Source organism: Actinoplanes sp. NPDC023714 (assembly GCF_040639855.1).
Lineage (GTDB): Bacteria > Actinomycetota > Actinomycetes > Mycobacteriales > Micromonosporaceae > Actinoplanes.
On record NZ_JBFAAR010000001.1, the window covers coordinates 1,442,769 to 1,499,709 of the forward strand.

Sequence of the window (56,941 nt, forward strand, 5' to 3'; positions counted from 1 at the left end):
CTGGTTCAGCGCGCGAGTGAGCAGCTCAGCAAGCTGGTCCGGGACGAGCTGACGCTGGCGAAGGCGGAGCTCGCGGAGAAGGGCAAGCATGCCGGGATCGGCGCGGGGCTGTTCGGGGGCGCGGGCGTGCTCGCCGGCTACGGCGTGGGCGCGCTCATCGCGACGCTGGTCATCGTGCTCGACCTGTGGCTTCCGCTCTGGGCCGCTGCGCTGATCATGACCGTGGTGCTGTTCGCGGTCGCCGGCGTGCTGGCCCTGTTCGGGAAGAAGCAGGTGAGCCGCGCGGTCCCGCCCGAGCCCCAGGCCGCGATCCAGGGGCTCAAGGCCGATGTCGACGAGGTGAAGCAGGCGGTCAAGGAGCGTAGCCGGGCATGAGTGAGAACAACGGTTCCGCGGCGAAGCCGGATCTGGCGGTGCTGCGCGAGGAGATAAAACAGACCCGTGCCGATCTCGGCGAGACGGTGCAGGCCCTGGCGGCCCGCGCGGACGTCAAGGCACGGGCCAAGGAGCAGGTGGAGCAGACCCGGCAGCGGGTGCTGACGCAGGCCCACGAGCTGACCGGGCGGGTCCGGGACGCGGCGGTCTCCGCGACCGGGCGCGCCAAGGAGGCGACGGCGCACGCCAAGGAAGCGACGGCGCACGCCAAGGAGTCCGCCGTGGAGCCGGCCGCCGAGCGGGTCCGCGCCAACCCGGCGCCGGCGCTGCTGGTGGCCGCCGGGGTGGCGGCGCTGGTCGGCATCATTCTGATCGTGCGAGGGAGGCGCTGATGGCGGGAAAGCTGGAGAAGGTCGCGTTGAAGCCGGTCAACATCGCGCTGGGCTTCGCCGCCGGTGCGATCGCCGGCGCGCTCTTCAAGCAGGCGTGGAAGGTGGTCGCCGGGGACGACGACGCGCCGGACGCCGGTGACGAGGACCGCGGCTGGGGCGAGATCCTCGCGGCCGCCGCGATCCAGGGCGCGATCTTCGCGGTCGTGAAGGCGGCCGTCCACCGCGGCGGCGCCATCGGCACCCGCAGGCTGACGGGTCACTGGCCCGACTGAGAGTTGTTACTAGATCAACTTCTGTATCGACAGGAGTCTTGTCGGTCCCCCGCTTCGCCACGGCGAAGTGGGGGACCTTTTCCATATCGGCCACCCATTATTGGATTCCTTCGAGGGGCAGCTTTACGGCCCCTTTTTCGGGTACAGTGTGGCCAGTTTTTGTGTACGTGGTTCGCTGCTTCCACTCGACCACGGGACACCGCCTCAGCCGGGCGGGGTCGCGAGGTCAGCGGAGGGGACGTCCTCTGAAAAGGCACGCCTCGCGGCGCCGCTGCTCGAAAACGGTCATCGGCCCCGCACTACTGCGGTTGGGCGGGCCGGCATTTTCAGAAGGAGAGTTCAGCATGGCGCAAGGAACCGTGAAGTGGTTCAACGCAGACAAGGGCTTCGGCTTCATCACCGTCGACGGCGGGGGTGCTGACGTGTTCGTCCACTTCTCGGCCATCCAGACGAGCGGCTACCGCACTCTGGAGGAGAACCAGCGGGTCGAGTTCGAGATCGCCCAGGGCCAGAAGGGCCCGCAGGCGGAGCAGGTTCGCCCGCTCTGAGACCAATCAGGCCGGTCGCGAGACCGGCACGCCGACCGCCTGGCGGAGGTCGGCCTGAGCGAGTGGCCCCGCACCCTTGTCCGAGGATGCGGGGCCTCTTTGTGCGCGCAAATCAGAGAACAGGGACCTAGGCCCGGCCGGCCTCACGGCGCCGCATCCCGACGACCACCAGCGCGAGGCCGCCGGCCGCGACGACGCCGCCGACCGCCGCCCACACCGGCTGATCGCTCATCAGGTGCCCGGCGAGGTAGTCGAGGCCCTGCAGCGTCCACACCGCGCCGAGGACGATCGCCAGCAGGCCGAGCGACATCGTGAGCCAGCCGCGCAATCGCGGCGTCTCGGTTTCATTGTTCACCATTTGTCGTGCACCTGGGGGCGAATCAACTCATCGTAGACTGCCGCGATCATTTCCCGGGTTTCCGGCGTAAGAGGAGCGAGTTCCGCGGAAGCCGCGTTCGCCCGGGCCTGTTCCGGGTTGCGGGCGCCCGGGATCACCACGGTGACGGCCGGCTGATCGATGATCCAGCGGATCGCGAATTGCGCCATGGTCGCGCCGTCCGGAACCAGCGGGCGCAGCCGGCGGACCGCCTCGAGGCCGACCTGGAAGTCGACGCCGGAGAACGTCTCGCCGACGTCGAACGACTCGCCGTGCCGGTTGTAGTTGCGGTGGTCGTCGGCCGCGAACGTGGTGTTCTCGTCGTACCGGCCGGAGAGCATGCCGCTCGCCAGCGGGACGCGGGCGATGATGCCGACCCCGGCCTCGGCGGCGGCCGGCAGCACCCGCTCGAGCGGCTTGAGCCGGAACGCGTTGAGGATGATCTGGACGCTCGCGACGCCGGGGCGGGCGATCGCGGTGAGCGCCTCCTCGACCTTCTCGACGCTCACGCCGTACGCCGCGATCCGCTTCTCCTGCACCAGGGTGTCGAGCGCGTCGAACACCTCGTCGCTGCCGAAGACCGGGGTGGGCGGGCAGTGCAGCTGGACCAGGTCGAGGGTGTCGACGCCGAGGTTGGCGCGGGACCGGTCGGTCCAGGCGCGGAAGTTGTCCAGGGTGTAGTTGGCGGGCTCCTGGGGTAGGCGGCGGCCCATCTTGGTGGCGACGGTCAGACCCGGCCTGTCCTTCACGAACGAGCCGACGATCTGCTCGCTGCGGCCGTCGCCGTAGACGTCGGCCGTGTCGATGAAGGTGACGCCCGCGTCGACCGCGGCCTGCAGGGTGGCGTGCGCGTCGGCCTCGGTGACCTGACCCCAGTCGGCCCCGAGCTGCCAGGCGCCCAGACCGACCACCGAGGCGGTCCGTCCCATCCTCCGAAAATCTCGTTTCTCCACGTCATGACCCTACCGCCATGGTGATAGCTTCAAACAAGACGTACGTACGGTTTAGAAGGGGAGTGCTATGTGGGATCCCGCCGTCTACAGCCGCTTCGGAAACGAGCGGTCCCGTCCGTTCTTCGACCTGGTCCAGCGCGTCGGCGCGGAGAAGCCGAGGGAGGTCGTCGACCTCGGCTGCGCCACCGGGGAGCTCACGCTGACCCTCGCCGATCGCTGGCCCGGCGCCCGGGTGACCGGCATCGACTCGTCGCCGGAGATGGTGGCGAAGGCGGTGGCCGACGTGACGCTGGCCGACATCGCCGATTGGCGGCCCGGGCCGGAGACCGACGTGGTCGTCACCAACGCGGCCCTGCAGTGGGTGGACGAGCACCGCGAGCTGCTGCCGGAGTGGATCGCCGCGCTGCCGGCCGGCGCCTGGTTCGCCATGCAGGTGCCGGGCAACTTCGACAGCCCCGGCCATCGGGTGGTGCGTGCCATGGCGCCGGAGCTCAACCGGGAGAACCCGGTCGGCGAGCCGGACGAGTACGCGCGCCTGCTGCTCGCCGCCGGCGCCGAGGTGGACGCCTGGGAGACGACGTACCTGCATCTCCTGCCCTTCGCCGACGGGGAGGACCACCCGGTGGTGCGCTGGATGGAGGGCACCGCGCTGCGCCCGATCCGCGCCGCTCTCGGCGATGAGGAATGGCGATCGTTCCGGGAGGAGTTCGCGGATCGCATCGCGGAGGTGCATCCGGTCCGGGACGGTCTCGTGGCCTTCCCGTTCCGCCGTATCTTCGTGGTGGCACACAAATAGAGGAGATCTCGTGAGCGACCTGACCGGAGTGAACTCTTTTCAAGCTCCCGACAGGCCTGAAGCCGCCGGGCCGCGGGCCGGTGCCGGCGAGGCGGGCCCTGGGCATCTTGAAAAGAGTTCATTCATCGCCGGACTTCCCAAGGCCGAGCTGCACGTGCACCACGTCGGCTCGGCCTCGCCCCGGATCGTCGCCGAGCTGGCCGCTCGGCACGAGGGCAGCTCACCCGTGCCGGCCGATCCTTCGCTGCTCGCCGAGTACTTCGCGTTCCGCGACTTCGCGCACTTCATCGAGGTCTACCTGAGCGTCGTCGACCTGATCCGGGACGCCGAGGACGTCCGGCTGCTCACCTACGAGATCGGCCGGGAGCTCGGCCGCCAGCAGGTGCGGTACGCCGAGCTGACCGTCACCCCGTACTCGAGCGTGCGCCGCGGCATCCCGGCCGGGGCGTTCTGCGAGGCGATCGAGGACGCCCGCACCGGCGCGGCCCGCGACTTCGGGGTGAAGCTGAACTGGTGCTTCGACATCCCGGGCGAGGCCGGCCTGGCCTCCGCCGAGGAGACGCTGCGGATCGCGCTCGAGGAGCGCCCCGACGGCCTGATCAGTTTCGGTCTGGGTGGGCCGGAGATCGGGGTGCCGCGGCCGCAGTTCAAGCCCTACTTCGACAAGGCCCGGGCGGCCGGTCTGCACAGCGTGCCGCACGCCGGCGAGACCACCGGGCCGGAGACGATCTGGGACGCCATCCGGGAGCTCGGCGCCGAGCGGATCGGTCACGGCATCGCGGCCGCGCAGGACGAGCGGCTGATGGCGTACCTCGCCGAGCACCGGATCCCGCTCGAGGTCTGCCCGACCTCGAACCTGCGGACCCGGGCCGTCGCGAGCCTCGACGAGCACCCGATCGCGGCGCTCGTGGCCGCGGGCGTGCCGATCAGCGTCAACTCCGACGACCCGCCGATGTTCGGCACCACGCTGGAGCAGGAGTACGCGACCGCCGCCCGCCTGCTCGGCCTGGACCGCGCCGGCGTCGCCGAGCTGGCGCGCGACGCGGTCCGGCACAGCTTCCTGGACACCGCCGGGAAGTCCGGGCTGATCGCCGAGATCGACGCCTACGTGCGGAACTACGGGTAGAGCGGGTCCTGCCAGCAGGCGACCATGGTGATCGTCCCGATCGTCAGGATCGCCAGCCAGCGCACCAGGCGCCGCGTGGTGAACCGGGCCGGACCCTCGTCCGGCTCGGTCTCCTTCCTGCTCAACACATCGGGCATCGGAATCTCCCTGCGGTAGGTCAGTCGGGAACGGCCGTCCAGCTCTGGTGCCGCTGGCGGGTGTCCTCCTGGAGGACCAGCACCCGGTGCGCGCCGAAGCGCTGGGCGCCGACGCCGATCACCAGGTCGCCGGTGGTGCTGCGCACGGTGAAGCCGTAATCGGAGGCCTGGAGCGTCCAGCGGGCGCCCTCGGCCGCGTAGCAGTCGCCCTGCACGAGCGGGCTGCCGGCGACCGGGCGGCCGCCGAGCGCCACCGCGCACCTGTTGCTCGCCCGCGACACCAGCGAGTAGGTGCCGCTCTCGGCCGGTACGAGCTGCCACTGCTGCTGGCTGCCGCCGTCCTGGTCGCCGAGGGTCACCGGGGTGCCGTCGGTGTCCCGGGCCGCGTACAGGTCGGCCGCGCCGCCGGTCAGCGAGTTGGTCAGCACGAACCAGGAGTTCTGCACCGGCCGGGCCGCCGGGGCGGTGACCGCGGTGCCCTTGGCGAGGTAACCGAGCTTCCTGTTCCTGATCTGCACGACGTACTTGGAGTCGGGCTTCAAGCCGATCAGGCGGGCCCGGGTGGCCTTCGTGGTCGCCACCGGCTCGCCGCCGACGGAGACCTCGTACGCCGCGTCGTCGGCCCCGGAGCTCCAGGTGAGGCGGACCGAGGTGCTGGTCGCCTCGCGGATCTCCAGGACCGCCTGCGCGCCGTCGTTCGTGGTGCCCGGAGTCTCGGCCGGGGCGCCCTCGGCGGTGTCCGGGTCGGCGGTCGGCGCGACCGTGTGCGCGACCTCCTCGATGGCCGGCAGATCGGGCGCGGCGGCTTCGGAGGCGCTGACGTCGGGCGCGGGGCTCTCCGGGGCGCTGGGCGAGACCGATGCCTCGGCGCTCGGCGAGACGCTGGGCGACGGGGACAGCGAGGGCGAGGGCGAGAGCGACGGGGACGCGGGCGCGGACGGCGACGGCGAGGCGGCCGGCGCCGGGTCGGGGGCGACGGCGCCCGGCGCGTCCGGGATGTCGTCGCCGCCGTCGCTGCGCAGCAGGAAGTCGCTGAGCGCCACGTTCCAGTGCTTGTCGAGGTAGCTGCCCGGCTTCGGGTTGGTGCTGAAGTAGTCGTCGTTGCCGCAGTCCAGCCGGATCTCGTGCTTCTTCTCGCAGACCTGGCGCATCGGCTTGCCGGAGCGGTCCTCGCCGCAGAGCAGGTCGAAGTCGTCGGTGCAGCTGCCCATCCCGGTGGAGTTCGGCGAGTCGACGAGCACGGCGCCGAGGGTGTGGGTGAGCTCGTGGGCGGCCATCGCGGCGCTCCAGCAGCCGGAGTCGACCCGGGCGTACGACGGCCCGCCGTTGTTGCGGTTGCCCCGGATCGGGCGGGTGTCGTTCACGTAGGACGAGATGCCGCAGTAGACGTTCGTGTCGGAGAACATCAGGTACTTGCGGTCGGTCCGGTTGTAGCCGAGGTCGCGCAGCGCCTCGATGCTGGTGGTGAAGGACCGCAGCGAGTCGTCCGGGAGCTGCACCTCGGCGACGTCGACCCGGCACTCGGGAGTGGTGACGTACCGGATGTGGCGGGAGCCGCCGGTCTCCCCGGCGCTGGCGTCGTAGATCGCGTCGACGCCGGCGGCCCAGGTGCGGAACGAGTTCAGGAACTTCGCGTACCGGCTCGGCTCCGACGACTCGTGCAGGTAGAGCAGCTGGATCCGCTTGCCGCTGCGGCCGTCGCCGGAGCAGGCCACGTCGTCCGGGCCGAGGATGAAGTCGGCCTGGCCGGGGGCGGCGTCCGGGATCAGCGCCGGCGCGTCCGCGGTCAGCGCGCTGCCGCCCTCGTCGCGGGCGATCTCGGCGTCGGTCGGCACGGCGCCGGTCTCCCGGCGGACCACCGTGACGTCGCGCGCCGACGCCTCGGTCACCGGGGCCACGTCGCGGCGCACCGACAGGCCGGCCGGCGCGGCGTCCGGGCCGTGCGTGCAGGTCTGCTCGAAGAGCTGGTAGTTGCCGGCGCAGAGCGAGTCGTCCGAGGCCAGCTTCAGCCCGCTGTAGACCAGGCCTTCCTCGGGCGCGTCGGTCGGCAGCGCGGAGAGCGAGAAGCGGTCCAGGTCGTCGGAGGGGACCGCGCCGATGACGCTCGGGCCCACCACGCCGCCGACGCCGAGCAGCGCGACGCCGAGCGCCACCGGGAGGAGCCGGAACGCTGCGGAGCGTGTCCGGGGGCGGTGGTCGCCTGCCGCGCGGCGTCGCCCGGGAGGCGACCCGCGGAACGCTGGCCGGCGATGCGCGGACACGGCGTCTCCTCGTCGAGATCTCGTGCGGTGGGAAGGGACGGGGTCGGTGCGAACCCTGCCAGCCCGGGGAGCCGGGGGGAACGGTTTTAAGAGGGATCTAAGCCAGCGCTGTGTCGTCCGGGGGATCTGTCCGTCGTAGCCCTTGCTCATTCCCGTCCTCGTTGCCAGCGCCGGCGTACCGGGTCCTTCTCGCGTGCCGGCCGGCCCCGCCCGACCAGCCCGAACCTGCTCGGGATCTTGGGTGTCGCGTCGGCGTCGGCGAGCAGCATCACGACGCTCGCCCCGCCCATGGCGGCCCGGTCCAGGCTCACCGAGCCGCCGGTGTTCTGGGCCACCCTGCGGGCGATGTCCAGACCGAGGCCGGTCGAGCCCTGGTTGCTCTGGCCGCGCCGGAGCGCCTGCTCGGGATCGGCGATGCCGGGACCGGCGTCGTCCACCCGCAGCGCCACCCAGCCGTCGCGGCGGGAGAGTCCCACCTCGAAGGCGGTGCCCTGCGGGGTGTAGCGGAAGACGTTGCCCAGCACCGCGTCGAGCGCGGCGGCCAGCTCGGCCCGGGCCACCGGGACCGGGATGCGCAGGTGCGCGCCGACCACACGGTACTGGCGATCCTGGTCGCCGGCGAGCGCCGACCAGAACATCATCCGTTCGCGGACCACCTCGCTGGCGTCGCAGAGGCCGTCCTCGGGCGCCGCGACCTGGGCCGCGACCGCCTGCCGGGTCGTGTTGATCAGGTGGTTGACCTCGTCCTCGAGGGTGCCGATGGCCTGCCGGATGCGGCGGATGCCCCGGCGGCGGTCCACTTCGGCGTCGGTCAGGTCGATGATCTGGGTGTCGTCCGGGTCGAGCGCCTCGGCGTCCAGCCGCAGCGCGGTCAGCGGCGTGCGCAGCCGGTGCGACAGGTCGGCGACCAGCTCCCGCTCGTCGGTCCGCGAGGTGACCAGGCGGTCCGCCATCCGGTTGAAGGCGTACCCGGCCTCGGCCAGCTCCCTCGGGCCGGAGGGGTTTATCCGTACGCCGAGATCGCCGTCCCCGACCGCGAGAGCGGCCTCCACCAGGTTGCGGGCCGAGGCGACCGCGCCCCGGGCCAGCCGGTCCACCACGAAGACGGCGCCGCCCACCAGGACCACGGCGAGGCCGAGCAGCAACCACCAGTCGCGGGCGGTGTCCCGGTTCAGCTCGGAGGCCGGGATGAACGCCTCGATCACCGAGTGCTCGTCGCCGATGTTCACCGGCACGAGCCGGACCATCCCGCCGGCGACGCCCTCGACGGTCGGCTCGGGCGCGACGGCGGCCCGGTCGATCAGCGCGGCGCCGGCCCGGCCGCCCTCGGTGGGGGCGATGCCCGGGGTGTGCACCACGGTGCCCGGCCCGGCCGCGGCGAGCGCGGCGGCCACGCCCTTGTCGCCGGCGCCCGAGGTGAGGGCGCCGGCCACGGTGGCGGTGCGTTCGGCGGCCGCGGCCAGGGCGGCGTCCCGGTGGTCGTTGCGCAGGTTCCAGCCGAGCGGCACGAGGAAGACGAGCGCCACGACCGCGGTGGTGGCGGCGGTGGTGTAGGCCAGCCGCAGCCTCAGTCCGGCGCCACCAACCGGAATCCGACCCCCCGCACGGTGCGCAGGTAGCGGGGCTTCGCCGCGGACTCGCCCAGTTTCCGGCGAAGCCAGTACAAATGCACGTCGATGGTCTGGTCCTCGCCGACCGATGGCTGTCGCCATACCTCCTCCAACAGCTCGCGACGGGACACCACACGGCCCGGGCGGGCCGCCAGGTAAGCCAGAAGATCGAATTCCTTGCGGGTCAGCGCGAGCGGCTGGTCCCCGAGGGTGGCGCTGCGCTCGCCCACGTCCACCCGCAGCTCGCCCACCTCGTGGACGGCCGGCTGCGCGGCGCGGCTGGCCCGGCCCACGCGCCGCAGCACGGTGGCGATCCGGGCGTCGAGGTGGGCGCCGGTGAACGGCTTGACCATGTAGTCGTCGGCGCCGGCGCGCAGCAGCCTCACGACGGTCTGCTCGTCGTCGCGCGCGGTCGCGATGATGATCGGCACGTCGGTGATCCCGCGCAGCATGCGCAGCGCGTCCGAGCCGTCGAGGTCGGGCAGTCCGAGATCGAGCACGACGAGGTCCGGCGTCTCCGCGGCGACCCGCCGCAGCGCTTCCAGAGCCGTGCCGACGGCGTGCACGGCATGCCCCCGGTCGGCGAGCGATCGGAGCATGGCGCCGCGCACGACATGATCGTCTTCGACGAGCAACACCGTGGCCATGCGAAGACCGTAGCGTCCCCGGCGAGGAGAACCTAAAGGGTGATCCAGCGAGAGTCTTTAATGACGGTGAGTGATGGAATACGATCCGAAGCGCCGATGTCTTTCACTCTCTTCCCCGGTACGCGTCTCGCGTTGGCCCTCGAGAGTCTGGCCGGCCTCAGCGTCGGCGACGCCCTCGGAGCCCAGTACTTCGTGCCCGGAAACAAGCCGTCCGATCTGGCCGAGTCGCGGGTGCCCGAGCCGCCCTGGGAGTGGACCGACGACACCGAGCAGGCCTGCTGCCTGGTGGCGACGCTGTCCGAGGGCGCCGAGTCGGACAAGCACCTCGACCGGGACGCGTTCGCCGCGATGCTCGGCCGGGTGCACGACCCCTATCGCGGCTACGGTCCGGGCGCGGTCGTGATGCTGCGCGAGATCCGGGACGGCCTGCCCTGGCCGATCGCCGCGGCGGCCGCCTTCGACGGCGCCGGCTCCTGCGGCAACGGCGCGGCCATGCGGGCCGCGCCGCTGGGGGCCTGGCATGCGGACTCGCTCGCGCATGCGGCGGCCGAGGGCGTACGGGCGGCCGAGGTCACCCATTCGCACCCGGAGGGGATCGCCGGCGGCGTGGCGGTGACGGTGGCCGCCGCGGTGGCCGCGGCGGGGCGCCTGGACGGCAGGCGTCCGGAGCCGGAACTGCTGCTCCGCGCGGTGGCCGCGCACACCCCGGACGGCCTGGTCCGGGCGGATCTGCTGGAGGCGGCCACGATCGGCCGGGCGGACGAGGCGGCGTACCGGCTCGGCAACGGCTCGCGGTCGATGGCGCAGGACACCGTGCCGTTCGCGCTCTGGGTCGCGGCCCGGCACCTCGACGACTACCCGGCGGCGATCACCGCCTGCGTGGCGGCCGGCGGCGACGTGGACACCACCGCGGCGATCGCCGGGGGAGTGGTGGCGGCGTACACCGGGCTCGACGGCATCCCGGCGTCCTGGCTCTCCGCCCGCGAGCCGCTGCCGGCGTGGCTCGCCGCCGCCGGCGGCGAATAGGAAATCGCTGGCCGCGCCGGTCGGAGCATGGGAAAACAGGACGGATAGCATCGTGGACGGCCCGGAATCGCCGGGCGTCGCCGTCTGAATGGAGAAAGACCGTGTCTGCACCCCGTAACCCCGCTGTGGCCGACCCACTAGTCGTCCCGGCCGGGACTACGGCGGCCGACGCGGTGGCCGCCGCCGGCCTCCCGGCGAACGGGCCCAAGGCGATCGTCGTGGTGCGCGACGCCGACGGCCGGCTGCGCGACCTGGCCTGGTCGCCCGAGGCCGACGCCGAGGTGACCCCGGTCGCGATCGACGAGCCGGACGGCCTCGACGTGCTGCGCCACTCGACCGCGCACGTGCTCGCCCAGGCCGTGCAGGACGTCTTCCCGGAGGCGAAGCTCGGCATCGGCCCGCCGATCCGCGACGGCTTCTACTACGACTTCGACGTGGCGAAGCCGTTCCAGCCGGAAGACCTCGGCAAGCTCGAGAAGCGCATGCAGGAGATCGTCAAGGCCGGGCAGACGTTCCGCCGCCGGGAGTACGGCTCGCTCGACGAGGCCAAGGCCGAGCTGGCGAAGGAGCCGTTCAAGCTGGAACTCGTCGATATCAAGGGCGACGTCGACGAGGAGGCCAAGGCGGTCGGCGCGGGTGAGCTCACCCACTACGACAATTTGAACAAGGACGGCGAGCGGGTCTGGGGCGACCTCTGCCGCGGCCCGCACCTGCCGTCGACCCGGCTCATCCCGGCCTTCAAGCTGATGCGCTCGGCCGCCGCCTACTGGCGCGGCTCCGAGAAGAACCCGCAGCTCCAGCGGATCTACGGCACCGCCTGGCCGTCCCGGGACGAGCTGAAGGCCTACCTGAACCGCCTCGCCGAGGCCGAGCGCCGCGACCACCGCAAGCTCGGCACCGAGCTCGACCTCTTCTCCTTCCCCGACGAGATCGGCTCCGGTCTCGTGGTCTTCCACCCCAAGGGTGGCGTGATCAAGCGGGAGATGGAGGACTACGTCCGGGCCCGGCACATCGAGGAGGGCTTCCAGTACGTCGGCACCCCGCACATCAGCAAGGAGGGCCTGTTCCACACCTCGGGACACCTGCCCTACTACGCGGACACCATGTTCCCGCCGAGCGAGCTCGAGGGCGCCAAGTACTACCTCAAGGCGATGAACTGCCCGATGCACAACCTGATCTTCAGGTCGCGCGGGCGGTCCTACCGTGAGCTGCCGCTGCGCCTGTTCGAGTTCGGCTCGGTCTACCGGTACGAGAAGTCCGGCGTGGTGCACGGCCTCACCCGGGTGCGCGGCCTGACCCAGGACGACTCGCACTCGTACGTCACCGCCGAGCAGGCGCCGGGCGAGATCAAGCACCTGCTGAACTTCGTCCGCTCGCTGCTCGACGACTTCGGTATGGACGACTACTACCTGGAGCTGTCGACCCGGGACCCGAAGAGCGACAAGTTCATCGGCTCGGACGAGCAGTGGGAGAAGGCCACCGCCGTCCTCGAGGACGTGGCCAAGGAGTCCGGCCTCGACCTGGTGCTCGACCCGGGCGGCGCGGCGTTCTACGGCCCGAAGATCAGCGTGCAGGCGAAGGACGCGATCGGCCGGACCTGGCAGATGTCGACCATCCAGTACGACTTCAACCAGCCGGCCCGGTTCGGTCTGGAGTATCAGGCCGCCGACGGCTCCCGCCAGGAGCCGGTGATGATCCACTCGGCGAAGTTCGGCTCGATCGAGCGGTTCTTCGGCGTGCTGGTCGAGCACTACGCCGGCGCGTTCCCGGCCTGGCTCGCGCCGGTGCAGGTGGTCGGCATCCCGATCCGCGACGACCACGCCGACTACCTGGCTTCCTTCGTCGATCGCCTCCGCAAGGAAGGCATCCGGGCGGAGGTCGACTATTCGACCGACCGGATGCAGAAGAAGATCCGCACCGCGCAGCAGCAGAAGATCCCGTTCATGGCGATCGCCGGCGACGACGACGTGAGCGGCGGCACCGTGTCGTTCCGCTACCGCGACGGGTCGCAGCGCAACGGCGTCTCGATCGACGAGGCCGTGGCGCACGTCGCCGAGATCGTCCGCTCGCGCACCAACGTGGGGCCGTCCGCGCTCTGACGCGGTCCCGGGGCTGTCCTGCCGGCGGCGGGGCAGCCCTAGGATCGGTACGTGGATGACGGCCTCGAGCGGCTCTGGGCGCCGCACCGGATGGAGTACATCGCCGGTCAGAACCAGCCGGCCGGCTGCCCGTTCTGCGTCGCGCCCGGGCTGCCCGAGCCGGACACGCTCGTGGTGGCGCGCGGCGAGCTGGTCTACGCGCTGCTCAACCTCTACCCGTACAACCCGGGGCACCTGCTGGTCTGCCCCTACCGGCACGTCGCCGACTACACCGATCTGACCGAGGCCGAGACGGCCGAGGTGGCCGCGTTCACCCGGACCGCGATGCGGGTGATCCGGTCGGTGAGCAGCCCGCACGGCTTCAACATCGGGATGAACCAGGGCTCGATCGCGGGCGCCGGGATCGCCGCCCACCTGCACCAGCACGTGGTGCCGCGGTGGGGAGGCGATGCCAACTTCATGCCGGTGATCGGTCAGACGAAGATCCTCCCGCAGCTCCTGTCAGACACCCGGGACCTGATCGTGAAGGCCTGGACCGCCTAGCCCTCTGATTCCGGCCACCACGTCCTCGGCGGACGGCGCGGTCGACGGATCGGTGAGCCACTGCGTCAGCACCCCGGACATCATCGCCATCTGCGCCGATCCGACCGTGCGGATCGTGACCTCGTCGAGCTCGTCCTCGGGGATGCCGGTGACCAGGGCGGCCATGCCCTTGCGCCCCTCGTGCATGCCGGCCGCGAGCTGAGCGCGCAGTTCCGGGTTGTGCTCGCTCTGGATCATCACCTCGACGCTGGCGAGCCAGAGCGCCCGGTGTGACCGGATCGAGCCGATCACCCGCTGCCAGAAGCGCAGCATCGGGTCGGCCGGGTCGTCGTCGCGCTCCTCGCCGAGGGCCTGGCCCATGGCGTCGCCCCAGTCCTGGATGGCGCTCAGCATCGCGGCGGTGAGCAGCGCCTTCGTCGAGCCGTAGTGGTAGCCGATCGAGGCCAGGTTGGTGCCGGAGGCCGCCACGATGTCGCGCGCCGTGGTGTGCGCGTACCCCTTCTCGAAGATGGCGCGCTTCGCGCCCTGCAGCAGATCTTCCCGGTGGCCCATGGTCGCTGATCCTAACTTCTATACAAACGTATAAGACGTTTGTATAGTTCAGGCATGACGAATCGCAAGGTGTTGATTTCCGGTTCTGGTGTGGCGGGTCCGGCGCTGGCGTTCTGGCTGGTCCGGGCGGGGTGGGACGTCACGGTCGTGGAGCGGGCCCCGGAGCTGCGGGCCGGCGGCTACAAGGTGGACGTGCGCGGCGCCGCCACCACCGTGCTGCACCGGATGGGCCTGCACGCGGCCGCCAAGGAGCGCGACACCGGGATGCGGCAGGTCACCTATGTGAACAAGGCGGGCAGGAGGATCGCCTCGCTGCCGGCCGACCTGCTGATGGGCCGGCGCGGTGACGACCTGGAGATCATGCGGGGAGACCTGGGCGTGCTGCTGCACGAGGCGGCCGGCGCGCACACGATCTTCGGAGACGCCATCTCCGAGATCTCCGCCAGATCGGTCAGGTTCGAGAGTGGCCGCGTCGAGGAGTTCGACGTGATCGTCGCGGCGGACGGGCTGAACTCCAGCACCCGCGGGCTCGTGATGCCCGAGGTTCGGCTGGACCATCTGGGGGCGTACATCTCGATCTTCGAGGTCGAGAACGACCTCGGCATCGAGCGTGAGGAGATCATGTACACCGAACCCGGCCGTCTGATCTTCGCCTATGCGATGGGTGCGGGCGAGCCGGCCCGGATCGGCATGACGTTCGCCTCCGAGCCGCTCGGCTACGACCGGCGCGACATCGCGGCCCAGAAGGACCTGCTCCGGGCCGCGTTCGCGGGGCGCGGCTGGCGCAGCGACGACTTCCTGGCCCAGATCGACGACGCGCCGGACTTCTACTTCGACTCGATGAGCCAGGTGCCGGCGCCGCGCTGGTCGTCCGGCCGGGTGGTGCTGCTCGGCGACGCGGGGTACTGCCCCTCGCCGGCGTCCGGCCAGGGGACGAGCCTGGCGCTGGTCGGGGCGTACGTGCTGGGGCAGCAGCTCGTCGACGGGGGCGGCTTCGCGGAGTATGAGCGGATCATGCGGCCCTACGTCGAGAAGAACATGGCGTTCGGCCGCAGGATGGTGAGGGACATGGTCCCGGCGAGCCGCCTCGCCATCGGCTTCCGCAACTACGGGATGCGGACCCTGCGGTTCCACCCGCGTAAGGAGCAGGTGATCGACAAGGTGCTCGCGCCGATGCACGAGGCGGCGAACGCCATCACTATCTGAGCTACCTGGCGTGCTCCTTGCGGGCCGCGTCGGCCAGGTGCGCCGGCATCGGCTCGTGCCGGACGTAGCGGCGGGTGAACGTGCCGGTCCCGGAGGTCAGCGCCCGCAGCTCGACGGCGTACCGGACCAGCTCGGTCGCGGGCACCTCGGCCCGGACCAGGCTCGCGTCCCCGTCGGACTCGCTGCCCATCGGCCGCCCGCGCCGGCCGGACAGGTCGCTCATGACCGGGCCGACGTAGGTCTCCGGCACCTTCACGAGGATCTCGTCGACCGGTTCCAGCAGGGTGATCTGGCCGTTCTCGGCGGCCGCGCGCAGGGCGAGCGCGCCGGCCGTCTGGAAGGCCGCGTCGGAGGAGTCGACGCTGTGCGCCTTGCCGTCGTAGAGGGTGACCTTCAGGTCGACCACCGGGTAGCCGGCGACCAGGCCCTTCTCGAGCTGGGCGCGGACGCCCTTCTCCACCGAGGGGATGTAGTTGTGCGGGACCGCGCCACCGACCACCTTGTCCACGAACTGGAAGCCCTCGCCCCGGGGCAGCGGCTCCACCTTGATGTCGCAGACCGCGTACTGGCCGTGGCCGCCGGACTGCTTCACGTGCCGGCCGTGGCCCTGCGAGCCGGCGCCGAACGTCTCCCGCAGCGCCACCTTGACCGGCTCGGTGTCCAGCTCGACGCCGCCGGCGCGGAGCCGATCGAGCACCACGTCGGCGTGCGACTCGCCCATGGTCCAGAGCACCAGCTGGTGGGTCTCCGGGTTGCGCTCGAGGCGCAGGGTCGGGTCGCCGGCGACGAGCCGGGCCAGGTTCTTGGCGAGGGCGTCCTCGTCCGAGCGGGTCTTCGCCACCACGGCGATCGGCAGCAGCGGCTCGGGCATCGACCACGGCTCCATGAGCAGCGGATCGTCCTTGCTGGAGAGCGTGTCGCCGGTCTCCGCGCTGCCCGACTTGGTGATCGCGCAGAGGTCGCCGGCGACGCAGCACGCCACCTCGCGCAGCTGCGCGCCGAGCGGGGAGTAGACGTGCGCCACCCGCTCGTCGGCGTCGTGGTCGGGGTGGCCGCGCTCGGCCATGCCGTGCCCGGAGACGTGCAGGGTCTGGTCCGGGCGCAGGGTGCCGGAGAAGACCCGGACCAGCGAGACCCGGCCGACGTGCCGGTCGATCGTGGTCCGCACCACCTCGGCCACGAGTGGCCCGTCCGGGTCGCAGACGAGCGGCGGGCGCGGCGAGCCGTCCACACCGGTCACCACCGGGAGCTCGTGCTCGAGCGGCGAGGGCGCGCCGCCGACCAGGCCGTCGAGCAGCGCGTCGAGGCCGACGCCGGTGCCGGCGCAGACCGGGATGACCGGGTAGAAGTTGCCGCGGGCGACGGCCTTCTCCAGGTCGGGCACGAGCGCCTCGGTGCTGATCAGCTCGCCGGCGACGTACCGGTCCATCAGGGTCTCGTCCTCGCTCTCCGCGATGATCCCCTCGATGAGCTGGTTCCGGTCGTCGGCGATCGGGTTCATGTGCTCCTGCTCGGCCTCGCCGACGCGGGGCGGGTAGCCGGCCGAGTAGTCCAGCACCCGGAGCGTGACCAGCCCGAGCAGGCCGACGATGGACTGGCCGTCGTCGCCGAGCATCGGCTGGTAGATCGGCATCACGTTGTCGCCGAACGCGTCCTGGCAGTCCTGCAGCGTCTGCTCGTAGTCGGCCCGGGGGTGGTCGAGCCGGGTGATCGCCACGGCCCGGGGCATGCCGACGCTCGCGCACTCCTCCCAGAGGGCGATCGTGGAGTCGTCCACGCCGTCGACGGCGGAGACGACGAAGAGTGCCGCGTCCGCCGCGCGCAGGCCGGCCCGCAGCTCGCCGACGAAATCGGCGTACCCCGGGGTGTCCAATAAGTTGATCTTAACTCCGTCGTGGAGCAGCGGCGCGCAGGCGAGCGCCACCGAACGTTGCTGCCGGACCGCCGCCGCATCGTGATCGGTCACCGTGGTGCCGTCCGCCACGGTTCCGGCCCTCGGGATCGTGCCGGTCGCCGCGAGCAGCGCCTCGACCAGCGTCGTCTTCCCCGCACCGGAGTGGCCCACCAGCACCACGTTGCGAACTCTGCCGGGTTCTGTCACCACCGGCGCGGCGGCGCCGGCGAGTCCCTTCTCCGAAGTCTTCTGCGCCATGCCGAGCGCTCCCGTCGTTTCAGTTTCGTTACGCCGCTGTTCAATGAATCCCACACCCGGGGAGATATCGGTCGCAAGCACCACTGTTCCGGATGGTGACGATCCGACCATCAGGAGGGGGAGCCGATATGGTGGGACGGCCATGGCAAAGATCGTTCAAACTACGGCCCGTGCCGCCGTCGCGTACGGCGTCAACCCGGTCGCTCGATTCCTGCTCCGGATCGGTGTCACGCCCAACGCGGTCACCGTCGCCGGAACCGTCGGCGTGCTGATCGGCTCCTACTTCGGATCGCAGGGACACCTCTTCTGGGGCACTGTGATCGTAACCGCCTGTGCGCTCACCGATGCGCTCGACGGAACAATGGCCCGCATGCGGGGCGGAAACGGGAAATTCGGCGCCCTGCTCGACTCGTCGATGGACCGGCTCGCCGACGGCGCGGTCTTCGGCGCGGTCACCTACTACCTCGCCACCGAGGGGGTCTGGTGGGGCGTCGTCGGGGCGCTCATCGCCCTGGTGGCCGGCGGCGTGGTGTCGTACGTGAAGGCGCGGGCCCAGAGCCTCGGGCTGAACGCCGACGTCGGCATCGCCGAGCGCCTCGAACGGCTGCTGATCGTCGGTGTCGGCGGCCTGCTCGGCGCCGCCGGGGTGGACTGGGGCCTGCCGGCCGCGCTCTGGGTGCTGGCCGCGCTGTCGCTCTTCACCGTCCTGCAGCGGCTCGTCGCGGCGGCCAAGTCGGACGTCGCCGCGTGAAGGACCAGCTCACCGCGCTCGGCTTCACCGCCGGGTGGCGTCTCGTGCGCGCCCTCCCGGAGGGTGTCGCCAAGCGGCTCTTCACCGCGGCGGCCGACCGCGCCTACCGGGCGAACGGCAAGGGCACCCAGCGCCTGCGCGGCAACCTGCGCCAGGTCGTCGGCCCGGACATGCCGGACACCCTGGTCCGGGACGGCCTCCGCTCGTACGCCCGGTATTGGATGGAGGCGTTCCGGCTCCCCTCCAAGACGAAGCGGCAGTTCCTCGACGGCTTCTTCATGGAGCCGGACTCGTACGCCGTCATGAAGAAGACGATCGCCGAGGGCAACGGCATCGTCCTGGCGCTGCCGCACGTGGCGAACTGGGACGCGGCCGCCACCTGGGTGATCTCGCACGACTGGCAGCTGATCACGGTGGCCGAGCGGCTCAAGCCGGAGTCCGTCTACAAGCAGTTCCTGGACTACCGGGAAGGGCTCGGCATGCGGATCCTGCCGCTGACCGGCGGGGACCGCTCGCCGCTCGACGTCCTCGGCGAGCACCTCCGGCAGGGCTGGGTGGTGCCGCTGCTGGCCGACCGCGACCTGTCCCGCAACGGCGTCGAGGTGGAGTTCTTCGGCGGCCGCACCCGGATGCCGGCCGGCCCGGCCATCCTCGCGATCCGGACCGGCGCGCCGATCTTCGCGGTCGACCTCTGGTACTCGGCGTCCCGCGTCGAAGCGCGGCTGCGGCCCATCACGCCGCCCACCGAGGGTCCGCTCGACCAGCGGGTCCGCGCGACCACGCAGCAGATCGCCGACGCGTTCGCGCTCGGGATCGCCGAGCATCCGCAGGACTGGCACATGTTGCAGAAGCTCTGGATCTAGGGGGTCTGCGTGCGGATCGGGATCGTCTCGCCCTACTCGTTCGACGTCCCGGGCGGTGTGCAGAACCACATCATGGACCTCGCCGAGGCGCTGATCGGGCTCGGTCACGAGGTGAGCGTGCTCGCGCCCGCCGACGACGACGCCGAGCTGCCGTCCTATGTCGTCTCGGCCGGGCGGGCGGTGCCGCTGCCGTACAACGGGTCGGTCGCGCGAATCGCCTTCGGCCCGGTCTCCACGGCCCGGGTGCGGCGCTGGCTCAAGCACGGCGAGTTCGACGTGCTGCACGTGCACGAGCCGCTCTCGCCGAGCCTGTCGTTCCTCGCGGTGCTCTCCGCCCGCGGCCCGGTCGTCGCCACCTTCCACACCGCGATGACCCGGTCCCGCGCGCTCTCCGGGCTGCAGAGCTTCCTCCAGCCGGTGATCGAGAAGATCACCGCGCGGATCGCGGTGAGCGAGCTCGCCCGCAAGGTCCAGGTCGAGCACCTCGGCGGCGGGGCCGTGGAGATCCCCAACGGGGTGGCGGTGCGGAAGTTCGCCTCGGCGCCGCCCCTGGAGGGGTGGCCCGGCGGCGGGGGCGCTCTCGGCTTCCTGGGCCGGTTCACCGAGCCGCGGAAGGGGTTCCCGCTGTTGCGGTCCGCGTTCGTGGCGCTGGCGCCGGAGCGGCCCGGTTTGCGACTGTTGGTGGCGGGGCCGGGGTCGCCCGAAGAGCTTTACGACGATATTCCCGACGTTCTGCACGATCGGGTGAAATTTCTTGGTTTGGTGTCTGAAGCGGACAAAGCTCGCATGCTGCGCAGCGTCGACGTCTACGTCGCGCCGAACACCGGCGGCGAGAGTTTCGGCATGATCCTCACCGAGGCGATGGCGGCCGGCGCGGCGATCGCGGCGAGCGACCTGGACGCGTTCCGGCGCGTCCTGGACGGCGGCCGGGCCGGCGCGCTGTTCCCGAACGGCGACGCCGCGGCCCTGACCTCCCTGCTCGGTGACCTGCTGGATGATCCGGCACGGCGGGCCGAGCTGTCCTCGTGCGCCCGGACGGTCGTCGCGACGTTCGACTGGCCGAGCGTGGCCAACCGGGTCCTCGAGGTCTACGCGACCGCGATCGAGGCGACCGACGGGCGCGTCTTCGACGACGAATGGTCCTGACCACGGTCGGGGGAGAGACAGTCCGACACGATCCGGCACTACGATGCCCCGCATGTGGTGGGTGGTGGGAGTCGTCGTGCTGGCCGCGATCTTCTCGGCGTACCTCGGCTGGACCGCTCAACGAGTGGAGCGCCTGCACGTCCGGGCGCAGTCGGCCGAGCGTGCCCTGGACGCGCACCTGGTGCGCCGTGCGGCAGCGGCGGCGGTGGTGGCCGAGCACGGCGACCGGGTGGAGCTCTACGCGGCGGCCCGGCTCGCCCTGGACGCCGAACCGGGCGACCGCGAGTCGGCCGAGAACGACCTCACGCGCCAGTTGCGCGCCGTCGACCTGGACCCGGAGGACCAGGCCGTCCGCGCGCTGATCGCCACGAGCCGCCGGGTGGTGCTGGCCCGCCAAGTACACACCGACCTGGTCCGGGACGCGCTGAGCGCCCGCCGCCGCCTGCTGGTCCGCCTGCTGCGCCTGGCCCGCCGCCACCCGCGCCCGGAGTATTTCGACATCGTCGAGCCGGTGATGCCCGATCTGCCACCGCCCCTCACGGTGCCGGGCCCCACCCCGCCGCCGGAATCCACGCTGCCGGTCCGGACGGTCTGAAAACCCCTCATCCGTACGAGGATGACGCCCGTCCCCGACCGCATCGACGCCCGTCCCGTGGCGCACCACACCTGCGGCCACCTTCCGCCGGCTCACGCCGCCGCCGGCCCCGGCGTGCCCTCGCGCTCACCTCTTCAACCTAGCCTCCTAGGACGCCACCGCGCCCTCGCCGGCCATGGCCCCGCGCGGAGCTGTCTCATCCCGCCTGTCCGCGCCGCTCGCCGGCCGATCGAGCTGCCCGCCCGCGAGTCAGGACGTGCAGCCAGTCGGTGGCTCCCGACTTCCGGCGATCGTTCGACCCTCGCTGAAGAGCTTGGTCGTCGCGCGGTCCTCGCCGCCCGCTGGTCGTGGCCGATTCACCACCACCGGCCCTTGCAGATCTTGGACGATCAACCACCGGCCCTTGCAGATCTTGGATGATCGACCACCGGCCCTCGCGGATCTTGGACGATCACCCACCGGCCCTCGCGGATCTTGGACGATCAACCACCGGTCGCAGCGGATCTTGGACGATCGACCACCCGCTTGCCGATCTTGGACGCTTCGCCACCGAATGCGGTGGTTGAGCGTCCAAGATCGCGCTGAGGGTGGTTGAGCGTCCAAGATTGCGGAGGGGCCGGTGGTCGATCGTTTGCGGTTGCTGTGATGGGGAGTCGGGTTCGGGGGGCGGTATTCGTACGGAGAAGGGGGTTTCACCAGCCTCGCTCGGCCAGGCGGTGCGGGGCCGGGATATCGTCGACGTTGATGCCCACCATGGCCTCGCCCAGGCCGCGGGAGACCTTGGCGATGACGTCCGGGTCGTCGTGGAAGGTGACGGCCTTGACGATGGCGGCGGCGCGCTGGGCCGGGTTGCCGGACTTGAAGATGCCGGAGCCGACGAAGACGCCCTCGGCACCGAGCTGCATCATCATGGCGGCGTCGGCCGGCGTGGCGATGCCGCCCGCGGTGAAGAGGACGACCGGCAGTCTTCCGGCGTCCGCTACCTCCTTGACCAGCTCGTACGGTGCCTGAAGCTCTTTCGCCGCGACGAAGAGCTCGTCCTCCGGCAGGCTCTGCAGGCGGCGGATCTCGGCGCGGATCCTCCGCATGTGGGTGGTGGCGTTCGAGACGTCGCCGGTGCCGGCCTCGCCCTTGGAGCGGATCATCGCGGCGCCCTCGGTGATCCGGCGCAGCGCCTCGCCCAGGTTGGTGGCGCCGCAGACGAACGGCACGGTGAACTGCCACTTGTCGATGTGGTTGGCGAAGTCGGCGGGGGTCAGCACCTCGGACTCGTCCACGTAGTCGACGCCGAGCGACTGGAGCACCTGGGCCTCGACGAAGTGGCCGATGCGGGCCTTCGCCATGACAGGGATGGAGACGGCGTCGATGATGCCGTCGATCATGTCGGGGTCGGACATCCGGGAGACGCCGCCCTGCGCGCGGATGTCGGCCGGCACGCGCTCCAGCGCCATGACCGCGACGGCGCCCGCGTCCTCGGCGATCTTCGCCTGGTCGGGCGTGACCACGTCCATGATCACGCCACCCTTGAGCATCTCCGCCATGCCGCGCTTGACGCGGGCGGTCCCGACGGCGGGCTGGTTCTCAGACATGGGTTCGGCTCCTCAAGCGCGAAGTGCGGGATGTGTCAACGGCAGACTACGAACCGGTCACGGGCCTTCCGATAGCCAATCGACCTGCTGGTGGCCTGCATGAGGGGGCCTGCCTAGAGTGGGCCCCGTGAACATCGGAGTGCTGGCCCTCCAGGGCGACGTGCGCGAACATCTCTCCGCGCTGGCCGAGTCGGACGTGCTGGCCCGGCCGGTCCGGCGGCCGGAGGAGCTCGCCGGCGTGGACGCTCTGGTGATCCCGGGCGGCGAGTCGACGGCGATCAGCAACCTCGCGGTGAGCTTCGGCCTGCTCGGCCCGATCCGGGAGCGGATCGCCGGCGGGATGCCGGTCTACGGCTCCTGCGCCGGCATGATCATGCTGGCTGCCACGGTGCTGGACGGCCGGGCGGACCAGGAGTCGTTCCGGGGCATCGACATGACCGTGCGGCGCAACGCGTTCGGCCGGCAGGTCGACTCGTTCGAGGCGCCGGTCACCATCGACGAGGTCGAGGGCGGCGACTTTCACGCGATCTTCATCCGCGCGCCGTGGGTCGAGGAGGTCGGCGAAGACGTGCGGGTGCTGGGCCGCGTAGCGGACGGGCCCGCCGCCGGTAGGATTGTCGCCGTTCGGCAGGGCAACCTGCTTGCCACGGCTTTCCACCCGGAGCTCACCGGCGACCTTCGCGTCCACCGGTACTTCGTCGAGATGGTCCGCCAGGCCGCACCCGCACGGTAGACACGGAGGTTACGCATGTCCGGCCACTCCAAATGGGCGACGACGAAGCACAAGAAAGCCGTCATCGACGCCAAGCGCGGCAAGATGTTCGCGAAGCTCATCAAGAACATCGAGGTCGCGGCGCGGACCGGCGGTGGCGACCCGGCGGGCAACCCCACGCTCTACGACGCCATCCAGAAGGCGAAGAAGAGCTCGGTCCCGAACAACAACATCGACAACGCGGTCAAGCGCGGCTCGGGCCTCGAGGCCGGCGGCGCCGACTGGCAGACCATCATGTACGAGGGCTACGGCCCCAACGGCGTGGCCCTGCTGATCGAGTGCCTCACCGACAACCGGAACCGCGCGGCCACCGAGGTGCGCACCCGGCTGACCCGCAACAACGGCACCTTCGCCGACGCCGGCAGCGTGTCCTACCTGTTCAACCGCAAGGGCGTCGTGATCGTCCCGAAGGGTGAGCTCAGCGAGGACGACGTCATGCTCGCCGTGCTCGACGCGGGCGCCGAGGAGATCAACGACCTGGGCGAGTCGTTCGAGGTGGTCAGCGAGCCGACCGACCTGGTCGCCGTGCGGACCGCGCTGCAGGGGGCCGGCATCGACTACGACTCGGCCGAGTCGGTGCTGATGCCGACCATGACCGTCCCGGTCGACGAGGACGCGGCCCGCAAGGTGCTCAAGCTGATCGACGTCCTCGAGGACTGCGACGACGTGCAGAACATCTTCGCGAACGCCGACATCTCCGACGAGATCCTCGCGGCGCTCGACGAGGAGTGAGGGTCAGTACCCTCCGCTGCTGAGCGAGCTGAAGAACTGGATCATCGCGCCGACCAGCAGCACCCCGCCGGCGACCAGGCGGATGACGTGCCGCTGCTGACTGCGGCGCCACGCGTGGACCCAGGCGATCTCGGCATCGGCCAGGGCGTCCAAGGACGTCCTGGCCGTTCCGTCGATGACCGCCGCCTTGAGGGCCGCGAGGCTGGCCGCGTGGTGCCGGGCCACCTCGTCCCGGTGCGGGGACACGACTTTGATCTCGTACACCTGATCTTCGCGCCATTGCTCGGTGCTCTTGTCCAGAAATTTCCGGATGTAGGGCTTTGTCGCATCGCTGCGCGTGATCCGGCCCCACCAGCGCAACCGCCGCCAGTGGCCGGCCGTCTCGGTGAGCGCCTGCAAGTACATCCGCTCGGCCGCGGCGGCATCGCCCCCGACCAGGCGCGCGGCATCGGCACGCAGGTCGTGGGCGTGCAGCTTCACGAAAGCGACGTACTCGAGCGGCGGTTCGTCGTCCATCGGCGGGATGAAATACATGACACCTCCCGCCGACCATCGTCGAGGCGTGTCGGCCGCGGGCGCAAGCCGGTCCCGTATTAGGGTGTCGAACACACGTACGTGGGGGAGGTCTGAAGTGCGGGTGCTCGGCATCGACCCGGGGCTGACGCGGTGCGGCGTCGGCGTCGTCGAAGGGATGCCGGGACGGCCGGGCAACCTGATCGCCTATCACGTGATCCGCAGCGAGCCGGACGAGGATCTCGCCGACCGGCTGCTCAACCTGGACCGCTCGCTGACCGCGCTGGTGGCCGAGCACAATCCGGACAGCGTCGCCGTCGAGCGGGTGTTCTCACAGCACAACGCCCGTACGGTGATGGGCACCGCGCAGGCCAGCGGGATCGCGATCCTGGCCGGGGCACGGGCCGGGCTGCCGGTGCAGACCTACACCCCGAGCGAGGTGAAGGCGGCCGTCACCGGATCCGGCACGGCCGACAAGAAACAGGTCACCGCTATGGTGACCCGGTTGCTGCGGCTCGACGCGCCGCCCAAGCCGGCCGACGCGGCGGACGCCATCGCCATCGCCATCTGCCACATCTGGCGTGGGGGCACCCGCGCGAAGCTCGAAGCCGCCCTCGGGAGAAGAAGATGATCGCCAGTGTCCGCGGTGTGGTCGCCGCGATCTTCCACGACAGCGCCGTGGTCGAGGTCGGCGGCGTCGGCATGCGGGTCTTCTGCACGCCGGGCACCCTGGCCGGCCTGCGCAGCGGCGCCGAGACGCGGCTCTCCACCACGCTGATCGTGCGCGAGGACTCGCTCACCCTCTACGGCTTCGCCGACGACGACGAGCGGCAGCTGTTCGACCTGCTGCTCACCGCGAACGGCGTCGGGCCGCGGATCGCGCAGGCGGTGCTCGCCGTGCACCAGCCCGACGTGGTCCGCCGGGCCATCGCGGGCGGGGAGATCGCGGTGCTCACCGCGGTGCCCGGGATCGGCAAGCGCGGCGCCGAGAAGATGATCGTCGAGTTGAAGGACAAGATCGGCCCGGTCGGGCTCGGCTCGGCGTCCTCCGGCGTGCTCAACGGCGCGTGGCAGGAGCAGGTCCGCCAGGGCGTGCTCGCGCTCGGCTGGACCGCGTCGCAGGCCGACCAGGCGGTGGCCGCGGTGACCGAGACGATCGACGGTGAGGTCCCGCCGGTCCCGGTCCTGCTGCGCCAGGCGATCCGGCTGCTGGGCAAGACCCGATGAGCGTCTCGCCGTTCGCCGAGGACGAGGAACTGGACGCCGAAGCCAGCGTCCGGCCGAAACGGCTCGCCGACTTCATCGCCCAGCACCGGGTCCGGGACCAGCTCGAACTGCTGCTCCAGGGCGCGATGGGCCGGGGCACCCCGCCGGACCACATCCTGCTCTCCGGCCCGCCCGGCCTCGGCAAGACGACCCTCGCCAACATCGTCGCGGCCGAGCTCGGGACGGGTATCCGTACCACCAGCGGGCCGGTGATCGAGCGCTCCGGCGACCTGGCCGCGATCCTGACCGGCCTCGGCCCCGGCGACGTGCTCTTCATCGACGAGATCCACCGGATCGCGAAGCCGGCCGAGGAGCTGCTCTACAGCGCCATGGAGGACTTCCGGGTCGACGTGGTGGTCGGCAAGGGCCCCGGCGCCACCGCGATCCCGCTCGACGTGGAGCCGTTCACCCTGGTCGGCGCGACCACCCGGGCCGGCCTGCTCTCCGGCCCGATGCGCGACCGGTTCGGCTTCGTGGCGCACCTCGACTTCTACTCGCCGGCCGACCTGGACGCGCTGCTGCACCGCTCGGCCCGGATCCTCGGCGTGCCGATCACCCCGGAGGGCGCCGCCGAGATCGCCGGCCGGTCCCGGGGTACGCCGCGGATCGCCAACCGGCTGCTGCGCCGGGTGCGCGACTTCGCCGAGGTCCGGGCGGACGGCGTGGTGAACGAGGAGGTCGCGAAGGCGGCCCTCAAGGTCTACGACGTGGACGCGCTCGGCCTGGACCGGCTGGACCGGGCGGTGCTGCGGGCGCTCATCGAGTCGTTCAAGGGCGGCCCGGTCGGCCTCTCCACGCTCGCCGTCGCGGTGGGCGAGCAGTCCGACACGGTCGAGGAGGTCTGCGAGCCGTTCCTGGTCAGGGCCGGTCTGCTGGCGCGGACGCCGCGCGGCCGGGTGGCCACCGAGGCCGGCTGGCAGCACCTCGGCAAGACGCCGCCGGCGGACGGCCGGCCGGGCGTGTTCCAGGGTGATCTTTTCGCCCGGGACGCGTGAGTTTCCCTCGTGATGTGAACGTGACGTGTGCCGCATTCGTTATCTCAAGGTTGACCTATTAGACTCGCCGCCGTTCGAACCGGTATAAGCATCTCACCCCGGCGCCCGCCCATCGTCGCGCCGGTGGCCTACGGAAGGCTCTCTTCGTGCTCCAGCTCCAGGCAGCTGACCAAGCAGCGGGTGGCGGCAACTACTCGTTCCTGCTGATTCTCGTTCTGCTCTTCGGCTTCATGTACTTCGTCATGATCCGGCCGCAGCAGAAGCGGCGCAAAGAGGCCCTCGAGATGCAGAACACGCTGGGCCCCGGCGACGAGATCGTGACCATCGGCGGTCTGCACGGCGTGGTCGTGCTCGCCGAGAGCGACACCGTCACGCTCGAGATCGCCCCGGGCGTCCAGGTCCGTTTCGCCCGCCCGGCGATCGCCCGTGTGCTCACCAAGGCGGGTACGGTCTCCGAGGAGCCGGTGCCGGCCGACGAGCCCGTGGCGGCGGAGCCGGAGAGCCCGGTCACCGAGACGCGCAAGCAGGACTGACCAGACTCGCATCACCGGACCGGCCCTCGGCGCCATTTGCCGGCGGGCCGGTTCGTCAGGCCGCCATACGGCGGCTCCAAGACTGAGAGTGCCGTGCCCCACGCGCGGCCGGAACGCAGGGAGACCAAAAGCCGTGGCACGACCACCACAGGGACAGATGCATCCCGGACGCCAGCTCGGCGTGCTCGGTCTGGTCTTCGTCGTCCTGTATCTGCTGGTCTTCTTCGCCGGTGGCGCCAAGGGCAGCTTCACCGACCGCCTCGAGCCGAAGCTCGGCCTCGACCTGGTCGGCGGCACCCAGGCGACGTACATCGCCTCGCAGCAGGGCGCGCCGCCGACCCAGGAGGCCATGGAGACCGCCCGCCAGATCATCGAGAGCCGGGTCAACGCGCTCGGCGTCTCCGAGGCCGAGGTCGTCATCCAGGGCAACAACACGATCGTGGTCTCGCTCGCCGGTGAGGCCGACGACCAGCTCAAGGACCTGTCGCAGGCCGCCAACATGCGGTTCCGTCTGCTGACCGGCACGACGATCGACGTCTCCGCGGCCGCGGTGAACCCGGCGCCGCCGAGCGCCGCGCCGAGCGGTTCCGCCGCCCCGGCCACCGGCGCCTCGGCCGCCCCGTCCGGAGCGGCCCCATCCGGAGCGGCCCCGTCCGGCGCCGCGCCGTCGGCCGCCGCCTCGGGCGAGGCCCCGGCCGTCGTCGACCCGTCCGCCGCGACCGGCGGCCAGGGCGGCGGCGAGCTCGCGCCGTCGGCCGAGCCGTCCGCGGCCCCGTCGGCCGCCCCGTCCGCGGCCGCCTCCGCTCCGGCGGCGGCGCCCGCCGGGTCGCAGAACAACGCGACCAAGGAGGAGCTGCTCGCCTCGGCGAAGAAGAAGGTCGGCGACAAGGTCTGGGCCCAGGCCGAGAAGCTGACCGCGCCGGTCGACCTCTCCACCGACCCCGAGGCGGGCCTGCCCTACAAGGCGTTCGCCCAGCTGACCGGCCCCGAGGTGGGCGTGCTCACGCCGGCCATGCAGTTCAACGTGCCGACGATCGGCTGCCCCCAGCTGGACGCCCGGCCGAACGGCTCGATCGACGACATCAACGCCGAGGTCGTGGCCTGCTACCAGGGCGGCGCCAAGGTCAAGCTGGACAAGGCCGAGGTCGTCGGTGACGACATCAAGGAGGCCAGCCCGCAGCTGGACCAGACCCAGAACCAGTGGGTCGTCTCCCTCGACTTCACCAGCGCCGGCCAGACCAAGTGGACCGAGCTGACCCGCAAGGCGTTCAACGCGACCAGCAGCGACCCGTGCTTCGTCGCGGTGCAGTCGCTCTACGGCACGGCCGACCACTGCGCCGTCGCCGTGGTGCTGGACAAGACGATCCTCTCCGCGCCGCAGATCCAGGGCGTGCTGAGCGGCCAGTCGCAGATCACCGGCGACTTCACCGCGGCCTCCGCCAAGGAGCTCGCCGACCAGCTGAACTTCGGCGCCATCCCGGTCACCTTCGAGTCCGGCCCGGCGCAGACCGTCTCGGCGACCCTCGGCCTGCAGCAGCTGGAGGCGGGTCTGCTCGCCGCCGCGATCGGCATGGGCCTCGTCGCGATCTACGCGTTCTTCTACTACCGCCTCCTCGGCACGGTCATCTTCCTGAGCCTCGGGCTCTCGGCGCTGCTGACCTTCGGCGCGCTGGTGTTCCTCGGCCGGACCCTGGGCTACACCCTGACCCTGGCCGGCATCGCCGGCTTCATCGTGTCGCTGGGTGTCGCGGCGGACTCGTTCGTCATCTACTTCGAACGATTGAAGGACGAGATCCACGAGGGCCGTACGCCGCGGAGCGCCGTGCCGCGCGCCTGGCACCGCGCCCGCCGCACGATCATCTCGGCGAACACCATCACGATCCTCTGTGCGGTCGTTCTCTACATCGTGTCGATCGGCGCGGTGCAGGGCTTCGCGTTCGCGCTGGGTCTGTCGACCGTTCTCGACCTCGTCGTCGTGTTCCTGTTCCGGCACCCGATCATGACGATGCTCGCCAGCACCAAGGCGTTCCTGTCGCCGCGGGTCAGTGGTCTCGGGCGCGTCCTGCGCAACCGGACCGATGTGAAGGAGGCCTGACATGGCTGGTTCCGGGCTTGCCGCTCGCCTCTACACGGGCGAAGCGAACATCAACATCGTCGGCCGGCGGAAGATGTGGTTCGTCGCCGCGCTGGCCATCGTGATCATCTCGATCGGCAGCATCGCGATCCGGGGCTTCCACCTCGGCATCGAGTTCGCCGGCGGTAACGAGTTCATCGTCCCGGCCACGACGAGCAGCCAGACGCTGAACCAGGACGAGGCCGGCGACGTGGTCGCCCGCGCGGTCCACTCGGTGGTGCCGGAGGCCGAGGTCCTCGCGGCCCAGCAGGTCGGCACCGGCGACGAGTCGTTCTTCCGGGTCCGGTCGTCGGCGATGACCACCCAGGAGAGCGAGCAGGTCAAGACCGCCCTCGTCACCGACCTCGGCGTCGACGCCGACCAGGTCAGCGACAACCAGGTCTCGGCGGCCTGGGGTGGCGCGGTCACCGAGAAGGCCGTCCTCGGCCTCGTCGTCTTCCTGGTGCTGGTCTGCGCGTACCTGGTCGTCCGGTTCGAGTGGCGGATGGCGGTCGCCGCGCTGGCGTCGCTGATGCTCGACCTGATCCTGACGGCCGGCGTCTACTCGCTGGTCGGCTTCGAGGTCACGCCCTCCACGGTGATCGGCTTCCTGACGATCCTCGGCTACTCGCTGTACGACGTGGTCGTGGTCTTCGACAAGGTGCAGGAGAACACCCGGGGCATCACGGCCGGCAGCTCCCGCACCTACGCCGAGGCCACCAACCTCGCCGTGAACCAGACGCTGATGCGGTCGCTCAACACCGGCCTGGTGGCGCTGCTCCCGGTCGGCGGCCTGCTCTTCATCGGCGCCGGCCTGTTCGGGGCGGGCACGCTGAAGGACCTCGGCCTGGTGCTCTTCGTCGGCATGGGCTTCGGCGTCATCTCCTCGATCGTGTTCGCCGCCCCGGTGCTGAGCGCGCTCAAGGACCGCGAGCCGAAGATCAAGGCGCACAACGCCCGGGTGCTGGCCCGCCGTGCCAGCCGCTCGGACGACGTCGCCCCGCGCGCCGAGCGGACCCGCCCGGCCGCGGCCGGCACCGACGAGGTTCCGGCGTTCGCCGGCACCACGCCGCGCCCCGGCGCCCGCCCGGCGGCCAAGCGCAACACCACCAACCGTGGTGGCGGCGCCGGCAACCGCCCCGGCAAGCGTCGCTGAGCAAACGCTGAACGGCCCGTCATCGTCGCTGATGGCGGGCCGTTAGGCTGTCCAGCCGTGACTACCGAACAGGAACTGGCCGACCTTGTCGCCGGCGGCACGGTCGACGTGCTGGACTTCCCGAAGCCGGGCATCGTCTTCAAGGACCTGATGCCCCTCTTCGGTGACGGCCCGGCGTTCAAACGGGTGATCGACGGGATCATCGCCCACCACGGCGAGTTCGACGTGGTGGCCGGGATCGAGGCCCGGGGCTTTCTGATGGCGGCGGCGATCGGCTACGCCACCGGCGCCGGCATCGTCCCGGTGCGCAAGGCCGGCAAGCTGCCGCGCCCGGCCTTCTCCGCCTCGTACGCGCTCGAATACGGTGAGGCCACCCTCGAGGTCAGCGAGGACGCCTTCAAGCCGGGACAGCGCGTCCTGGTGGTCGACGACGTGCTCGCCACCGGCGGCACGGCGGCGGCCACGCTCGACCTGATCGAGCGCGCCGGCGGCGTGGTGGCCGGCTTCACGGTGCTGATGGAGCTGGGTTTCCTGGACGGGCGGGAGCGTCTCAGCCCCCGGCCGGTGCACGCGCTGTTGACCGTTTGATCCGACTTCGATGTTCTTCGCCCGGTCGGCCCTGCTTATTCGTAGCGCTCGGCCGGGCCATCCGGCAGGGCGGTGCGGGTAAGATGGGCGGTCCAAGGTGACCAACTCGGTTCCTGGCGAAGGTGTGAGGAGGCCGGTGTCCAGCGACGTCGCCCCTCCGGCGGAGGGCACGGTGCAGCCGACCCAGAACTCGCGGAACGGCGGAGGCGACTCCACGCCGCCCGACGACAACAAGCCCGACGGTGACCTGGAGACCACCCAGCCCCTGGCGCCGGAGGACACTCCGGCCGGCGGCTTCGGCCTGGCCAGCGCACCCACCGGCCGGCGCGTCCGCGCCCGGCTCGCCCGGTTCAACGCGCCGTGGCAGAGCACGCAGGTCAGCGAGGTGCTCGAGCCGCTGATCGCCACGCACCGCGCGTCGCACCCCAAGGCGGACGCCCGCGCGCTGCAGAAGGCGTTCGACGTGGCGGCCCGCTGGCACTCCGGTCAGTACCGCAAGTCCGGCGACCCCTACATCACCCATCCGCTCGCCGTGGCGACCATCCTGGCCAACCTGGGCATGGACACCACGACGCTGGTGGCGGCGCTGCTGCACGACACGATCGAGGACACCGACTACGGCCTCGACCAGATGCGCAACGACTTCGGCGCCGAGGTGGCGCTGCTGGTCGACGGCGTGACCAAGCTCGACCGGGTGAAACTCGGCGACGCGGCCAAGGCCGAGACCATCCGCAAGATGGTGGTCGCGATGGCCAAGGACCCGCGCGTGCTGGTCATCAAGCTGGCCGACCGGCTGCACAACATGCGTACCCTGACCTTCCTGCCCCGTGCCAAGCAGGAGCAGAAGGCCAAGGAGACCCTCGAGATCCTGGCGCCGCTGGCCCACCGCCTCGGTATGAACACGATCAAGTGGGAGCTCGAGGACCTGGCGTTCGGCACGCTGTTCCCCAAGCGGTTCGAGGAGATCAACCGCCTGATCGGGGAGCACCAGCCGCAGCGCGAGGCACTGCTGCGCCAGGTGACCAACCGGGTCCAGCTCGACCTCAAGTCGGCGAAGATCAAGGCCGAGGTGACCGGCCGGCCCAAGCACCTCTATTCGATCTATCAGAAGATGATCGTACGAGGCCGCGACTTCAACGACATCTACGACCTCGTCGGCGTCCGCATCCTGGTCGACACGGTCCGCGACTGCTACGCCGCGCTGGGCGTCATCCACGCGAACTGGCAGCCGGTGCCGGGCCGGTTCAAGGACTACATCGCGATGCCGAAATTCAACATGTACCAGTCGTTGCACACGACGGTCATCGGCCCGACCGGCAAGCCGGTCGAGATGCAGATCCGCACGTTCGCGATGCACCGCACCGCCGAGTTCGGCATCGCCGCGCACTGGAAATACAAGGAGCAGAAGGGCGCGACGATCGTCGGCCCGCCGGCGCACATCGACGAGATGACCTGGCTGCGGCAGCTGCTCGACTGGCAGCGTGAGGCGAGCGACCCGTCCGAGTTCCTGGACGCGCTCCGCTTCGACCTCTCCAGCCAGGAGGTCTACGTCTTCACGCCGAAGGGCGACGTCATCCCGCTGCCGACCGGCTCCACGCCCGTCGACTTCGCCTACGCCGTGCACACCGAGGTCGGGCACAAGTGCATCGGCGCCCGGGTCAACGGCAAGCTGGTCCCGCTCGAGTCGACGCTCTCCAACGGCGACGTCATCGAGATCTTCACGTCGAAGTCGGCCACGGCCGGCCCGACGCAGGACTGGCTCGGGTTCGTCAAGAGCCCGCGCGCCCGCACGAAGATCCGTCAGTACTTCAACAAGGAGCGCCGCGAGGAGGCGATCGAGGACGGCAAGGAGGCGATCGTCAAGGCGATGCGCAAACAGGGCCTGCCCCTGCAGCGCATGCTGACCAGCGAGAACCTCACGACGATCGCCCGCGACCTGCACCTGCCCGACGTCGCCTCGCTGTATGCCGCGGTGGGGGAGAACGCCACCTCGGCACAGTCCGTCGTACAGAAGCTGGTTGCCGGTTTCGGCGGTGAGGAAGGCGCTGTCGAAGACATCGCCGAGACCGCCGTCGCGACCCGGCCGCCGCGCAACCGCAACACGGCCCAGGACCCCGGCGTCGTGGTGAAGGGCGTGTCCGACGTCTGGGTGAAACTGGCACGCTGCTGCACCCCGGTCCCCGGCGACGACGTCTTCGGCTTCGTCACCCGGTCCGGCGGGGTCAGCGTGCACCGGCAGGACTGCGCCAACGCTCAAGACCTGCGCGAGCAGGAGGAGAGGGTCGTCGAGGTCACCTGGAAACCGACGTCGGCGTCCACGTTCCTGGTGGCGATCCAGGTCGAGGCCCTCGACCGGCACAAGCTGCTGGCCGACGTGACCCGGGTGCTGTCCGAGGAGCGGGTCAACATCCTCTCGGCTACGGTCACGACGACCCGTGACCGGGTGGCGGTGAGCCGTTTCACCTTCGAGATGGCCGATCCCAAGCACCTGGGCCACTTGGTGGCAGCCGTCCGCAAGGTCGACGGTGTCTTCGACGCCTACCGTGTGACGTCTGGCGCCTGAGCGCGTTCTGGGCGGTTTTCGGCCGGTGCTGGCCCACTCCGGGCGGTCAGGCTTGATCCCTGCGTGGACCAGCACCGGCCGAAAACCGCACACCTCGCGCAGAGAAGCGCGAGTCACGCTGAGCGCGCCAAAGACCCCGAAGCGCAAGCAAGCCGCTCAGCGCAAGCAAGTCGCTCAGCGCAAGCAAGTCGCTCAGCGCAAGCAGTCGCGAAGCGCAAGGAAGTCGAAAGCGCAAGCGAGCCGCTGTGCGCAAGGCCGTCTCTGGTCGTGCAGAAGCAAGAGCGTGAGTCGCGCCGCCCCAAAACCGTCCCGAGAGCGCAAGAAGGGCGGCCCCGGCAAACACGCGCCGGGACCGCCCAAAGAAAACCGGATCAAGCGACGGTCATCGTCTTGATTTCGAGTTCCTTCTTCGGGTGCCCCCCACCTGCCGAGGCGTCGAACGCGCCGTCGTCGCCGGCCTTCACGACGTCCTTGACGATGTCGAGGCCCTCGCTGATGGTGCCGAGCAGCGTGTAGTTCGGCGAGAGCTGGGTGTCCTCGGAGCAGATGAAGAACTGGCTGCCGGTGCTGCCGGGCTGGCCGGTGTTCGCCATCGCGATCGAGCCGGCCGGGTACGGCTTCGCCGCGTCGGTGGGCAGGTTCTCCTCGGCCATGGTGTAGCTCGGGCCGCCGGTGCCGTCGCTGTCGCGGTATCCCTTGCCGGTGGCGAACGGGTCACCGCACTGCAGGACCTTGAAGGTGTCCTCGTTGACGAGGCGGTGGCACTTGGTGTTGTCGAGGAACTTCGCCTCGGCCAGGTGCTTGAAGCTGGCGCCGGTGCAGGGCGCCTTCGCCAGGTCGATCGTGGCGCTGATCTTGCCGAGGTTGGTGTCGAAGGTCAGCGTGCTGGTGCCGACGTTGGGCACGGTGGCGGGCGGGGTGCCGACGTCCTTGACCTTGCCGCCGGTGGCCTCGTCGGCGGGCGTCCAGGAGCAGGCGACCGTGCCGGCGGCAGGGGCCGCACCCGACTCGGTGGTCTTGCCGTCGTCCTTCAGCTGGTTCACCAGGACGACGGCGACGCCCGCGATGACCAGCACGGCGAGGGCGGATCCGATGATCGCCCGCTGACGGCGGCGCTTGCGCGCGGCCGTGGCCCGCTCGGCCATCTCCTTCTCGAGCCGGGCCCGCGCCGCCGCGCGTTGCCGATCCTTGGTCGACGTCACGTCGCCGTCCTCCCTGCTGCTGGTTTCGTCCTGCGCACTCACGTCTGCGTCGCTCACGTCTGTGTCGTTCCCGTTCTGCGAATCGTCCGGCGCGCTCACGACTGGGCCGCGCTAGCTGAAGGAGCCGCCGCACCGGCACCGCCGACGGTCAGGCTCTGAATGGTGATCTTCTCCTTGGGCGTGACCTTGTCACCGGTCGCGCTCTCCACCGTGGGGATCTTGCCGATCTTCTCGACGGTGTCGAGGCCGCCGGTGACCGTGCCGACGATGGAGTACGCCGGGTCGGCCGCCGTGAAGTCCTTGAAGAAGACGAGGAACTGGCTGCCGTTGCTGCCGCGCGGGTTGCCGTACATCGCGACGGTGCCCTTGGGGTAGGTCACCTCGGCGGCGGCGGCGGGACTGGCGCTCGGCGACGGGGCGGCGGCCGGCAGGTTCTCGTCGTAGAAGCTGTACGTCGGCCCGCCGTTGCCGGTGCCGCTCGGGTCGCCGCACCGCACCGCGCCGTCGGCGATGATCTCGTGGCAGGTGGTGTTGTCGAAGAACTGCTTGCCGGCGAGGTAGGTGAAGCTGGCCGCCGCGCAGGTCGCGCTCTCGACGTCCATGCTCACGACGATCGGGTCACCCTTGTCGGTGGTGATCGTCATGGTCTCGGTGCCGGTCTCGGGAAGGTCCTTGGTGGGCGGAGTCCCGACCTCCTTGAGGTCGGTGTTCGTCGCCGCGTCCTGCGGGGTCCAGAGGCAGATGTCGGCGGCCTCGGTCGTGGACGTCTCGTCGCTGTCGAAGACACCGCCGGCCCACGCCACGCCCGCGACGATCAGCAGCACCGCGAGTCCGGCGCCGACGCCGGCTGTGATCCGGCGACGTCGGCGTTCGCGCTCGGCTCGGCGGGCCTGTTGCCGATCGAATTTAGCCCGCGCGAGTCTGCGCTGCCGGTCCTTGCTGGGAGCCACCGAACGCTGTCCTTCCCTGTGTATGTCAAGGGGTGCGGCACGCCACACGCCCGCAAGAGTGTACGGGTACCTCCTGAGAAAGTGGTGTGCGCCCGCCCGGCTAGGCTCGTTACGATTCGGGACCTGTGCAGCGCCCATGAAAGAGGAAGGCATCACCGTGCTCGTGACCGGCTTTCCGGCCGAGGCCTTCGGCACCAACTGTTATGTGGTGGCCGCCGCCGCGGGCGAGCAATGCGTGATCGTCGATCCCGGCATCGGCGTGCTCGACCAGCTCGACGAGGTTCTCACCGAGCATCGTCTCCACCCGGCCGCCGTGCTGCTCACCCACGGGCACCTCGACCACACCTTCTCGGTCGCCCCGGTCTGCGGCGCCCGCGGCATCACGGCGTACGTGCACCCCGCCGACCTGGAGATGCTCGCCGACCCGGCGAAGGGCCTGAGCGCCGATCTCACCCAGATGTTCGGCGGGCGCCTTCGCTACACCGAGCCCGACGACATCGCCGAGCTGACCGACGGCGAGGCGCTGACGATCGCCGGCCTCGAGATCACCGTCGATCACGCCCCTGGCCATACCGGCGGGTCGGTGCTGTTCCGGATGCCCGGAGAAGCCTCCGAGGAGATCTGTTTCTCCGGGGACGTGCTCTTCGCGGGATCGATCGGGCGCACCGACCTGCCGGGCGGCAACACCGCGACGATGATGACCAGCCTGCGGGACAAGATCCTGCCGCTGGCCGACGACACCGTCGTGCTGCCCGGCCACGGACCGGCCACCACCATCGGCCGCGAGCGCGCCTCCAATCCTTACCTGCGGGAGCTGACCGCAGCGCCGCGCCGCGGTTTCTAGAACGCTCCAGGAGACACAGTGCCCATTTCCGGCTTCCCCGAATGGCTGCCGTCGCAGCGCATGATCGAGCAGTACGCGCTCGACAAGATCCGCTCCACCTTCGAGCTGTACGGCTTCGCTCCTCTGGAGACCCGCGCGGTCGAGCCCCTCGAGACGCTGCTCTCGAAGGGGGAGACCTCGAAGGAGGTCTACCTCCTGCGCCGGCTCCAGGAGGACGAGAACTCCACCCGCGAGGACCAGCTCGGCCTGCACTTCGACCTGACGGTCCCGTTCGCGCGCTTCGTCACGGAGAACCACGGCAAGCTGCAGTTCCCGTTCCGCCGCTACCAGATCCAGAAGGTGTGGCGGGGTGAGCGCCCGCAGGAGGGCCGCTACCGCGAGTTCCTGCAGGCCGACATCGACGTGGTCAACAGGGACACGCTGCCGTTCCACTTCGACACCGAGATGCCGCTGGTGATCGGCGACGCGTTCCGCTCGCTGCCGATCCCGAAGGCCGTCATCCAGGTCAACAACCGCAAGGTGTGCGAGGGCTTCTACCGCGGCCTCGGCCTCGAGGACACCGCCCAGGTCCTGCGCACTGTGGACAAGCTCGACAAGATCGGCCCGGAGAAGGTGGCCGCGCTGCTGATCGAGACGGCGGGCGCGACCGACGCCCAGGCGCAGGCCTGCCTGAGGCTGGCCGAGATCTCGACGTCCGACGCGTCCTTCGTCGACCAGGTGCGGAAGCTCGGCGTGACCGATCCGCTGCTCGACGAGGGCCTGGACGAGCTCCGCCAGGTCGTCGAGGCCGCGAACGAGCACGCCCCCGGCCTGATCCGCGCCGAGCTGAAGATCGCCCGTGGTCTCGACTACTACACCGGCACCGTCTACGAGACCCAGCTCGAGGGATATGAGCGTTTCGGCTCCATCTGCTCGGGCGGCCGGTACGAGAACCTCGCCTCGGTCGGCAACACCCGCTTCCCCGGCGTCGGCATCTCCATCGGCGTCTCCCGGATGCTGGGCCTGCTCTTCGGCCAGAACGCGCTGACCGTCTCCCGCTCGGTGCCGACCGCCGTGGTGATCGCCCTGCCCAGCGAGGACCAGCGCACCGACTGCGAGCGCATCGCCGCCGGCCTGCGCAAACGCGGCATCCCGACCGAGGTGGCGCCCACCGCCGCGAAATTCGGCAAGCAGATCCAGTTCGCCGACCGCCGCGGCATCCCCTTCGTCTGGTTCCCCGGCGCCGACGGCCACTCCGTCAAGGACATCCGTTCCGGCGAGCAGATCGACGCCGACCCGGCCACCTGGACCCCGCCCGTCGAGGACATCAAACCCCAGATCAAAGGCATTTGACCGTACGAATCTCAGCGGCCCTCCCCACCGCACCAACGAGGTCACCGATCCACAAACCCTGCGGCCCCTTCCCGCCGGCGCGCGCCGGCGCCGGCCCCGGACCGACGTCGCCCCCCGACAGTCCCCGGCGCCCGCACGCCCCGGCTGTACCACAGAGCGACAATTCGGGCGTGAAGGCAGCCGTGGTGTGCAGCCGGCCGAGCAGGCTGTACGGGGCGGGCGGGCTGTACCGCAGGGCGACGATTCGGGCGTGGGGGCAGCCGTGGTGTGCAGCCGGCCGGGCAGGCTGTACGGGGCGGGCGGGCTGTACCGCAGGGCGACAATTCGGGCGTGGGGGCAGCCGTGGTGCGCAGCCGGGCGGGCGGGCTGTACCGCAGGGCGACAATTCGGGCGTGAAGGCAGCCGTGGTGTGCAGCCGGCCGAGCGGGCTGTACACCAGGGCGACAATTCGGGCGTGGGGGCAGCCCTGGTGTGCAGCCGGCCGGCGGGGGTCAACTGTCTGTCGCCAGCAGGTGGGTGACTCGGGGTGGGGCTTTGGCCAGTGAGATGGCGTGCTGTTCGGCCTGTTCGTCGGACTCGGTGAGGCGGCCCTCGTGCTGGCGCAGGTGCACGTCCCAGGTGGGTACCAGGTAGACCTCGACGAACGTGTCGGGTTGCGTGCCGTCGCGGAAGAGGCCCCACTGGGAGGCGCCGGTGCGCATGCGGGAGCCGCGGACCCGTCGCATGGCCGTCGTGAAGGCCGCGATGTTGTCCTGCGGCACCTCGTAGGTGGCCGAGACGAGGACCGGGCCGTCCTCCAGGTTCGGCTGGAAGAGCAGGTGGGGCTCGGGCCAGTAGACGGCCGGGGAGTGGTCCTCGTCCTCGTGGGTGTGTACGGGCCACAGCCGTACCGTGCAAAGACCCGCCGCCATCAGCACCGCGGCCGTGGCGAAGGTGGCGACGAGGCCGAAGGCCGAGGCGAACTGGCCCCAGATCAGCGCGCCGAGGGCTTGACCGCCGGCGAAGACGAGCTGATAGATGGCGAGGGCCCGGGCGCGGACCCAGTTCGGCAGGGCGAGCTGCATGGCCGCGTTCATCCGGGAGACGAGCATCATCCAGGCCAGGCCGGCGGCGACGAGCATCGGGACGACGGCGAAGCGGTTCGGGACGAAGGCGATCACGGCGAGGGCGGCGCCGTAGACGAGGCCGGTGCCGACGATCATCTGATCGGTGCGGAGTATCCGGCGCGCCCGCGGCATCAGCAGGGCGCCGGCGATCGCCCCGACGCCGAGGGCGGCGAGCAGCACGCCGTACCCCTGGGCCCCCAATCCCAGCTCCTGCCGCGCCACCACCGGAAGCAGCGCCCAGATGGCGCTGCCCGGAAGAACGAAGAGCGCTACCCGGCCGAGGATCCGCCGCACCACCGGTGACCAGCGCACATAGCGTCCCCCGGCACGCAGCGCCGAACCGAACCGCTCGGGGTGGCCGGTCGGCGGCTGCGGATCGCGGCGCCAGCGGATCAGCGCGAACGCGAAGATCGCGAACGAGAGCGCGTTGAGCCCGAAGACGAGGGCCGAGCCGAACTGCGCCACCAGCAGGCCGCCGATCGCCGGACCGGCCGAGCGGGCCAGGTTCGTGTTGACGGCGCCGAGGGCCGACGCGGCGGGCAGCTCGTCGTGCGGCACCACCTCCGGGATCACCGCCTGCCAGGACGGCAGGGTGAGCGCCTGCCCGCATCCGAGGAGGAACGTGAAGATCAAGAGCAGCGCGGGCGGGAGGTGGTCCAGCGCGGCGAGCGCCGTCAAGGTCGCTGCCACGAGGAAGAGCCCGATCTGTACGGCGAGAAGCAGCCGCCGCCGGTCCAGCGCGTCCGCGAGCGTCCCGGCGGGCAGCGCGAACATCAGGACCGGAAGGGTCGTGGCGGCCTGCACGAGGCTCGTCCAGGTCGCCGGGTCCGGTTCCTGGACGACCAGCCACTGCGCGCCGACGGTCTGCATCCAGGTGCCGGCGTTGCCGGCGAGCACGGCCAGCCAGAGGAGCCGGAAGACGGGGTTCCGGAGCGGCGCCCAGGGGCCTGCGGTGATCGTCACGGCAGGAACCTACCCACCGGGACGGGCTCACGACCGGCGATGTGCTCCAGGTCCCGGCCGCGGGATCACGGCCCGGTTGTCGTCCACCTCATGACCGTCGTCGCAGCGCATCGCGACGCGCATCTCGGCGCCGCAGTCCCGGTGCGTGTAGCGGATCGGCGGCCCCTCCGGGTCGGCCAGGTAGCGGTTCCCCCACTCGGTCACGGCGATCAGCATCGGGTAGAGGTCGAACCCCTTCCCGGTGAGCCGGTACTCGTGGCGTACCCGCGCCCCGGGCTCCTGGTAGGGCTCGCGCCGCAGCACCCCGTGCCCGACCAGCGCGGCGAGGCGGTTCGTCAGGACCTGGCGGGGGATGCCGGTGCGCACCCGCATGTCGTCGAAGCGGCGCACCCCGCTGAAGACCTCGCGCAGCACCACGACCGTCCACTTCTCGCCGAGGATCTCCATGGCGCGGGCGAGCGTACAGTTGTCGACCGACCATTCGAGTGCCGACGGTGTGACCTTTCCGACCATGCGGCAAGGCTAGGTCTCGTTGACAGACGCAGCAAGCCGATGCCAGCCTGAATCCATGACGCAGACTCAGGACGCTCTCCGGACCCGTACGTTCGCCTGGTCCGACCCCGCCGAGCACGCGAGCCTGCTCGGCCGGCGCGGCGGTCTCGAACTCCTCCGAGCGATGGCCGCCGGCGAGCTCCCGCCCCCGCCCGTCTTCCACCTGATCGGCGCCGCCGGGATGGTCGCGGAGGAGGGCAGCGTCACGATCGAGCTGGATCCGCAGGAGTTCCACTACAACCCGCTCGGCACCGTGCACGGCGGCGTCATCTCGACCCTGCTCGACACGGCGGCGGCCTGCTCGGTGCACAGCACCCTGCCGGCCGGGGTCGGCTACACGAGCATGGATCTGAACGTGAAGTTCCTCCGCGCCGTGACCGTGAACTCCGGCCGCCTCACCTGCACCGGCACCGTCCTCCAGCGGGGGCGTCGCACGGCCCTCGCCGAGGCCCGCCTGGTCGACGGTTCCGGCCGTCTCGTGGCGCACGCCACCTCCAGCTGCATGATCTTCGAGTTGCCGGGGGCCTGAGGGCGCTTTGCGAGGTCCGGCAGTCGCTCCTGGGCGCGATGGGGCGGCAGCCCGGCGGGCCTGGGTGCGGTGGGGCGGCAGCCCGGCGGGCTTGGGCGCGATGGGGCGGCAGCCCGGCGGGCCTGGGCGCGGTGGGGCGGCAGCCCGGCGGGCCTGGGCGCGGTGGGGCGGGAGCGCGGCGGGCGGGAGCGCGAGGACGCGGCGGGCCGAAGGCGCTGCGGGGCGGCGGCCGGCGAGGCGACAGCGCGAGAGTGGCTCAGCGGTCCGGCGGCGCGGGGTGGCGCAGCGCAGCGGCGCTACGAGGGTGGCGTGGGGCGGCGCGGCGCGGCGCGGCAGGGCGGCGCGGTCGCCGGCAGCGCGGCGCGGTCGCCGGTGGTGCGGTCGCGGCTCGCGGTGTGGTTGCGGGGGCGCGGTGCGATCGTGGTGGCGCGGTTCGGTGGGCGGGTAGGTGGCGCTCTTCGGTGGCGGGTCGGCTTGGGAGGCTCGGGTGATGCGGTGGGACGGCCCCTGCATGCCCGACAAATCTGATTAGCCGGATGTTTCGGTTTTGTTCCGATTAGCCTCGATAGTGGTCCGCCACGGCACTGCCGGTTGATAGCGGGCCACTCGCGAGGAGGACCGGTGAAGGGCAGCGTCGATCCGCACCGCGGCCGGCTACTGATCATGGGTGGGGCCGCCGGACCGGGACTTCTCGCGCGGTTCATCGAGCTGGCCGGCGGCCCCGGAGCGCGGATCGTCGTGATCGCGACGGCGAGCGAGGACCCGGGGTGGGCGGAGGCCACGTACCTGGAGAGGTTCGCCGGCGCGGGCAGCGCCCGGGCCCTGCGGATCACCACCCGGACCGAGGCGAACGACCCCGGGGTGGAGCCGGTGCTGCGCGACGCGACGGGTGTCTTCTTCACCGGCGGCGATCAGGAGCGCATCACCCGGGTGATCGGCGGTACGGCCACCGACTCGCTGCTGCACGAGCTCGTCGCCGGCACCGACCTCGTCCTCGCCGGGACCAGCGCCGGCGCGGCCATGATGGCCGGCACGATGATCACCGGGGGCGACCGGCCGGGCGTCAGCGCGGACAGTGTGCGCACCGGGCCCGGGCTGGAGTTCTTCCCCTGCGTCCTGATCGACCAGCACTTCGGCGAACGCGGCCGGCTGAATCGGCTGCTCAGCGCCGTGGCGCGCTACCCGCACGAGCTGGGCCTCGGCATCGACGAGGACACCGCCATCCTGACCGGCGCCCCCCGGAGCCGGAACGACCGGGGCGGCGGGGGCTGCTTCGAGGTGCTGGGCAGCGGCGCGGTCACCGTCGTCGACGCCGGCGCGGCCACCGACATCGCGGTCCCGCCCACCGGGCCGATCGCGCTGGCCGGCGCACGGATCCACGTGCTGCCGGCCGGGTACACCTTCCACCTCACGGGCCGCCGACCCGTTGCCGGCACGCCCGCCGCAGAACGGGAACGAGCCGCATGAAGATCGAGTTTCTGCGCCGCCTGCGCGGCCCCAACGTCTACCTGTCCCGGCCCGCCGTCGTGGCCCGGCTGCGCCTCGAGGAGCTGGCCGGGGTGGAGACGACCGACGTCACCGGGTTCACCGAGCGGATGCTGCGCTCGCTGCCGGGGCTGGCCGAGCACCACTGCGCGGCCGGGGCGCCGGGCGGGTTCGTGAGCCGGTTGCGCAACGGCACCTACTTCGGCCACGTCACCGAGCACGTCTGCCTGGAGCTGTCCCAGCTGATCGGCCGGGACGTGAGCTTCGGCCGGACCGTCTCGGCGGGGGAGCCGGGCGTGTACGACGTGATCGTCGAGTGCCCGGTCGACGAGTCGCCGTCGTCGCGGGTGCCCGGGGAGCTCTTCGAGACGGCGGTCGACCTGGTCCTCGCCGTGCACGAGGGCAAGGCTTCCCCCGTACGCCCGGAGGTTGGACCTCGGGGTGGGGTCCTGGCGCAACGCCTCGCCGAACTCGCCGCCCTCGCGGAGCGAGAGGCGGCCGGCCCGAGCACGCGCGCGATCATCGCGGCCGCACGGCGCCGCGGCATCCCGGTGGAGCGTTTCGACGACCTCAGCCTGCTGCGGCTCGGCTGGGGCAACCGGCGCCGGCTCGCGTGGGCCGCCATGACCGACCGGACCAGCGGCGTCGGCGTGGATCTGGCCGGCGACAAGCACGTGACGCGGCAGCTGCTGGCCGAGGCGGGCATCCCGGTGGCGCCGGGCGGGGTGGCCCGCACCCCGGCCGAGGCGGTGGCGATCCTCGCTGAGCTGGGCGGCGGACCGGTCGTGGTGAAGCCGCGGCGCGGGCGGCAGGGGCAGCGGGTCGTCATGAACCTGAACGCCCCGGATGAGGTGGAGCGGGCGTGCGGCGACGAGGAGGTGCTCGTGGAGCGCCAGCTCGGCGGGCGCGACTACCGGGTGCTCGTGGTGGACGGCGAGGTGGTGGCCGCCGCCGAGAGGATCGCGGCGCACGTGGTCGGCGACGGGCGGGCCACCGTGACCGAGCTCGTGACCGAGGCGAACGCCGATCCGCGCCGGGGGGCCGGGCACTCCCGCGCGCTGACCCGGATCGAGCTGGACGAGGCCGCCGAGCGGGTGCTGTGGCGGCAGGGGCACACGCCGGGCAGCGTGCCGGCCGAGGGGGTGACGGTCTGGCTGCGCGAGACCGCGAACCTCTCCACCGGCGGCACCAGCCGGGACGTCACCGACCAGGTGCACCCGGACGTGACCCGGCTCTGCCAGCGGACCGCCGCCCTGATCGGCCTCGACATCGCCGGGATCGACCTGCGCCTGCCGGACATCGGCATGCCGCTGCCCCCGGCCGGCGCCCCGGGCGGGACGGCGGCCGGGGTGATCGAGGTGAACGCCGCCCCGGGCCTGCGGATGCACCTGTCCCCGGCGCACGGCCGGGCGCGGGACGCCGGCGACGCGATCGTGCGGGCGATGTTCCCGGGCGGCTCGGACGGCCGGATCCCGACCGTCGCGGTGACCGGTACGAACGGCAAGACCAGCGTCACCCGGCTCACCGCGCACCTGCTCAGCGGCGGCGGGATGCGGGTCGGCACGGCGAGCACGGACGGGGTGGCGATCGACGGCCGTACGATCCTGGTGGCCGACGCGACCGGCCCGCGCTCGGCGCAGATGGTCCTCGGCGACCCGCAGGTGGAGGCGGCGGTGCTGGAGACCGCGCGGGGCGGGCTGGTGCGGCGCGGGCTCGGCTGGGACTGGACCGACGTCGGCGTGATCACCAACATCACGGCCGACCACCTGGGGCAGGACGGCCTCGACTCGATCGAGGATCTCGCGCACGTGAAGGCCGTGGTCGCCGAGCGGGTCCGGGACGGCGGCACGCTGGTCCTCAACGCCGACGACCCCTGGGTGCGCAGCATCGCCGACCGGCCCCGGGTCCGCGCCGACCGGAAACGCCTGGTCTGGTTCGGCCTGGACGCCGGGAACCCGGTGGTGACCGAGCACCTCGGGCGCGGGGCGACCGCGTACGTCCTGCACGACGGCTGGCTGGTGCAGGCCACCGGCGCGCGGCGCACCCCGCTGATCCGGCTGGCCGAGGTGCCCGGCGCGTACGGCGGGGCCGCCCTGCACGTGGCCGCGAACACCCTCGCGGCGATCGCGGCGGCCCGCGCCCTGGGCGCCCGCCCGGAAACCCTGGTGGACCGGCTCGGCGAGTTCGACCCGAGCGTGGCGAACCCGGGCCGGGGCACGCTGCTGCGGGTCGGCGACGTGTCGGTGTACGTCGACTACGCGCACAACCCGGCCGCGCTCGCGACCACCCTGCGGACGCTGCACCGGCTCTGGGGCGCGCAGCGCTGCGTCGCCGCGGTGACCCTGCCCGGCGACCGCCGCGACGACCTGATCACCGCCTCGGCGCAGATCCTCGCGGACGGCCTGACCCGGGTGGTGCTCTACGAGGACGAGGATCCGCGCGGCCGGCAGCCGGGCGAGGTCGCCGACCTGATGGAGCGGGAGATGCGGGCCCGGCGCCCGCAGATCGGCGCGGTGCGGGCGACCGGCTACCGGGACGCCGTCACGAAGGCGCTGAACCTGGCCGCCCCGGGCGAGGTGGTTCTGGTGATCTACGAGAAGTGGGCGGCGACCCGGACGTTCCTCGCCGAGCTGGGCGCGGTGCCGGCGGGCGGCACGCCGGTGGTGGCCCTGCCGGTCACGCCGGCCCCGAACGCCGCCCCGGCGGTGGCCCGGAGCCTCACCGGGACACGGACGCGTGGGTGACGCACGTGACAGATCTTGGACAAAGTCGATCTCTCTCCGTAGTTCCTCATTGACTGCTCGTGAGTGGACACCCCTGTTGGTTGAAAGCGCAAGTTCCGACGAAGCGGGCATACCCCATGCGTTGTCGTGGCGCTACGTGTGCGTCCGGTGCCGGAGAGCCGTTCCCGGCGGATTTATTAAGTCAACTCACCGTAACTAAGCCCTGCTAGATCGCAATTCGGGCGCTCGAACTGTGGCTTGATGGGGACTAACATCCTCGCCGCCGATGGGGGATGCTCAGGGTCCGATGGTGGGCCCGACTCGCCCGGCGTCGGGCGGCATGGCGGTGCGGCCCGGTGTCTGAACTCGAAGCGCGCATGTGGGGGCACATGAGCACGACGGACCTGCCCGGTTCGGGGCTGCTCGCCGGTCGATATCGGCTGGTCGAGCGTCTCGGGGCCGGCGGGATGTCAGTGGTGTGGCGGGGGTTCGACGAAGTCCTCGGGCGTCAGGTCGCGATCAAGGTCCTGCCGCCGTCGACGAGCACCGACCCCTCGTTCCGGCGCAGGCTGCGCGCCGAGGCCCAGGCCGCGGCCCGGCTGACGCACCCGCACATCACCAATGTGTACGACTACGGCGAGGCGACCACCGTCGACGGTGAGCCGGTGCCGTACGTCGTGATGGAGCTCGTCGACGGCGAGTCGCTCGCCGCCATCCTGGCCCGGGTGCGGATGCTGCCCTGGCCCACCGCGGTCCGGATCAGCGCCGAGGTGGCGGCCGCCCTCGCCTCCGCGCACGCGCGCGGCATCGTGCACCGCGACGTCACCCCGGCCAACGTCATGCTCACCCCGACCGGCTCGAAGGTGGTCGACTTCGGCATCTCGGCCCTGATCGGCGAGAACGACGTCGACCCCGACGGCAGCCTGCTCGGCACCCCGGCCTACCTCGCCCCGGAGCGGCTCGAGGGCGGCCAGGTCAGCCCGGCCACCGACGTCTACGCGGTCGGCCTGCTGATCTACCGGATGCTCATCGGCCAGCTGCCGTGGGACGTCGGCACCACGACGGCGCTGCTGCGGGCCCACCAATACACCGAGCCCGAGCCGCTGCCGCCGGTCGACGGGCTTCCGCCGGCCGTCGAGGCGCTGATCGGCCGCTGCCTGGAGAAGCGCCCGGAGGACCGGCCGCCCACCGCCGAGCTGGCGCACGTGCTCGCCGGCATCTCGGCCGGCGCGCCGCTGGTGACCTCCGGGTTCGACGCGACCTGGGAGGACGGCGAGGACACCTTCATCCTGCCGTCCGGATACCCCTACGCCGGGATGGGCCCGGCCGCCGCGGCCGCCGTCGGCCCGACCGACCCGAATTCGGTGCACCCGGTCGTCGCGCAGGCCGTCACCGAGCCGTCGGCGGTGCCGCCACCCGCCGACCCGCCGCCTCCGCCGCCGTTGCGCCCGGGCTTCTCTCCGGCGCCGAGCGAGAAGGTGCCGAACGACAAGAAGCAGATGTACGTCCGCCGCGGCGCCATCCTGGCCGGCTCGGTGGCGCTGCTGAGCGCCCTCACCTACGGCTGGACCGCCATCGGCGAGCCGCGGAAGGAGAACGCGGCGGGGCTCGGCGGCGGCGCGGCGCCCCTGCCCAGCGTCGTCCCGGTGGCCGGCAACTGCGTGGTCAGCTACGCCGTCTGGTCCGACGACAAGAAGAGGTTCAAGGCTCAGGTCACCCTCGCCAACCGCGCGGACAGCCCGGTCGACAAGTGGAGCCTCTGGTTCCTGATGCCCGGCGACCAGGTCGTCTCCGGCAACGGCAAGACCGTGCTGAAGCAGGACGGCAGCGGGGTCACGGTCTCCTCGGTCAAGGAGCTCGCCGCGCAGAAGACCACGACCGTGCAGATCACCGGGCGCTACACCGAGAGCAACGCGGCCCCGATGGTCTTCAAGCTGAACGGGCAGAAGTGCGAGGCGTACGTCTCGGCCGAGCCCGGCGAGCCGTCCCGGCCGGTCGTGCACCTCGCCGACGGCCAGGTCGGCTTCGGCGACCCGGTCACCACGCCGTCGGCCGGCATCTCGATCGACCCCGGCGGCAACGTGCACATCACCCCGACCATCCCGGTGCCGTCGTCGTCGTTCTCCCGTACGCCGCCGATCAAGCCGGCGCCGAGCGGGAGCAAGGGCGGCGGCACCAGCCCGTCGCCGGACACCGGCACCTCGGAGGACCCGATCGGGGAGGAGTCCGACTCCCCGCCGCCGCCCGACCCGCCGAGCCTCTCCCCGTCGACGAACAAGCCCGACGAGCCGAGCCCGTCGCTGTCGTCGCCGCCCCCGGAGCCCGGCACGGGCATCGAGGATCCCTGCGATCCCGACGTGCCGGACGAGTGCCCGGAGCCGGTTACTTCAGACTGACCGTCCGGCCTTACTTCAGACAGATTGCCGTCCGGCACGAAAACGGGAGGCCGCGAGGCCGGTGACGGGTCTACCGTGAAGGTGGGCTTACGCCCGGATTGCAGCACTTTCGCACGGCGTGGCTGCCGGCCGGCGTGCCACTCGCGGGGAAGATGGGCGATGGCGTTCCAACAGGTCGTCGACATCGGGAGTTCGACATGATCCACACAGTCAGAGATCTGGCCGCCGAGGCGCTGTTCGTCTCGTGCCTGCAACCGTCGGAGCGACCCGACCGGGAAACGGTCGAGGACGCCATCACGACGATGATCCTGCGGCACGGCAGTGACGGCTGCGCGGCCGAGGTCGCCCTCGAGTTCGGTGATCATCCGGACGTCGCGGTGCGGCGGATGGCCTGGGTCCGATCCGAGTTGACGGAGGTGCTGGCGCCGCGAGTCTCGGTGCTGCACTGATCCGTCGAGCAACAGGAACCCCTCTGGTCACGTATCCAGAGGGGTTCCTCTATGCAAACCTCCCGCTACTGAGGTTTTTCATGAAAAAACTCCATAAAAGCAACCGAGTTCGGGCTCCGCTGCACCAAACGGCGGCCAGAGTTCTTCTCGTCAGCCGGTGTTCATCAGCCGGTTCGTACGAGCGAGGAGGACTACGTGACCACCACGACCGAACTCCCCGCCACCATCGGCACCACTCATGACGCGCCCTCGGCGCGCGATATCGAGGACCTGATCCGAGAGAACATGCCGATGGTTGGCCATCTGGTCCGGGAACTGCTCAACCGGGTACCCGGCCACGTCCACGCAGATGACCTCTCCTCAGCCGGGTTCGCGGCGCTGCTGGGAGCCGCCCGCTCCTTCGACGTGACACGCGGCATCCCCTTCCACCGCTTCGCCGCGGTCCGGATCCGTGGAGCGCTGCTGGACGAGCTGCGCGGCCAGGACTGGGCGAGCCGGTCGGTGCGGGCCCGGGCGCGCAAGGCCGCGACCGCGCGCCAGGAGCTCACCGCCGCGCTGGGCCGCACGCCGAGCGACGCCGAGGTGGCCGAGGTCCTCGGCATCGGCGTCTCCGAGCTCGCCAGCGTCGAGGACGACGTGCAGAAGGCGTCGCTGCTCAGCCTGCAGGGTTTCCCCACGGGCGCGGCCGAGGAGATGGTGCCGGAGACATCGGAGGGGCCGGAGGATCTACTGCTGAAGAGGGAGCGGCTGGGCTATCTGCACCAGGCCATCCAGGCGCTGCCCGAGCGGCTCCGCCAGGTCGTGCAGGAATCCTTCTTGCAGGAGCAGCCGCTGAGCGAGGTGGCGGCCCGGCTCGGCGTCACCGAGTCCCGCATCTCCCAGCTGCGCACCGAGGCGCTCCGCCTGCTGCGCGAGGGCCTCAACAGCTCCCTCGCGCCGGAGCTCCTCACCGTGGCGGCGGGCGGTCCGCGCACCCGCAAGGGCTGCCTCCAGCGCCGCCGGACCGAGTATTTCGCGAAGGTCGCTCAGCAGGGGAGCCTCCACACCCGCCTGGCCCTCACCGACAGCCACGGCGTCCCCATCGCGGTGGCAGCCTGACCGGAGGCCGGCCGGGGCGTCGGGTCGCTCCGGCCGGCTTTCTCCAGCTTCCTTTTCTGTACGAGGGGACTGCGAAGTCCCGCATCCACGACGCGGGCTCCCCGCCACGCGGGCCCCCTGCCGCGGGTTCCGGCCAGACCTGCAACGCAGGCTCGTTTCTCAGGCGGACACCGATGCGGGAGTCCCGACGACGCCGCTCAGCCGGGCCGCACACCACGGATCGAGAACCGCGGCCACCTGCCGGACGTCCGCCCCGACCGCGGTGACCAGCACGCCACCCTCGACCAGTGGCATGACGGCAGCATCCGGCCCGACCACCCCCGGCCCCCTCTCATGCCCCGGGGCTCCGGGACCGGCCGCCACGACGGTGCCGATGGCGCGGCCGCCTCCCAGGACCGCCGCTCCCGACCAGCCGGGCGCGGACGGGCCGACGGTGAGCTCGTGGCGATAGACGGTCGTACCGGCATAGCGCACGGTCATGTCGGCCCGCACGTCCCCGGAGTCCTCACCGTGCCGCCCGCAGACCAGCTCGTCCCGCCAGAGCACCGTCCCACCCTCGGCCACGTCCACCCGGGTGACCGCCACGTGATCGCATCCGGCCGCCGCGATGAGCGGTTCCGGCAGATACCGCAGCGTTCCCCCGGCGGCCACCGACGCCCGAACGGTGAGCCGCGAGGCCGGCAGGAACGACCGTCCCGGAAGCGCCAGCGAAGCCGCCACACTCCGGAACTCCAGCCGAGCCCCCGGCCCGACCTCGATCTCCAGCAGCAACTCATCGCCGCGCAACGGCCCAGCAGCCCCGCCCACAAGATGAACGGTGACCCCACCGTCCCTCCAAGCCCCGCCGCCCGGGCGCGGGCCGGTGCGGCGCAGGAGCAGCGGCGACTCGCCGCGCAACACCGGAAGCCGGGTGCCGCCGCGCCCGTCGGACTCGGCGACGACCCGGGCCTCAGCCAGCATCAGCCACCCACGGGTCACACACGGGCGGCGACGAGCGAGCGGATCCAGTCGGCGACCGGGGTGGCCTGCTTGTCCTCGGCCAGGGACAGGAAGACGGTCGGCAGGTCGCCACGCCGGGCGCCGGCGTCGCGTTCCATCACGGAGAGGTCGGCGCCGACGAGCGGGGCCAGATCGGTCTTGTTGATGACGAGCAGGTCGGAGGTGGTCACCCCGGGACCGCCCTTGCGCGGCACCTTGTCGCCACCGGAGACGTCGACCACGAAGATCTGCTGGTCGATGAGCCCCTTGCTGAACGTGGCGGTCAGGTTGTCGCCGCCGCTCTCGACCAGGACGAGGTCGAGCGGACCCAGTTTCTCCTCGAGGTCCTCGACGGCGTCGAGGTTCGCCGAGATGTCGTCGCGGATGGCCGTGTGCGGGCAGCACCCGGTTTCGACGGCGCGGATCCGTTCGGCGGGCAGTACGCCGTTGCGCAGCAGGAAGTCCGCGTCCTCGGTCGTGTAGATGTCGTTCGTCACGACCGCGAGCCGGATCTCCGAGCCGAGGGCCCGGCACAGGGCAGCGACCAGCGCGGTCTTGCCCGAGCCGACCGGCCCGCCGATGCCGACGCGGAGCGCGCGAGCCCCGCCGGCCAGCGGCTCGTGCGGGTCGACGCCCGCTTCGGGATGCGTGTGCGGTACTTCATCGGGGCCGTGTTCGTGCGGTTCAGGATGCAAAGAGACGCACCTCCCAGGTGGCGTGGTGCTCGGCGCCGATGTCGAGCAGTGGAGCTCCGGCGGCCGGCAGATCGTCGACCGCGTCGCGGTACCGTCCCGCGGCCTCGGCCGCGATCCGGTCACATTCGGTGGTGAGCCGGGCGAGAAGGGCGTGCACGGCGTACGGATCGAGCCCGAGAAGCCGCACCGCCGCACTGGCCGGCCCGGTGACGGTCGCGTGCGCCGCCGCGACAGCGGCCTCGCCGGGCCCCAACCCGGCTGCCGCGGCGACGACCCCCAGGGCAACGGGCTGATGAAGCTCCCGCCCGACGGACGCCGGGATCGGCCACATGACCCGTCCGGCCCGCAGCAGAGCCCGCCCCTGAGCCCGAGAAGCCTTCCGCAGCGCCGGCGACGGAGTCCGGGCATCAAGCCCCGCGTCAAGCTCCGCGACCCGACCGGCGTCTCCGCAGACGGCAGCGACCCGCCCTGAATCCCCACGGGCGGCAGCGACCCGCCCGGCGTCTCCGCAGGCGGCAGCGGCGAACGCCGCCGACACCAGCCCGCCGGTGGCGAGCTTGCCCCGCAGGAACCCGCCGAGCCCTTCGACGTCCCTGACCCGCCCGGCCGCGACCTGAGCCTCCAGCCCACCCGAGTGAGCATGCCCCCCGGACGGCAACCGCCCATCAGCAAGCAGCAGCAGAGTAGCCAGGCTCAACCGACCCACCCCCGAGGATCGAGCCCGCGGCAGCAAGGGCGACCAGGCAAGGTTCCGGGGCGGGGATGGACCACGCAGGGATCAAGCCTGACCGCCCGGAGTGGGCCATCCCCGCCCCGGAACCGCCCGGCTCGCGCCAACACACCAACCATCAGAACAGGAAGTAGCGCTGGGCCATGGGCAGCGACGACACCGGATCGGGCTCGATCACGGCCCCGTCGATGCGGACCTCGAACGTGTCGGCGCTGACCTCGATCCGGGGCATCGCGTCGTTGTGGACCATGTCGGCCTTGCCGACCGACCGGGTGTCGGCGACCGGGACGAGCGCGCGCTTCACCCCGATCCGGTCGGAGAGCAGGGCGTCGATGGCGGCCGGCGCGACGAACGCCACGGAGGTCTGTGCCGGCACCACCCCGTACGACCCGAACATCGGCCGGGGCAGCATCGGCTGGGGTGTCGGGATGGAGGCGTTGGCGTCGCCCATCTGCGCGTACGCGATCATGCCGCCCTTGATCACCAGCGCCGGCCGGACGCCGAAGAACGCCGGGTCCCAGAGCACCAGGTCGGCGAGCTTGCCGGGTTCGACCGAGCCGACCTGCTCGGCCATGCCGTGCGCGATCGCGGGGCAGATCGTGTATTTCGCGACGTACCTCTTCGCCCGGTTGTTGTCGGCCGCTCCGTCGCCGGGGAGGGCACCGACCCGGGCCTTCATGACGTGGGCGGTCTGCCAGGTCCGGGTGACGACCTCGCCGACGCGGCCCATCGCCTGCGAGTCCGAGCCGATCATCGAGATCGCGCCGAGGTCGTGCAGGTGGTCCTCGGCCGCCATGGTCGACGGCCGGATCCGGCTCTCGGCGAACGCCAGGTCTTCCGGCACCGCCGCGTTCAGGTGGTGGCAGACCATCAGCATGTCGAGGTGCTCGCTGAGGGTGTTCCGGGTGTACGGCCGGGTCGGGTTCGTCGACGACGGCAGGATGTTGGGGTGGGACGCCACGGTGATGATGTCCGGGGCGTGCCCGCCGCCCGCGCCCTCGGTGTGGTACGCGTGGATCGACCGGCCCGCGATGGCCCGCAGCGTCTCCTCGACGAATCCGGCCTCGTTCAGCGTGTCGGTGTGGATCGCGATCTGCACGCCGGAGGCGTCGGCGACCGACAGGCAGGCGTCGATCGCGGCCGGCGTGGTGCCCCAGTCCTCGTGCAGCTTGAAACCGCCGGCGCCGCCGCGCAGCTGCTCCCACATCGACTCGGCGGACATGGTGTTGCCCTTGCCGAGCAGCAGCACGTTGATCGGCCAGGTGTCGAGCGACTCCAGCATGCGGGCGAGGTGCCAGGCGTTCGGCGTCACGGTGGTCGCCTTGGTGCCCTCGGCCGGGCCGGTGCCGCCGCCGATGATCGTGGTGATGCCGGACGCGAGCGCGGTGTCCAGGATGGTCGGGCTGATCAGGTGTACGTGGCTGTCGATCGCCCCGGCCGTGAGGATCTTCCCGTTGCCCGCGATGATCTCGGTGCCGGCGCCGATCACCAGGTCGGGGTGGACCCCGTCCATGGTGTCCGGGTTGCCGGCCTTGCCGATCGCCACGATCCGCCCGTCGCGGATGCCGACGTCGGCCTTGACGATCCCCCAGTGGTCGAGGATCACCACGCCGGTGATGACCGTGTCGGGGGTGCCCTCGGCCCGGGTGGCCCGCGACTGCCCCATCGACTCCCGGATCACCTTGCCGCCGCCGAAGACCACCTCGTCGCCGGGCCGCGGCCCCGCGCTGCGGTCCTCCTCGATCTCGATCAGCAGATTCGTGTCGGCCAGCCGGATCCGGTCTCCGGCGGTGGGCCCGTAGAGAGCGGCGTACCGGCTGCGGTCCAGTGATGTCATGCCGGCTCTCCACTCCGGTCCGGCCGGCTCATCGGGGGCTCCCGTTGTCGCCGTTGGGCTGGCTCTCGCCGGTGTCCTCGTCGAGGGAGCCGGCGGGTTCGATGTCGGCCGGGTCGGGTGCGGGCGCCGGGGTGCCGGCGTCGAGCGGTCCGCCGGCCAGGCCGCGCAGGCCCGGGACGATCCGCCGGCCGGCGAGCGGCACCAGGGCGACGTCGCGCGGGATGCCGGGCTCGAAGCGCACCGACGTCCCGGCCGGGATCCCGAGGCGGTGACCCCAGGCGGCCTCCCGGTCGAACTCGAGAGCCGCGTTCGACTCGGCGAAGTGGAAGTGCGATCCGACCTGGACGGGCCGGTCACCGGTGTTGCGCACGGTCAGTTCCCGCACCGGCCGGCCGGCGTTGATCTCGATGACGCCGTCGCCGTGGAGGATCTCGCCGGGAATCGTCACGAGATCGGCCCGTGCACGGTGACGAGCTTGGTCCCGTCCGGGAACGTCGCCTCGACCTGCACCTCGGCGAGCATCTCGGGAACCCCCTCCAGAACGTCGTCGCGGGTCAGCACCCGGCGCCCGGCGTCCATCAGCTCGGCGACGGTCTGGCCGTCACGCGCCCCTTCGAGCAGGAACGCCGTGATGATCGCGGTCGCCTCCGGATAGTTGAGCCGCAGGCCGCGCTCCCGGCGGCGCTGGGCGACGTCGGCCGCCACATGGATGAGCAGTCGTTCCTGCTCGTGCTGGCTGAGGAACAAAGGGACCTCCTGATCGCGCCCCGGAATGCTCGCAGCTGGAAGTTTCGGACGTGTTACCCGTCCGTTCGGGTCGTCCGTTTCCGATGATCGCCGCCCGTTCGCCCGAAGTCCCGCGACCAGCCGGTTCCCCCGGCGAATTTCCGGGAAACGAGGCCCTTACGAGGGCAGGCCGGCGTCCAGGAGCGGCGTCAGCATCTCGGCGTACGCCGTGCTGATATGGCTGCTGTCCTTCCACACGAGCAGGTTGCCGACCACGGCCGGGCAGGTCTGCGAGGTGCAGAACCAGTCACGGGTGTCGATCACCGTGGCGCCCCGGGCCCGGGCGGCCGCCGCCACCATCTCCCGGCGTCCCGGCTCCACGAACGCCTCCCGGGCGGGCCGGGCGCACTCGTTCACCGAGGTCGGATGGGTCACCACGCACTCCGGCGCGGATCCGGCCGGCCACGGCGTGTCCAGCAGCAGCACGGGCACGGCGCCGGCCTGCTCGATCCGGTCCAGGGTCTCCGACCAGGCCTCGACCCAGAGCCGGTCGCGGTCCGGGCCCTGGTCGAGCGGCTTGCCGTCCGGGGTGACCAGGCCGCCGCTGTCGCCGCCGTTGGAGGAGAGCACCACGAACCGCGGGCGCTGCTCGGCGATCTCGGCGAAGACCCGGTCCCGCCACTCGGCGCACTCCCGGTAGGGCCGCTTCATCATGTCGTTGAAGACCAGCACCGAGGCGGCCTGGCAGGCGCTCTTCGTGCGGGAGAAGAGCCGGAGCCGGCGCTCCTTCGCGATCGCGTCGGCGGCCGGGAACCAGTGCGCCGCGTGCGAGTCGCCGAGCAGGAACATCGAGCCGGTGGCGGCCTGGTCGCCGTAGACGCAGGGATGCGACGCCGCGACGTACGGGTAGTCGATGTGGCAGCCGTCCCGGTAGATCACCGGCTGGTCGGCGGCCGCGGCCGCGGGCGAGGGCCGGAGGTTCGCCGGGAGGGTGGCCTGCTGCGACGCCTCGGCCAGCAGGGTCCGCAGGCGGGCCTCGGCGTCGGCGGCCTCGGCCAGCCGGCCGGCCGTGTCGGCCACCGCGTCGCCGGTCGCCACGGCCGGCGTGAACCGCCCGGCCGCCAGCGCGAGCCCGGCCGTCACGATCGACAGCGCCAGCCCGACGGCCAGGCCGCGGCGCGCGCGTGCCTTGATCCACGGACGGTTCCGGACCGGGTTCTCGACCAGGTGGTACGAGGCGACCGCGACGGCGAGGGACCCGGCCGCCAGCGCCAGGCCGAGCCCGAGCGACGGCTCCCGGCCGAGCGCCGCCGGTCCGATCATCAGAATCGGCCAGTGCCACAGGTACCAGCTGTACGAGTAGCGCCCGATCAGCTGGAACGGCCGGGTCCGCAGCACCACGGCCGCCCCGCCCCGCGGCGCCGCGCAGCCGGCCGCGATGATCACCGCGGAGCCGAGCACCGGCAGCAGGGCGGCCGACCCGGGGAACGCGGTGTGTTCGTCGTAGAGGAACGCCGAGCCGATCACGGCGGCCAGCCCGAGCCAGGTCAGCACCGCCGCGAAGCGCCCGGGCAGGCGGGCGAGCCGGGTCGCCGCCACCGCCACGAGCGCGCCGATCGCGAGCTCCCAGGCGCGGGTGTGCGCGCCGAAATAGGCCCACGGCGCCGCCGACCGGGTCTGGGTCACGCTCGCCGCCAGTGACAGCGCGGCGATCAGGATCAGGGCGACGGTCAACGCACGGTGCTCCGGCCGTACGGAATCGGGCTTCTTCGAAGCCGCCGGCGCATCTCCCGGCTTGCGCTGCGCCGGGATCGCGACCCGGACCTTCGCGCGGCGCGACCGGGCCCGGAGGACGGCGTAGATCAGGATGAGCAGCGGCCAGACCAGGTAGAACTGCTCCTCGACCGCGAGTGACCAGAAGTGCTGGAGCGGGGAGGGCGCGGCGTCGGCGTTCAGGTATTGCACGCCCTCGTCGGCGAGGCGCCAGTTGATCCCGTAGAAGGTGGCGAAGAGCGCGTCCAGGCTGATCGTGGGGAAGCGCGTCGACGGCAGCCAGAACCACGCCCCGGCCAGCGTCGCGACCAGGACCACCGCGGACGCCGGCAGCAGGCGGATCGCCCGGCGCGCGTAGAAGCCGGTGAGCGAGACGGTGCCGGTGCGGCCGAGCTCCTTCAGCAGCAGGGTGGTGATCAGGAAGCCGGAGATCACGAAGAAGACGTCGACGCCGACGTAACCGCCGGCCAGCGCCGCGAGGCCGGCGTGCGACAGGACCACCAGGGTCACGGCGATCGCGCGCATGCCCTCGATGTCGGGGCGGAAGCCGGGGTGGCTGCGTGGCTTCGAGGACGTCGCAGTCGTGCCGTCCTCAGCGCGCGCGGTGACCACCGGTTCCTGGATTACCGACATTTCCTGCCTTCGCGAATCGCCCCCGCAACGCTGCCCCGCCGCGCGGGATGAAGGTCAGATATTACCGACAGACACGCAGCGTAGGGATCGCCATATCGTCACGATTCCGTGTTCCCCGTCTCCTCCTCGGGCTCCTGCTCGTTCTCGCCGCCGCCCTGGTCCTCCTCCTCGGGCGCCGTGGTCGTGGTCGCGGTGGGCTCGGGTGCGGTCGTGGTGGCGGTGGTCGGCGCCTCGGTCTCCGGAGCCGTGGTGGTCGTCGTCGCGGTCGGCCCGGGATCGGTGGTGGCCGGAGCCGCCGGGGCGCTGGTCCGCGGCGACGGGCTCCGTTTCTGATCATTTCCGCTGGTCGGATTGATCTTGCCACTCCCGCCGGCGTCGTCGTCGTCCTTCGTGGACGGACTGGGCGCGGTGGACGGCTGGAGCTCGGCCGGGGTGGTGACGACCGGGGGCTCGCCGGAGAAGAGGCCGAACGGGTCGGTCACGGCGATCAGGACGCCGCCGCCCAGCACCGCCGCGAGCAGGGCGGACAGGACGACGAGGTTACGTCGTTTCGCGGGCGCCGATTCCTCGGTCACACCGGGTGACGGCAGGAGGGGCCCCACCGCGGTGTCGGCCAGCGGTGGCCGCGGCGTCGCGACGGTGGCCACGCCGGCTCCGGCCAGGATCGCCGTGTCGGTGTCCTGCAGGGCGCTCG

The 56,941-nt window shown here is 71.5% G+C and carries 54 protein-coding genes (2 of these 54 only partly in view); 32 read left to right on the forward strand and 22 right to left on the reverse strand.

What is annotated here, in order from left to right; translation table 11 throughout:
* The 4 genes from AB0G10_RS06775 to AB0G10_RS06790 all read left to right on the forward strand — a co-directional run.
* Positions 1–375 carry the 3' portion of a phage holin family protein gene (locus tag AB0G10_RS06775; protein ID WP_360917569.1) on the forward strand. The gene continues 60 nt to the left of window position 1, outside the view, so 375 of the gene's 435 nt are visible here — the last part of the coding sequence; its start codon lies beyond the left edge, outside the window; the stop codon is at positions 373–375.
* Positions 372–767 (forward strand): DUF3618 domain-containing protein, encoded by a 396-nt coding sequence (locus AB0G10_RS06780; protein WP_360917573.1) that lies wholly within the window; start codon positions 372–374, stop codon positions 765–767. The genes AB0G10_RS06775 and AB0G10_RS06780 overlap by 4 nt, the downstream gene beginning before the upstream one ends.
* On the forward strand, positions 767–1,039 hold the full coding sequence (locus tag AB0G10_RS06785; protein ID WP_360917576.1) for a DUF4235 domain-containing protein: 273 nt from the start codon (positions 767–769) through the stop codon (positions 1,037–1,039). Before AB0G10_RS06780 ends, AB0G10_RS06785 begins: the two co-directional genes overlap by 1 nt.
* A 344-nt stretch (positions 1,040–1,383) precedes the next feature.
* A complete protein-coding gene (locus tag AB0G10_RS06790) occupies positions 1,384–1,587 on the forward strand; it encodes a cold-shock protein (protein WP_011905669.1) in 204 nt (67 codons plus the stop codon).
* A gap of 127 nt (positions 1,588–1,714) precedes the next feature.
* Here AB0G10_RS06790 and AB0G10_RS06795 read toward each other — a convergent pair whose 3' ends face one another.
* Together AB0G10_RS06795 and AB0G10_RS06800 are read right to left on the reverse strand one after the other, a co-directional pair.
* Positions 1,715–1,945 (reverse strand): hypothetical protein, encoded by a 231-nt coding sequence (locus tag AB0G10_RS06795; protein ID WP_360917579.1) that lies wholly within the window; start codon positions 1,943–1,945, stop codon positions 1,715–1,717.
* A complete protein-coding gene (locus AB0G10_RS06800) occupies positions 1,939–2,916 on the reverse strand; it encodes an aldo/keto reductase (RefSeq protein WP_360917582.1) in 978 nt (325 codons plus the stop codon). The genes AB0G10_RS06795 and AB0G10_RS06800 overlap by 7 nt, the downstream gene beginning before the upstream one ends.
* A 67-nt stretch (positions 2,917–2,983) precedes the next feature.
* On the opposite strand from AB0G10_RS06800, the gene AB0G10_RS06805 reads away from it, so the two are divergent.
* Both AB0G10_RS06805 and AB0G10_RS06810 read left to right on the forward strand, forming a co-directional pair.
* Complete coding sequence (locus tag AB0G10_RS06805; RefSeq protein WP_360917585.1) at positions 2,984–3,712, forward strand: methyltransferase domain-containing protein; 729 nt, start codon at positions 2,984–2,986, stop codon at positions 3,710–3,712.
* 124 nt (positions 3,713–3,836) lie between these two features.
* Positions 3,837–4,838, forward strand: coding sequence for an adenosine deaminase (locus tag AB0G10_RS06810; RefSeq protein WP_360917979.1), 1,002 nt, complete (start codon positions 3,837–3,839; stop codon positions 4,836–4,838).
* Here the strand turns inward: AB0G10_RS06810 and AB0G10_RS06815 are convergent.
* From AB0G10_RS06815 to AB0G10_RS06830, 4 genes are all read right to left on the reverse strand, one after another.
* A complete protein-coding gene (locus AB0G10_RS06815) occupies positions 4,829–4,975 on the reverse strand; it encodes a hypothetical protein (protein ID WP_360917587.1) in 147 nt (48 codons plus the stop codon). The two genes, AB0G10_RS06810 and AB0G10_RS06815, sit on opposite strands and share 10 nt — an antisense overlap.
* 20 nt (positions 4,976–4,995) lie before the next feature.
* Complete coding sequence (locus tag AB0G10_RS06820) at positions 4,996–7,128, reverse strand: RICIN domain-containing protein (protein WP_360917590.1); 2,133 nt, start codon at positions 7,126–7,128, stop codon at positions 4,996–4,998.
* Between the two features lie 254 nt (positions 7,129–7,382).
* Complete coding sequence (locus tag AB0G10_RS06825) at positions 7,383–8,762, reverse strand: HAMP domain-containing sensor histidine kinase (protein WP_360917592.1); 1,380 nt, start codon at positions 8,760–8,762, stop codon at positions 7,383–7,385.
* A 41-nt stretch (positions 8,763–8,803) separates the two neighbouring features.
* The gene (locus AB0G10_RS06830) at positions 8,804–9,493 is read right to left on the reverse strand and encodes a response regulator transcription factor (RefSeq protein ID WP_043525920.1); all 690 of its coding nucleotides are present in this window, start codon (positions 9,491–9,493) and stop codon (positions 8,804–8,806) included.
* A 96-nt stretch (positions 9,494–9,589) separates the two neighbouring features.
* On the opposite strand from AB0G10_RS06830, the gene AB0G10_RS06835 reads away from it, so the two are divergent.
* The 3 genes from AB0G10_RS06835 (at position 9,590) to AB0G10_RS06845 (ending at position 13,161) form a co-directional block, all read left to right on the forward strand.
* A complete protein-coding gene (locus tag AB0G10_RS06835) occupies positions 9,590–10,519 on the forward strand; it encodes an ADP-ribosylglycohydrolase family protein (RefSeq protein ID WP_360917595.1) in 930 nt (309 codons plus the stop codon).
* 101 nt (positions 10,520–10,620) lie between these two features.
* Positions 10,621–12,618, forward strand: a complete 1,998-nt coding sequence (thrS, locus tag AB0G10_RS06840; protein ID WP_360917598.1) for a threonine--tRNA ligase — start codon at positions 10,621–10,623, stop codon at positions 12,616–12,618.
* A 90-nt stretch (positions 12,619–12,708) separates the two neighbouring features.
* Positions 12,709–13,161 (forward strand): HIT domain-containing protein, encoded by a 453-nt coding sequence (locus tag AB0G10_RS06845; RefSeq protein ID WP_360917980.1) that lies wholly within the window; start codon positions 12,709–12,711, stop codon positions 13,159–13,161.
* Here AB0G10_RS06845 and AB0G10_RS06850 read toward each other — a convergent pair.
* Positions 13,120–13,713 (reverse strand): TetR/AcrR family transcriptional regulator, encoded by a 594-nt coding sequence (locus AB0G10_RS06850; protein ID WP_360917601.1) that lies wholly within the window; start codon positions 13,711–13,713, stop codon positions 13,120–13,122. The two genes, AB0G10_RS06845 and AB0G10_RS06850, sit on opposite strands and share 42 nt — an antisense overlap.
* 54 nt (positions 13,714–13,767) lie before the next feature.
* Between AB0G10_RS06850 and AB0G10_RS06855 the strand changes: the two genes are divergently transcribed.
* Positions 13,768–14,919 (forward strand): FAD-dependent monooxygenase, encoded by a 1,152-nt coding sequence (locus AB0G10_RS06855; RefSeq protein ID WP_360917604.1) that lies wholly within the window; start codon positions 13,768–13,770, stop codon positions 14,917–14,919.
* Position 14,920: 1 nt separating this feature from the next.
* On the opposite strand, the gene AB0G10_RS06860 is transcribed toward AB0G10_RS06855, so the two are convergent.
* The gene (locus tag AB0G10_RS06860; protein WP_360917607.1) at positions 14,921–17,071 is read right to left on the reverse strand and encodes an elongation factor G-like protein EF-G2; all 2,151 of its coding nucleotides are present in this window, start codon (positions 17,069–17,071) and stop codon (positions 14,921–14,923) included.
* 142 nt (positions 17,072–17,213) lie between these two features.
* Between AB0G10_RS06860 and pgsA the strand changes: the two genes are divergently transcribed.
* Genes pgsA through AB0G10_RS06880 form a run of 4 tightly spaced genes read left to right on the forward strand, consistent with a single transcriptional unit; the run spans position 17,214 to position 20,426 of the window.
* Complete coding sequence (gene pgsA, locus AB0G10_RS06865) at positions 17,214–17,822, forward strand: phosphatidylinositol phosphate synthase (protein WP_360917610.1); 609 nt, start codon at positions 17,214–17,216, stop codon at positions 17,820–17,822.
* The gene (locus AB0G10_RS06870; RefSeq protein ID WP_360917613.1) at positions 17,819–18,685 is read left to right on the forward strand and encodes a phosphatidylinositol mannoside acyltransferase; all 867 of its coding nucleotides are present in this window, start codon (positions 17,819–17,821) and stop codon (positions 18,683–18,685) included. Before pgsA ends, AB0G10_RS06870 begins: the two co-directional genes overlap by 4 nt.
* A 9-nt stretch (positions 18,686–18,694) precedes the next feature.
* Positions 18,695–19,831, forward strand: a complete 1,137-nt coding sequence (locus tag AB0G10_RS06875) for a glycosyltransferase family 4 protein (RefSeq protein WP_360917616.1) — start codon at positions 18,695–18,697, stop codon at positions 19,829–19,831.
* Between the two features lie 43 nt (positions 19,832–19,874).
* Positions 19,875–20,426 (forward strand): hypothetical protein, encoded by a 552-nt coding sequence (locus AB0G10_RS06880; RefSeq protein ID WP_360917619.1) that lies wholly within the window; start codon positions 19,875–19,877, stop codon positions 20,424–20,426.
* A 692-nt stretch (positions 20,427–21,118) separates the two neighbouring features.
* Here AB0G10_RS06880 and pdxS read toward each other — a convergent pair.
* On the reverse strand, positions 21,119–22,015 hold the full coding sequence (pdxS, locus tag AB0G10_RS06885; RefSeq protein WP_360917622.1) for a pyridoxal 5'-phosphate synthase lyase subunit PdxS: 897 nt from the start codon (positions 22,013–22,015) through the stop codon (positions 21,119–21,121).
* A 127-nt stretch (positions 22,016–22,142) separates the two neighbouring features.
* On the opposite strand from pdxS, the gene pdxT reads away from it, so the two are divergent.
* Together pdxT and AB0G10_RS06895 are read left to right on the forward strand one after the other, a co-directional pair.
* Positions 22,143–22,748: a pyridoxal 5'-phosphate synthase glutaminase subunit PdxT gene (gene pdxT / locus AB0G10_RS06890; RefSeq protein ID WP_360917625.1), complete on the forward strand. Its 606-nt coding sequence runs from the start codon at positions 22,143–22,145 to the stop codon at positions 22,746–22,748.
* A gap of 15 nt (positions 22,749–22,763) precedes the next feature.
* Positions 22,764–23,519, forward strand: a complete 756-nt coding sequence (locus AB0G10_RS06895; RefSeq protein WP_360917628.1) for a YebC/PmpR family DNA-binding transcriptional regulator — start codon at positions 22,764–22,766, stop codon at positions 23,517–23,519.
* Positions 23,520–23,522: 3 nt separating this feature from the next.
* Here the strand turns inward: AB0G10_RS06895 and AB0G10_RS06900 are convergent, their stop codons facing one another.
* On the reverse strand, positions 23,523–24,035 hold the full coding sequence (locus tag AB0G10_RS06900; protein ID WP_360917631.1) for a hypothetical protein: 513 nt from the start codon (positions 24,033–24,035) through the stop codon (positions 23,523–23,525).
* Between the two features lie 115 nt (positions 24,036–24,150).
* Between AB0G10_RS06900 and ruvC the strand changes: the two genes are divergently transcribed.
* The 8 genes from ruvC to AB0G10_RS06940 all read left to right on the forward strand — a co-directional run bounded on the left by ruvC (position 24,151) and on the right by AB0G10_RS06940 (position 33,246).
* Positions 24,151–24,663 carry a crossover junction endodeoxyribonuclease RuvC gene (gene ruvC / locus AB0G10_RS06905; protein WP_360917981.1) on the forward strand — a complete coding sequence of 171 codons (513 nt, stop codon included), beginning with the start codon at positions 24,151–24,153 and terminating at the stop codon, positions 24,661–24,663.
* Positions 24,660–25,259, forward strand: a complete 600-nt coding sequence (gene ruvA, locus AB0G10_RS06910; RefSeq protein WP_360917635.1) for a Holliday junction branch migration protein RuvA — start codon at positions 24,660–24,662, stop codon at positions 25,257–25,259. The genes ruvC and ruvA overlap by 4 nt, the downstream gene beginning before the upstream one ends.
* Entirely contained in the window at positions 25,256–26,293 is a 1,038-nt protein-coding gene (gene ruvB, locus AB0G10_RS06915) for a Holliday junction branch migration DNA helicase RuvB (RefSeq protein WP_360917638.1), read from the forward strand. The genes ruvA and ruvB overlap by 4 nt, the downstream gene beginning before the upstream one ends.
* Positions 26,294–26,439: 146 nt before the next feature.
* Entirely contained in the window at positions 26,440–26,826 is a 387-nt protein-coding gene (yajC, locus tag AB0G10_RS06920) for a preprotein translocase subunit YajC (protein ID WP_360917641.1), read from the forward strand.
* A 157-nt stretch (positions 26,827–26,983) separates the two neighbouring features.
* Complete coding sequence (gene secD / locus AB0G10_RS06925; protein WP_360917982.1) at positions 26,984–28,921, forward strand: protein translocase subunit SecD; 1,938 nt, start codon at positions 26,984–26,986, stop codon at positions 28,919–28,921.
* A 1-nt stretch (position 28,922) separates the two neighbouring features.
* The gene (gene secF, locus AB0G10_RS06930; protein WP_360917644.1) at positions 28,923–30,095 is read left to right on the forward strand and encodes a protein translocase subunit SecF; all 1,173 of its coding nucleotides are present in this window, start codon (positions 28,923–28,925) and stop codon (positions 30,093–30,095) included.
* Positions 30,096–30,152: 57 nt separating this feature from the next.
* On the forward strand, positions 30,153–30,683 hold the full coding sequence (locus tag AB0G10_RS06935; RefSeq protein WP_360917647.1) for an adenine phosphoribosyltransferase: 531 nt from the start codon (positions 30,153–30,155) through the stop codon (positions 30,681–30,683).
* 136 nt (positions 30,684–30,819) lie between these two features.
* Entirely contained in the window at positions 30,820–33,246 is a 2,427-nt protein-coding gene (locus AB0G10_RS06940; protein ID WP_360917650.1) for a bifunctional (p)ppGpp synthetase/guanosine-3',5'-bis(diphosphate) 3'-pyrophosphohydrolase, read from the forward strand.
* A 371-nt stretch (positions 33,247–33,617) separates the two neighbouring features.
* On the opposite strand, the gene AB0G10_RS06945 is transcribed toward AB0G10_RS06940, so the two are convergent.
* Together AB0G10_RS06945 and AB0G10_RS06950 are read right to left on the reverse strand one after the other, a co-directional pair.
* On the reverse strand, positions 33,618–34,448 hold the full coding sequence (locus tag AB0G10_RS06945; protein WP_360917983.1) for a peptidylprolyl isomerase: 831 nt from the start codon (positions 34,446–34,448) through the stop codon (positions 33,618–33,620).
* A 95-nt stretch (positions 34,449–34,543) separates the two neighbouring features.
* Positions 34,544–35,398: a peptidylprolyl isomerase gene (locus AB0G10_RS06950; protein ID WP_360917653.1), complete on the reverse strand. Its 855-nt coding sequence runs from the start codon at positions 35,396–35,398 to the stop codon at positions 34,544–34,546.
* A gap of 157 nt (positions 35,399–35,555) precedes the next feature.
* Between AB0G10_RS06950 and AB0G10_RS06955 the strand changes: the two genes are divergently transcribed.
* Both AB0G10_RS06955 and hisS read left to right on the forward strand, forming a co-directional pair.
* Positions 35,556–36,242: an MBL fold metallo-hydrolase gene (locus AB0G10_RS06955; RefSeq protein ID WP_360917984.1), complete on the forward strand. Its 687-nt coding sequence runs from the start codon at positions 35,556–35,558 to the stop codon at positions 36,240–36,242.
* An 18-nt stretch (positions 36,243–36,260) separates the two neighbouring features.
* On the forward strand, positions 36,261–37,574 hold the full coding sequence (gene hisS, locus AB0G10_RS06960) for a histidine--tRNA ligase (protein WP_360917656.1): 1,314 nt from the start codon (positions 36,261–36,263) through the stop codon (positions 37,572–37,574).
* 491 nt (positions 37,575–38,065) lie between these two features.
* Here hisS and AB0G10_RS06965 read toward each other — a convergent pair whose 3' ends face one another.
* Positions 38,066–39,643, reverse strand: coding sequence for an MFS transporter (locus tag AB0G10_RS06965; protein ID WP_360917659.1), 1,578 nt, complete (start codon positions 39,641–39,643; stop codon positions 38,066–38,068).
* Positions 39,644–39,670: 27 nt separating this feature from the next.
* Positions 39,671–40,156, reverse strand: a complete 486-nt coding sequence (locus AB0G10_RS06970; protein ID WP_360917662.1) for a helix-turn-helix domain-containing protein — start codon at positions 40,154–40,156, stop codon at positions 39,671–39,673.
* Positions 40,157–40,211: 55 nt separating this feature from the next.
* On the opposite strand from AB0G10_RS06970, the gene AB0G10_RS06975 reads away from it, so the two are divergent.
* The 6 genes from AB0G10_RS06975 (at position 40,212) to AB0G10_RS07000 (ending at position 48,875) form a co-directional block, all read left to right on the forward strand.
* A complete protein-coding gene (locus AB0G10_RS06975; protein ID WP_360917665.1) occupies positions 40,212–40,724 on the forward strand; it encodes a PaaI family thioesterase in 513 nt (170 codons plus the stop codon).
* Between the two features lie 621 nt (positions 40,725–41,345).
* Positions 41,346–42,191 carry a cyanophycinase gene (locus AB0G10_RS06980; protein ID WP_360917668.1) on the forward strand — a complete coding sequence of 282 codons (846 nt, stop codon included), beginning with the start codon at positions 41,346–41,348 and terminating at the stop codon, positions 42,189–42,191.
* Positions 42,188–44,953, forward strand: coding sequence for a cyanophycin synthetase (gene cphA, locus AB0G10_RS06985; RefSeq protein WP_360917671.1), 2,766 nt, complete (start codon positions 42,188–42,190; stop codon positions 44,951–44,953). Before AB0G10_RS06980 ends, cphA begins: the two co-directional genes overlap by 4 nt.
* A 368-nt stretch (positions 44,954–45,321) precedes the next feature.
* Positions 45,322–47,328, forward strand: a complete 2,007-nt coding sequence (locus tag AB0G10_RS06990; protein ID WP_360917674.1) for a serine/threonine-protein kinase — start codon at positions 45,322–45,324, stop codon at positions 47,326–47,328.
* Between the two features lie 197 nt (positions 47,329–47,525).
* On the forward strand, positions 47,526–47,777 hold the full coding sequence (locus tag AB0G10_RS06995) for a hypothetical protein (protein WP_360917677.1): 252 nt from the start codon (positions 47,526–47,528) through the stop codon (positions 47,775–47,777).
* A gap of 195 nt (positions 47,778–47,972) precedes the next feature.
* A complete protein-coding gene (locus AB0G10_RS07000; protein WP_360917680.1) occupies positions 47,973–48,875 on the forward strand; it encodes a sigma-70 family RNA polymerase sigma factor in 903 nt (300 codons plus the stop codon).
* Positions 48,876–49,034: 159 nt separating this feature from the next.
* On the opposite strand, the gene AB0G10_RS07005 is transcribed toward AB0G10_RS07000, so the two are convergent.
* The 8 genes from AB0G10_RS07005 to AB0G10_RS07040 form a co-directional block, all read right to left on the reverse strand.
* Entirely contained in the window at positions 49,035–49,835 is an 801-nt protein-coding gene (locus AB0G10_RS07005; RefSeq protein ID WP_360917684.1) for an urease accessory protein UreD, read from the reverse strand.
* 14 nt (positions 49,836–49,849) lie between these two features.
* Positions 49,850–50,548, reverse strand: a complete 699-nt coding sequence (gene ureG, locus AB0G10_RS07010) for an urease accessory protein UreG (protein ID WP_360917690.1) — start codon at positions 50,546–50,548, stop codon at positions 49,850–49,852.
* Positions 50,538–51,245: an urease accessory UreF family protein gene (locus AB0G10_RS07015; protein WP_360917693.1), complete on the reverse strand. Its 708-nt coding sequence runs from the start codon at positions 51,243–51,245 to the stop codon at positions 50,538–50,540. Before AB0G10_RS07015 ends, ureG begins: the two co-directional genes overlap by 11 nt.
* 151 nt (positions 51,246–51,396) lie before the next feature.
* Positions 51,397–53,115 carry an urease subunit alpha gene (locus AB0G10_RS07020; RefSeq protein ID WP_360917696.1) on the reverse strand — a complete coding sequence of 573 codons (1,719 nt, stop codon included), beginning with the start codon at positions 53,113–53,115 and terminating at the stop codon, positions 51,397–51,399.
* 28 nt (positions 53,116–53,143) lie between these two features.
* A complete protein-coding gene (locus AB0G10_RS07025; protein ID WP_360917699.1) occupies positions 53,144–53,563 on the reverse strand; it encodes an urease subunit beta in 420 nt (139 codons plus the stop codon).
* Positions 53,560–53,862: an urease subunit gamma gene (locus AB0G10_RS07030; protein WP_360917702.1), complete on the reverse strand. Its 303-nt coding sequence runs from the start codon at positions 53,860–53,862 to the stop codon at positions 53,560–53,562. Before AB0G10_RS07030 ends, AB0G10_RS07025 begins: the two co-directional genes overlap by 4 nt.
* Before the next feature lie 156 nt (positions 53,863–54,018).
* Entirely contained in the window at positions 54,019–56,247 is a 2,229-nt protein-coding gene (locus AB0G10_RS07035; protein WP_360917705.1) for an acyltransferase family protein, read from the reverse strand.
* A 98-nt stretch (positions 56,248–56,345) separates the two neighbouring features.
* A protein-coding gene (locus AB0G10_RS07040) for a protein kinase (protein WP_360917708.1) crosses the window boundary here: on the reverse strand, positions 56,346–56,941 show its 3' end. Its footprint extends 823 nt past the window's final position; 596 of the gene's 1,419 nt are visible here — the last part of the coding sequence; its start codon lies beyond the right edge, outside the window; the stop codon is at positions 56,346–56,348.

Coding starts and splice junctions, on each gene's coding strand:
- AB0G10_RS06970 (WP_360917662.1), bottom strand. CDS start 40,156: ATGGTCGGAAAGGTCACACCGTCGGCACTCGAATGGTCGGTCGACAAC.
- AB0G10_RS06900 (WP_360917631.1), bottom strand. CDS start 24,035: ATGGACGACGAACCGCCGCTCGAGTACGTCGCTTTCGTGAAGCTGCAC.
- ruvA (WP_360917635.1), top strand. CDS start 24,660: ATGATCGCCAGTGTCCGCGGTGTGGTCGCCGCGATCTTCCACGACAGC.
- AB0G10_RS06895 (WP_360917628.1), top strand. CDS start 22,764: ATGTCCGGCCACTCCAAATGGGCGACGACGAAGCACAAGAAAGCCGTC.
- AB0G10_RS06995 (WP_360917677.1), top strand. CDS start 47,526: ATGATCCACACAGTCAGAGATCTGGCCGCCGAGGCGCTGTTCGTCTCG.
- AB0G10_RS06860 (WP_360917607.1), bottom strand. CDS start 17,071: ATGGCGCAGAAGACTTCGGAGAAGGGACTCGCCGGCGCCGCCGCGCCG.
- secF (WP_360917644.1), top strand. CDS start 28,923: ATGGCTGGTTCCGGGCTTGCCGCTCGCCTCTACACGGGCGAAGCGAAC.
- AB0G10_RS06845 (WP_360917980.1), top strand. CDS start 12,709: ATGGAGTACATCGCCGGTCAGAACCAGCCGGCCGGCTGCCCGTTCTGC.
- ruvB (WP_360917638.1), top strand. CDS start 25,256: ATGAGCGTCTCGCCGTTCGCCGAGGACGAGGAACTGGACGCCGAAGCC.
- AB0G10_RS06815 (WP_360917587.1), bottom strand. CDS start 4,975: ATGCCCGATGTGTTGAGCAGGAAGGAGACCGAGCCGGACGAGGGTCCG.
- pgsA (WP_360917610.1), top strand. CDS start 17,214: ATGGCAAAGATCGTTCAAACTACGGCCCGTGCCGCCGTCGCGTACGGC.
- AB0G10_RS06990 (WP_360917674.1), top strand. CDS start 45,322: ATGAGCACGACGGACCTGCCCGGTTCGGGGCTGCTCGCCGGTCGATAT.
- AB0G10_RS06780 (WP_360917573.1), top strand. CDS start 372: ATGAGTGAGAACAACGGTTCCGCGGCGAAGCCGGATCTGGCGGTGCTG.
- AB0G10_RS06805 (WP_360917585.1), top strand. CDS start 2,984: ATGTGGGATCCCGCCGTCTACAGCCGCTTCGGAAACGAGCGGTCCCGT.
- AB0G10_RS06850 (WP_360917601.1), bottom strand. CDS start 13,713: ATGGGCCACCGGGAAGATCTGCTGCAGGGCGCGAAGCGCGCCATCTTC.
- AB0G10_RS06795 (WP_360917579.1), bottom strand. CDS start 1,945: ATGGTGAACAATGAAACCGAGACGCCGCGATTGCGCGGCTGGCTCACG.
- AB0G10_RS06785 (WP_360917576.1), top strand. CDS start 767: ATGGCGGGAAAGCTGGAGAAGGTCGCGTTGAAGCCGGTCAACATCGCG.
- AB0G10_RS06880 (WP_360917619.1), top strand. CDS start 19,875: ATGCCCCGCATGTGGTGGGTGGTGGGAGTCGTCGTGCTGGCCGCGATC.
- AB0G10_RS06830 (WP_043525920.1), bottom strand. CDS start 9,493: ATGGCCACGGTGTTGCTCGTCGAAGACGATCATGTCGTGCGCGGCGCC.
- AB0G10_RS06835 (WP_360917595.1), top strand. CDS start 9,590: ATGTCTTTCACTCTCTTCCCCGGTACGCGTCTCGCGTTGGCCCTCGAG.
- pdxS (WP_360917622.1), bottom strand. CDS start 22,015: ATGTCTGAGAACCAGCCCGCCGTCGGGACCGCCCGCGTCAAGCGCGGC.
- AB0G10_RS07020 (WP_360917696.1), bottom strand. CDS start 53,115: ATGACATCACTGGACCGCAGCCGGTACGCCGCTCTCTACGGGCCCACC.
- secD (WP_360917982.1), top strand. CDS start 26,984: ATGCATCCCGGACGCCAGCTCGGCGTGCTCGGTCTGGTCTTCGTCGTC.
- AB0G10_RS06790 (WP_011905669.1), top strand. CDS start 1,384: ATGGCGCAAGGAACCGTGAAGTGGTTCAACGCAGACAAGGGCTTCGGC.
- AB0G10_RS07005 (WP_360917684.1), bottom strand. CDS start 49,835: ATGCTGGCTGAGGCCCGGGTCGTCGCCGAGTCCGACGGGCGCGGCGGC.
- cphA (WP_360917671.1), top strand. CDS start 42,188: ATGAAGATCGAGTTTCTGCGCCGCCTGCGCGGCCCCAACGTCTACCTG.
- AB0G10_RS07035 (WP_360917705.1), bottom strand. CDS start 56,247: ATGTCGGTAATCCAGGAACCGGTGGTCACCGCGCGCGCTGAGGACGGC.
- AB0G10_RS06975 (WP_360917665.1), top strand. CDS start 40,212: ATGACGCAGACTCAGGACGCTCTCCGGACCCGTACGTTCGCCTGGTCC.
- AB0G10_RS06855 (WP_360917604.1), top strand. CDS start 13,768: ATGACGAATCGCAAGGTGTTGATTTCCGGTTCTGGTGTGGCGGGTCCG.